The following is a 57,671-nucleotide window of genomic DNA, read 5'->3' as shown; positions in this document are numbered from 1 at the left end:
AATAAATTTCCATAAGCAATTCGCTCAATATTTTATCCTATTTCAATTAATAGTGGTCATGATTATTTTGACTGGCCCAGCTATATGGCGACATTCCCCCTCTTAAAACACCTGATGTCCCTCTTCAGGCGTTTTTGATGCTCAACGGTTTTCAATCAGCCTGCCGCGTGTGTGTTTTTATTTCACTCAAGACCTCTTCTAATGGATTGCTAGCCTATTAATCATTACAATCAGTTAAGTGTTAAAACCACTGAGCTGAAGTTAGCATATTAAAAACGAAATGAAATCAGTACGACTTGTGAGTCCAGCCTTGCTGAAACCTCTCAGTAAGTTCACGGTACTGATTATGATTATCTTTGAAATTTAGAAGGATTACACATTATGTCAAACATGGTTTTTTGCCGCGGGTGTGGTAAGGAAATACATGAATCAGCAAAAGCTTGCCCAAGTTGCGGCGCAACTCAAAAAGTCACTGGTGAGAGAAATCGTGTGGTTGCGGCTCTTCTGGCGTTTTTTCTTGGTGGATTTGGCGCGCACAAATTTTATCTAGGTAAGATTGGACAGGGATTCTTATATCTCATTTTTTGCTGGACATTCATTCCATCAATTATCGCCTTCATTGAATTTATTATTTATCTTTGCAATTCAGATGAAGAATTTGCCCGAAAATACGGTTAACAGAAAGTGGGTAATGAGATCGGGCACCCTCCTCAATGTGAGGTTTTATTTCTTATCTGGATCAATGACATTCATTATTAGTACATAGCAAAAAAGCAACAAAAGCTTAAGCTGCGGGCAGTAGTGAACAAGAACACAATAAAACCATTTTAATTCAACGTGTTACAGATAAGAAAAAGGCCGCTTGCGCGGCCTTTTGTTTCGGAAAGAATTCACTCTTTTGGAGTGGCACTCTCTACCCGGCTTTTTAGCTTTTGTCCTGGACGGAAAGTCACCACACGGCGCGCCGTAATAGGAATGTCCTCACCCGTCTTCGGATTACGGCCCGGACGTTGGTTCTTGTCTCGCAGATCAAAATTGCCAAAGCCAGACAGTTTGACCTGTTCGCCATTCTCAAGAGCACGACGAACCTCTTCAAAGAATAACTCAACTAGATCTTTTGCATCTCTTTTGCTAAGCCCAAGCTTTTCAAATAGATGTTCTGACATTTCAGCTTTAGTAAGCGCCATAGGTTCAATCCCTCAAGGATGCTTGGAATCGCTGTTTTAACGCCTCTACACATCTTGCGACGGTCGCGGCGATCTCCTCTTCTTCCAGTGTACGGGCGGTATCCTGCAACACCAGACTAATAGCCAGACTCTTATAACCTTCTGCTACGCCCTTGCCACGGTACACATCAAACAAGTTTACGCCAACTACCTGATTTGCGCCAACTTTCTTACACTCCGCCAAAATATCTTCTGCGGGAACGTTTTCAGCCACCACAACAGCAATATCACGACGGTTTGCCGGGAAGCGCGAAATTTCGCTCGCTTGAGGCACGGCGCGGTCTGCAAGCTTGTTCCACTGCACTTCAAACACCACAGTGCGACCATTTAGGTCCAGCTTACGTTCCAGTTCCGGATGAACTACACCAATGAAACCAATGTGTTCGCCTGATAAATAAATTGCAGCACTCTGTCCAGGATGCAGTGCAGGATGAGCTTCTGCACGGAACTGAACATCAGATAATTTACCGGTAAGTTCCAGAATTGCTTCTAAATCGCCCTTCAAATCATAGAAGTCGATTGGCTGGCGCGCCAGATCCCAATGTTCATCATAACGGTGACCAGTAATGACCGCAGCCAGCATGACATCCTGTCTAACGCCTAAATCTGCTTTACTATCAGGCACAAAGCGCAAGCCACTTTCAAATAAACGTAAGCGAGATTGTTGGCGATTCTGGTTATAAACCACTGCCGACAGTAAACCCGTCAATAATGACAACCGCATGGCAGACATCTCAACAGAGATTGGGCTTGGCAGGATGAGTGCGTCTTGTTGTGGATGCAGCAATGCCTGTACTTTAGGGTCAACAAAACTGTAAGTAATTGCTTCTTGATAACCGCGATCGACTAAAGCCGTTTTAACGCGCTTGAGTGACAAGTTTGCTTCGCGGTGTTTGGTCATCACCAAATCGGCCTTAACAGGCACGTTTGGAATATTGTCATAGCCGTAAATACGCGCAACTTCTTCTACTAAATCCTCTTCGATTTTTATATCGAAACGCCAGCTTGGTGCAACAGCGACCCAATCAGAATTTTGCTCTGTGACCTGGCAACCGAGACGGCGTAGAATGTTGCTAACCTCATCAGAAGGCACAGAATGACCAATCAGACGGTCCAGTTTCTCACGACGCAATGTGATTGTGGCGCGTTTTGGTAGATTCTCCGCAGAAGTGACATCAATAACTGGGCCGGCTTCACCGCCGCAGATATCAAGCAACAGGCGCGTCGCACGTTCAATCGCTTTATATTGCAGTTCAGGATCAACCCCTCGCTCGTAGCGATGGGAGGCATCGGTGTGCAAACCATAACGACGTGCGCGGCCAGTAATTGACAGTGGGTTGAAGAAAGCAGATTCCAACAGCACGTTACGTGTTTCTTCATTAACCCCTGAATGCTCGCCGCCAAAAATACCCGCCATCGCCAACGGCTTTTGCTGATCAGCAATAACCAGAGTATCTGCACTCAATTTAACTTTCGTGCCATCTAGCAGGGTGAGATCTTCGCCTTCAGTCGCCTGGCGAACAATAATCCCGCCGTCTATGCGGTCTAAGTCAAACGCATGCATCGGTTGACCCAACTCCAATAAGACGAAGTTAGTAATATCGACAACGGGATCGATGGAACGAATACCGCAACGGCGCAGTTTCTCACGCATCCACAATGGGGTGGCGGCCTTAACATTAATCCCCTTCACCACGCGGCCCAGATAACGCGAACAAGCTTGTGGGGCATCAACGCGAATCGGAAGACTGTCCTTGAGAGACGATGCTACCGGGTTGATTTCTGGCTCAGTGAGTGGCAGCTTATTTAACACTGCCACATCACGTGCGACACCGATAATACCCAGGCAATCAGCACGGTTTGGTGTGACACTGATTTCGATGGTTTTGTCGTCTAACTTCAGATAATTACGCAGGTTAGCACCAATCGGCGCATCAGCGGGCAGTTCAATAATACCGTCGTGGTTTTCGGAAATACCCAGTTCGGAGAAAGAGCACAACATGCCCTCAGATGGCTCGCCACGTAATTTAGCCGCTTTAATCTTAAAATCACCCGGCAATACAGCGCCCACAGTTGCAACCGCAACTTTCAAGCCCTGACGGCAGTTTGGCGCACCACAAACGATATCTAACAGGCGATCACCGCCAACGTTGACTTTTGTCACACGTAATTTATCGGCATTTGGATGCTGGCCGCACTCCACCACTTCGCCCACCAACACACCATTAAACTCACCGGCTACCGCTTCTACGCCATCAACTTCCAAACCGGCCATGGTAATTTGATGGGCTAAATCATCACTGCTAATGGCTGGGTTTACCCATTCGCGTAACCAAAGTTCACTGAATTTCATGAGATATTCCCGCCTTACTTAAACTGTTTGAGGAAACGCAGATCGTTTTCGAAGAATGCACGCAGATCGGTGACACCGTAACGCAGCATAGTTAAACGCTCCATTCCCATACCGAATGCAAAACCTGAATAAACCTCAGGATCAATGCCTACGTTGCTCAATACATTTGGGTGCACCATACCGCAACCCAGCACTTCCAACCACTTACCATTCTTGCCCATCACATCAACTTCAGCAGACGGCTCGGTAAACGGGAAATAAGACGGGCGGAAGCGGATTTGCAGATCTTCTTCGAAGAAATTACGCAGGAAATCGTGCAAGGTCCCTTTCAAATTGGTAAAGCTGATATCTTTGTCAACAATCAGCCCTTCCATTTGATGGAACATCGGTGTGTGGGTTTGGTCGTAATCATTACGATAAACGCGCCCCGGCACGATAATTCGAATGGGTGGCTGCTGGGTTTTCATGGTGCGAATCTGCACACCTGATGTCTGGGTACGCAACAGTCGGGTGGCATCAAACCAGAACGTATCATGGTCAGCACGAGCGGGGTGATGAGCCGGAATATTCAATGCATCGAAGTTATGGTAGTCATCTTCGATTTCTGGACCGGATTCTACTGAAAAACCCAATTCGCCGAAGAAAGTTTCAATGCGATCAATAGTACGAGTGACCGGATGCAACCCACCATTTTCCATGCGACGCCCCGGTAAAGAGACATCAATGGTTTCGGCTGCCAATCGGGCATTCAGAACATCTGATTCCAGCTTTTCCTTGCGAGCATTAAGTGCTTCCTGGACTTCTTGTTTGGCCTGATTAATGACAGCGCCTGCTGCCGGGCGTTCTTCAGCTGGCAGTTCACGCAGCGATGTCATTTGAAGGGTCAAATGGCCTTTTTTGCCTAGATATTCGACGCGCACCAAATCCAACGCGGCAACATCCTGGGCATCTTCTACGGCTGCTTTAGCTTTGGCAACCAGCTCTGCGAGATGTGGCATTGTTTTCTCTTCCTCTGGCCGATATGGCCCGCTTATAGTTATATCCGTCATACTTCAAGCCGCATGTGCGTTGGCTGCTTTCGTTCACCCCAGTCACTTACTTGAGTAAGCTCCAGGGGATTCGCTCAATTGCCGCCTTCCCGCAACTCGAATTATTTAGGATACCTGTAATTAGTTAAAATCCGATAAATAAAATAAATTTTTCATACAAAATCAATAAGGTACCACATCCGCGACACCCTTACTCTAGTCATCATAAATGCTGTAAAGCAAAAACAAAAAAGCCTCCACGATGGGAGGCTTAGGCGCTATTTTTCGTTTCTATTCTTACGCGCAAGCCTCCTGAAATCAGGCGCTAAAGTAAAAAAAGAAGCGAAAAGTAACTGCATGCATCATAACGATGACCTTTCTACTAATAAACTAAAGATTAAAAGAGGGAGACAAGCTCCCTCTTCAATTCTGACTTACGCCAGAGCTGCTTTCGCTTTTTCGACCAGTGCAGAGAATGCCACTTTGTCAAATACTGCGATGTCAGCCAAGATCTTACGGTCAATTTCAATAGAAGCCTTTTTCAGACCATTAATGAATTTGCTGTAAGACATATCATTCTGACGAGCTGCTGCGTTGATACGTGCAATCCACAATTGGCGGAATTGACGCTTCCGTTGACGGCGGTCACGGTAGGCGTATTGGCCTGCCTTGATCACTGCCTGGAAAGCAACACGATAAACGCGCGAACGGGCACCATAGTAACCTTTCGCTTGCTTTAAGATTTTTTTGTGACGTGCACGAGCTACCACACCACGTTTTACGCGAGCCATTTACTTCTCCTATCGTCTTAATTCAAACCAAAATTACTTATGCGTATGGCAGACATGCTACGACCAAACCTAGATCGTTCTTAGATACCATGCCTTTTGGACGTAAATGACGTTTACGCTTAGTAGCTTTTTTGGTCAAAATATGACGCAGGTTGGCATGCTTACGCTTAAAACCACCGGCACCGGTTTTTTTGAAGCGCTTAGCGGCGCCGCGTACTGTCTTAATTTTTGGCATTGAATATATCCACTTCGCATTGTTAATTACAACGAGCTAGCTAGGCGAATAGACCTTCTACTTTGCAAGCAAAGAGAGGCCTATTACTTGAATGCCTTACTGTCTCTTCTTAGGTGCGAGCACCATGATCATCTGACGACCTTCGATACGAGTCGGGAAAGACTCCACTACAGCCAAATCAGAATCCTCAGTCAGATCTTTTTTGACACGGTTAAGAACTTCCATGCCGATCTGTTGGTGCGCCATCTCACGTCCACGGAATCGCAGAGTGATTTTGGCTTTATCGCCATCTTCCAGAAAGCGAATCAGGTTGCGTAGTTTGACCTGATAGTCGCCATCATCGGTACCAGGACGGAATTTGATTTCCTTGACCTGAATGACTTTTTGCTTCTTCTTCTGTTCTTTTGTCGACTTGCTCTTCTCATAGAGGAATTTGCCGTAATCCATAATTCGGCAAACCGGCGGTTCGGCATTCGGACTGATTTCTACTAAATCAACACCAGCTTCCTCAGCTTTTTCAAGAGCTTCATTCAGACTGACAATGCCAATCTGCTCACCATCGACGCCTGTTAAGCGAACTTCTGTGGCGCGAATCTCTTTGTTGATGCGATTAGGACGCGCCGGTTGAACTCGTTTTCCGCCTTTAATACTTTATTCCTCCAGTTGATGAAGACTACGGCTGCGAATTTCTGCTAGCAGCTGGTCTACGACCACGTTGACATCCAAGCTTCCTAAGTCTTTACCGCGGCGGGTACGAACGGCAATCTTGCCTGATTCGACCTCTTTATCGCCACAGACCAACATATATGGAACCCGACGCAACGTATGTTCACGAATTTTAAAGCCAATCTTCTCATTTCTCAAGTCCGCTTTTGCCCTAATTCCTGCATCTTGCAGTTTTTTGGTCACTTGTTGGACATAATCAGACTGACTATCGGTGATATTCATCACCACGACTTGTACCGGAGCTAACCAAGTTGGGAAGAACCCTGCATATTCTTCGGTGAGAATACCGATGAAGCGCTCCATTGACCCCAAAATAGCCCGGTGAATCATTACTGGCACCTGGCGATCGTTGTTTTCGCCGATGTAAGACGCACTTAAGCGGCCCGGTAATGAGAAATCGAGCTGTACGGTACCACACTGCCACGCACGATCCAAACAATCATGCAAGGTAAATTCAATTTTCGGACCGTAGAAGGCACCTTCACCCGGCTGATAATCAAATGGAATGCCATTTTCAGTCAGCGCAGCGGCTAAATCGTCTTCAGCACGAGTCCATAGATCATCACTACCGATACGTTTTTCAGGACGAGTGGACAGCTTAACCACAATCTTCTCGAAGCCAAAGGTGCTGTACATATCGTACACCATCTTGATGCAGCTGTTCACTTCATCGCGAACCTGCTCTTCAGTACAGAAGATATGCGCATCATCCTGAGTAAAGCCACGCACGCGCATTAAGCCGTGCAGCGCGCCTGATGGCTCATTACGATGGCAGCTACCGAACTCAGCCATACGCAGTGGCAGGTCACGGTATGACTTCAACCCCTGGTTGAAGATCTGTACATGCCCTGGGCAGTTCATTGGCTTGATGCAGTACTCGCGGTTTTCCGACGACGTGGTAAACATATGCTCAGCATAGTTTTCCCAATGCCCGGTTTTTTCCCACAGTACACGGTCCATCATGAATGGCCCTTTAACTTCTTGATACTGGTACTCTTTGAGCTTCATGCGCACAAAAGTTTCCAGCTCACGGAAGATAGTCCAGCCATCATTATGCCAGAACACCATACCGGGCGCTTCTTCCTGCATGTGGTAAAGGTCCAGTTGCTTACCAATCTTACGATGGTCGCGTTTGGCCGCTTCTTCCAGACGTTGCAGATAAGCATTCAGTTGCTTCTTATCACTCCAAGCCGTGCCGTAAATACGTTGCAGCATTTTATTTTTGCTGTCGCCACGCCAATAAGCCCCAGATGTTTTCTGCAATTTAAAGTGATGGCAGAAACGCATATTAGGCACGTGTGGGCCACGGCACATATCAACGTATTCTTCATGGTGATATAAACCAGGATGATCGTCGCGGCTGATATTCTCATCAAGAATAGCCACTTTATAATCTTCACCACGAGCAGCAAAGGTGTCACGGGCTTCTTGCCAACTGACCTTTTTCTTGATGACGTCATAATCTTTATCGGCAAGCTCATGCATCCGCTTTTCCAGCAGATCCAGATCTTCCTGCGTCAGAGTGCGGTCGATATCAACATCGTAATAGAAACCGTTGTCAATAACTGGGCCAATCGCCATTTTGGTGTCTGGCCAAAGTTGCTTGATAGCGTGTCCCAATAAATGAGCACAAGAATGGCGCAGAATCTCCAGACCTTCAGCATCTTTCGCGGTGATGATAGCCAATTGCGCATCAGATTCGATAAGATCACTGGCATCAACCAGTTCGCCATTGACTCGGCCAGCAATACAGGCTTTTGCCAGACCGGGGCCGATGTCTAAAGCAACATCAAGGACAGAAACGGCGTGATCATATTGGCGCTGACTGCCGTCAGGAAGGGTAATAACAGGCATTCTAATTCCTTATCTACAGTGGTGACCCACACGACAGATCACATGCAAGACGTAATTATTGTTTAACTTCAAAAAGTTGCGACATCAATTTAACCCACGTTTGTTATATTGGTACGCAACTGTGTACACAGTTTACTTTGTGACCCAGATCATGTCATAAAGTGGAGTCATATTATCATCACTTAAAGCAATGACAATAATACCTGGCGAATAATCTATTAATGCTGCAACCAAACAGTGATAATGATCGTCGACAAAGTTATCATACTTAAACTGCTCTACGATCAGCATAATATCAACACCGTATAACTGAGGGTCAACTATTGCAGCGACAACCTGTTACATCCTCCAGAATTTTGTCGATTGGTTATGATCCTGAAAATCGCATGCTGGAGATACAGTTCCGTGAACAAGGGATTTATCAGTATCTAGGTGTCCCGGAGCGTGTTCATCAGAATTTTATGTCTGTGGTTTCGAAAGGTCGTTTTTTTGATGGCGTAATAAAAGGCAAATTTTTGTGCCGGAAAATTGGCTAGATAGAAAATAATCAAATAAAAACATATCATTGCACCACGCTGAAACGGTTGCTTCTATGACTAGCATTGGTAAAGAAGTCTACCGTTTCAGGAAGTTAATCGCTCATCCCCGAAAATTCTTATGCCATAAAATGGCGCCATAAATAAGAAATTGGCACGACAAACAATAATGCCGGTAGAAAATTCACCACTGCAAATATTTTAATTTGCGCAATTCGTAATCCTACTGCGATCATAATAATCCCACCACAGGCAGAAAAATCGGCAAAGGCGATATCATCCATATAGGGCATAATTAGTTTTGCCAGGAAAACCAATGCGATTTGAATGAGCAATTGAGGAATGGCAATTGCCACCAGTGCAATACCTAGTGAAATGGAAAATATCAGCGCAGTGAAAAAGTCCATCAGAGCTTTGACGAATAGCAGCTGAAAATCGCCGGTAATACCTTCCGTTAGAGAACCCACAACTCCCAATCCACTGGCACAAAACAAGACAATCATGGCGCTAAAACTTTGCGCAAACTCCTGGGGTGGCAAGGTACTGCGAGAAGGAATGATACGTTCTAACAACATGCGAGTTTTATTGGCCCCCCACTTAACCCCCTGTTCCAGTGATAGTAATTCCCCCACCGCCGTCCCAATAATCAATGCCAAAATGACAGCAGGCATAAAGTGCACTTTTACCACCATCACAATACCAATAGATATGGATGCCAGGGCAAAGGTTGCCGGTAATCCCTCTTGTAACCGTTTGGGGATATGGCGGGCGAGTAAGACGCCGACGATACCACCCAGGATTATCCCCGCACTGTTAATAAACGGGCCAACCATAGCATGCTCCCAATCGCTAAAATGCGTTCTGATGAGTTAAAATGTGTCTGTTTTAGAATTAGGTATTTCCGGTAATAACTAAAGACAAACGATTGAATCGCCTGAGCAATTTTTTGAAATGTTACGTTTGGCGAAGGGAACCGATTTTATCACACATACAGCAGGCGTCCGTTGTGTAAAGGTGTTTATTCTCACCAACAATGATTTACATTATGATCTATTGCTTTTGAGTAGTACTGGGTGTATTGCTATTTCTACAGGAAGTGCCCATAATAAATTTCCGTTTCCGTGTAGCAATGGTTACTGGAACGCCGCCCCGATTGTTTACGCAATCGGGGCGTTTTATTTTTAGCACCTAGCGCCTCAATACCGAAAACAACACTCTTTCGCAGTAAACTCCTATTACATCATACAGCTACGGATTATCACCTCTAAATACTGAACAATAAAATAGATTCCATCCGTTTTTCTTCCGTATTTTGTTGCCTATGATTTGCTCACTGGTCGCTAAGAGGGAGAAATAGGATGAAACAGATTGATGACGTTCTGTCAGGTCTCGAACTTTACTTTCGCCAAACTGATCAACAGTGCACAGAGAAGACACCTTGGTTTACACGTTGGTTATATATTCCAGTAGAGGAAAGGATGCAGATATTGGATGACTTGCTGATGCCATATCCCGCCACCGTGCAAAAAAAGAAATAAGCTGTGTATTGGGGGATTTAAGAACAGGAAACAAAGCAGATAATGGCCGAGATACACTCACTATCATGAGTGTGTTTTGGCCAGATCTATCGCAGCTTGAATTGCCGAACGCGCTTGTGGACTATTTTTCCAACAGGTAGACCCCACCATAGCTGCAGCACTGCTAACAATTTCATTCATATCGGCCTGGCCCAATTGAGCCAGCGAAGTAAAACCAAGTTGTTCCAGTCGCGTAACAACTGTCGGCCCTACCCCCTTGACGGCCAACAGCGCGCTACGTTCATTATCAGTAAAACCCATGCCAGCCTCCGGTTGATATCAGTAGACAGTCCAAAAAAGACGCATTATTTAAAGTAAAACCATGCAGTCGTAATCAACCCATCATTGACTTCAAAAACAGCCATGCTCTCTATAGGTTCATCACTTAACCCATGAATTCTTTCCAAATCGAACACCTTGTTACCCAGCACACTGCGTGAAATCAATTCAGCTCTTAAAGCCGGAATATTAAAACGCTGGGTTCGATAGAAGTCGGTCAGTTGCTGTTTCCCCACCAAAGAGGGTGTGGTAGACGGCATTCGATATGCAATAAAAGAATCACTAAAATTTGCTACAAATGCAGTTAAATCATGTTGATTGTAAGCATAAAATTGTTTTTCTACCGGCAATAGCGGATTTGACATAAATCACTCAAATGAATTTAAATTCATAAAAAATGAAAATAAATTCATTTTATCGTATTGTCAAACAAAACCCTCAGATGACCGCGATCAAAGCCGCTTCCGGGCCGCATTTTCCGCACTGAAAAACCACAGCTCTGGCAAACGGTGAGGATAAAAGCGAATTTCGTAAGTATCCTTGAGTGGCGCCAAACGCCAGCGCGGGCGGGCTTCACGTTTAGGTTTTAAAAAGCGTAAACGGCCTCTGGCTCGTGCGGCTTGGGTATCTAACACCCAGGCAACAGAAGCCGATAATGGCTGACGAATAAATTCATCTTCGACGCTGATATCACAAATGCACAAATCCCTATTCCTTGCAAAAATTGATACTGGCATGATTATTCTGAATCTGCGGCATTGAGCCAACTGTTGCCCGCCAGAGATTTGATCTGCATCACAAACCCTCTTTGTCGCCCATCAGTTGTAGTACCCGTGTCGTGGTATTAACACCAATAACTTGGCGAAACAAAAGCGATATAGCCTTTTACCTAATGTATCGCGTAGAGTGGCAAGGTAAGTAATAATGACGTATGCGGGTATATGTGCCCGATATACGGCTAATTACCTGATATGTTGTATTTTCATCGGGTAGGTTTGATGTCATTTTCGGAGCAAGATTGATGCAGAGTATTCTCGAATTATTTAAAGCCATTGGCCTGGGCTTAGTGCTCCTATTGCCATTGGCAAACCCATTAACGACAGTGGCTCTATTACTTGGCTTATCCGGCAATATGACCAGCGAAGAGCGGAATCATCAGTCGAAGATGGCGTCAATCTACGTCTTCTTTATTATGACGATTGCATTTTACGCCGGTCAGGTGGTGATGAATACCTTTGGTATTTCTATTCCAGGCTTGCGTATCGCCGGCGGTCTGATTGTGGCATTTATTGGTTTCCGTATGCTTTTCCCACAGCAATCAGCGGAAGACACTCAGTTAGAAGCAAAATCACAGGACTTAAAGCAGCGTAAATCAATCAATATTGCCTTTGTACCTTTAGCCATGCCCAGTACTGCCGGGCCAGGTACCATCGCCATGATAATCAGTTCCGCCGCCTCGATAAAAGGTCATGACATGTTCAGCCCATGGGTTGTCACTGTGGCTCCAGTACTGATTTTCCTCAGCGTTTCGCTGATCTTATGGGGTTCATTGCTCAGTTCAGGCGCAATTATGCGTTGGGTCGGGAAGAGTGGTATTGAGGCAATTTCACGGCTGATGGGTTTCTTGTTGGTGTGCATGGGCGTGCAATTTATTATTAATGGCGTACTGGATATTATTGCCAATTACCACCCGGTTGTTGCCTAGTGCGATAACAGCTTAAAGGAAACGCTAGCCGATGTTGATACTGATACTGATACGACATCGGTTAGCGTTTTAATATTACTCTGACATCGCCCGGTAAGCGGTATCGACTTTCCACAAATAACGTGGCGCTTGTGCGGCCGGATGTTTCTTCTGTATATGCTGATAAAATTCGTTCGGGCTAAGACTATTTATTTTATTCACTGCCAGGCGTTTATCTGAAGAAAACGTCCGCAGCATCGCCCCCGCACCATTGGCATAAGAAACGATAGTTGCATAGCGCAATGTTTGCGGATCACTAATTCCCGCTAACTGCTGATTCTGCAAAATATTGATATAAGCCGTCCCAATATCAATATTCTTCACCGGATCTTTTAATTCACCAGAACTTGGTTGACCATTGCGCCCTTTCATACGGTACGCATCACGACCCGCAGTAGAGGCTTTAATTTGCATCAGCCCTACGGCATTTGAAGTGCTCACTACATCAGGATTATAACCAGACTCCACTTGGATAATGGCTTTAATCAAAGTTTCATCGACACCATAATGGCTGGCTGCTTGTTTAATTACATCGCTATACGCAACTGTACTTGAACCTGCGCTGCTTTTCGGTGCATTAAGGAAACCACCTTCAGGTGCTTTTTTCAGCCACCCGTTATTTGCTTGCGGTGGAGGGGTTTGTTTCGCACACCCCGCCAGCAATAAAATTGCCATTAGGCAACCGACTTTTGGATTCACAGTATTCCCCGTGCTGATAAGCCGTTTGGTAGCATATACAAGTTGTCACCTCGTCCAAATAGATTTTTTGGCCTAGTTTGACCATTATCAACATAATGATCAGGCTATATTCGGTAACTATCGGTAAGTTTTAGTTTATTGTATGGCAAGGCTTGACTTCATCGCAAATGATATTGATAATCATTTTCATTTAAAGAAAGGGAACATCGCCATGTTTATTAAGCAAAAAATACCCTACCTGCACTCCATTAGCGGCTTTACACCTCGTTTTTTACATAACATAACCTTGTTTACAGTCGTTGCAATTTTATTGCTGTTGAACACTTCTGCATGGGCAGAAAATCAGCCAAACGATTCAGATAAAAAATTCAAAATTGTGACAACATTCACAATTATTCAGGATATCGCGCAAAATGTCGCCGGTGATGCTGCCATTGTTGAATCAATCACTAAACCCGGTGCTGAAATTCATGACTATCAGCCGACCCCGCGCGACATCGTGAAAGCACAGTCAGCAGACCTGATTTTATGGAATGGCATGAATCTGGAGCGCTGGTTTGAGCGTTTCTTTGAGAATATTAAAGATGTTCCTTCGGCGGTGGTAACTGATGGCATCACGCCACTCCCCATTCGTGAAGGGCCTTATAAAGGCATCCCTAACCCTCATGCCTGGATGTCACCGTCAAACGCATTGATCTATATTGAAAATATTCGCAAAGCACTGGTCGAGCACGATCCTGCTCATGCCGAGACTTACAATCGCAATGCCAAAGCCTACGCAGAAAAAATTGCGGCGTTAGATGCCCCGCTGCGCGAGCGTTTATCCCGAATTCCACAAGAACAGCGCTGGCTAGTCACCAGTGAGGGCGCTTTTAGCTATCTGGCCAAAGATTATGGCTTCAAAGAGGTTTATTTATGGCCAATCAATGCTGAAGAGCAAGGCTCACCGCAGCAGGTGCGTCGTGTCATTGATACCATGCGCGCCAATAAAATCCCGGTAATATTTAGTGAAAGCACTATTTCTGATAAACCCGCCAGGCAGGTCAGCAAAGAAACCGGTGCGCAATACGGTGGGGTGTTATATGTTGATTCTTTATCGAATGAGAAAGGACCCGTTCCTACTTATATCGATTTGATTAACACCACAGTACAAACTATCGCGAAAGGATTTGGTCAATGAACACTGCTGTTTTTGTCCGCCCGGAGTTGATAGTAGATAAAGTCACTGTCACCTATAACAATGGGCATACTGCCATTTACGACGCCAGTTTCTCACTAATGGGTGGGACTATCTGCGCACTGGTCGGCGTCAACGGGAGCGGTAAATCTACCCTGTTTAAAAGCATTATGGGGCAAGTGAAGCCCAGTGTGGGCAAAGTAGAGCTGAGCAATAAGCCGATTAGTCATGCATTAAAGCAAAATACTATTGCCTACGTTCCGCAGACGGAAGATGTAGACTGGAATTTTCCGGTATTAGTTGAAGACGTCGTCATGATGGGCCGCTACGGGAAAATGAATTTCTTGCGCATTCCGAGTCGCGAAGATAAAGCCATTGTCGATAAGGCCATTGAGCGGGTCGGATTAACTGCATTGCGTTCACGCCAGATAGGTGAACTGTCTGGCGGGCAGAAAAAACGCGTGTTTCTGGCGCGAGCACTGGCCCAGCAAGGTACTGTATTACTGCTAGATGAGCCGTTCACCGGTGTAGATGTCAAAACGGAAAATGCCATCATAGATTTGTTGCGAGCATTGCGTGATGAAGGTCACCTGATTTTGGTTTCGACCCACAACCTCGGCAGCGTGCCAGAGTTTTGTGATCATGTGATTCTGATTAATCAAACGGTACTGGCCGCAGGCCCAACAGAAACTACCTTTACTCAAAAGAACCTGGAAATGACCTTTGGTGGCGTACTGCGCCATATCAACCTGTCGGGGAACACGCTGCACGACGATAATGACCCACGCACCGTGACTGTCATCACCGATGACGAGCGGCCAGCGGTATTTTATGGCCATACCAAAAATGATCCACCGGCACAAAGCCAGTCGAAGGAGAGCAATCCCTGATGCTGGAAATCTTACTGCAACCCTTTAACTACAATTACATGGTCAAGGCCATTTGGGTCAGCGCGATTGTTGGTGCCGTCTGCGCTTTCTTATCCGCTTATTTGATGCTGAAAGGCTGGTCGCTGATGGGGGATGCGCTCTCTCACTCCGTGGTACCCGGCGTCGCTGGCGCGTATGCTCTCGGCCTGCCCTATGCAGCAGGGGCATTCTTTACCGGTATGCTCGCCGCATTGGCAATGACCTTAGTGCGCCACATCACTCGCCTGCGTGAAGATGCCATTATCGGTTTTATCTTTTCCACTTTCTTTGCCGTTGGGCTGCTCATTGTTTCGCTCAATCCCACCTCGGTCAATGTGCAGTCGATCATTTTTGGCAATATTTTGGGCATCGCCGATGAAGATGTGCTGCAAGTCGAAATCATTATTTTGATCTCTTTTGTGATTTTGTGTCTGATTTGGAAAGATTTACTGGCGGTGTTTTTCGATGAAAGTCATGCCATGTCAATTGGCTTGTCACCACTGCGCTTAAAGATTTTATTTTTCACCTTATTAAGTGCTTGTACAGTGGCGGCGTTGCAAACTGTCGGGGCGATTTTGGTGATTGCTATGGTCGTGACACCAGGTGCCACCGCCTACTTGCTGACAGACCGTTTCAGCCGTTTGCTGGTGATAGCGATTGCTATCGGCGCATTTACCAGCGCCTTTGGTGCCTATCTCAGTTTCTATCTTGATGGCGCAACCGGTGGAGTTATCGTCACCTTACAAACCGTGGTGTTCCTACTGGCCTTTTTCTTCGCCCCCAAACACGGTTTACTGGCGACGCGCTATCAATCGCGTCAGAAGCGCCGCCACCCTGCGGCCTCTCACCCGGAGGATAATGCATGAACACATTCTTCAGTCTGGTGAGCGAACCTTTCGCCTATCCTTTTATGCAACGGGCGATAATCGCCGCGATTATCACCGGTGTGGTGTGCGCGGTGTTATCTTGCTACCTGGTATTAAAAGGTTGGTCATTAATGGGAGATGCCATCTCTCACGCCGTGTTACCGGGCATAGTGTTGGCCTTTTGGCTCGGTATCCCATTGGTTATCGGTGCTTTTGTCTCGGGGATCTTTTGTGCGGTCGCCACGGGCTACTTAAAAGAAAACAGTCGGGTTAAAGAAGATACCGTGATGGGGATTGTCTTCTCTGGCATGTTCGCTTTCGGCCTGGTGCTATTTTCTCGCATGGATACCGATCAGCACCTGAGCCATATTTTGTTCGGTAATATGCTGGGTATTTCGCTAGCAGAACTGAAGCAAACCCTGTGGATCGCCGGCTTCACACTGTTAGTTGTGCTATTAAAACGTAAAGACTTCATGCTGTACTGTTTTGATCCAAACCATGCCCGCGTCATTGGGCTACCGGTTAAGTTATTGCACTATGGTTTACTCTGTTTGCTGGCATTAACTATCGTGGCTTCATTACAAGCGGTGGGGGTTATTTTAGTTATCGCCATGTTGATAGCCCCCGGCATTATCGCCTTTATGGTTTGTCGCAGTTTTGATCAAATGTTAGTTGTGGCGACTGTCGTTTCGGTGGTCGCGTGCGTATTAGGCACTTTAATAAGCTTCCATATTGATGGCGCGACAGGGCCCTGTATTGTCATTATTCAGGCACTGTTCTTTGTTATTGCGCTTATTTACAACCTCATCAAACCGACCAAAGGCCATCCAATAGCCTTAAAGGCCAAAGATGAGAGCGTTGAAAACGCGCCAAAAGGTAACCTGCTATAATAAATTGAGCTTTACGCTATATCCTAAATAATTGGCTCAATCCGCCTGTTATTTGATCCGACATGGGTATCCTCTGTGCATAGGCCCTTGTTCTATGCACTATAAAAAAGCTAACCTAATATTCTGTATTCAGGGCATTGGATTACAGGTAAGCAGCAAGCGAACGACTCTTCCATCACTCAAGATGAAGGGCAAATACCCAAAATAATTCAAGTTACAGGAAGGCGGCAACTGAGTGAGTCCCCAAGAGGTGACATAAGTCAGTGACTGGGGTAAGCGAAGGCAGCCAACGCACATGTAGCTTGAAGTATGCCGGGTATAACTGGCAGCTGATAGGGGGTACGTCATGTGGCAAGCAGTGAATCGTCTGTTAAGTGAATATCTTGGGCCGGCTGAAATTCGGGAAAGAACCGAACTTCCCGGTGGAGATATTCATCAAGCCTGGCGCCTCAGTTATGGCGAAACTGAGGTTTTTGTCAAATGTGATACCCGTGAAATGCTGCCGATATTTACCGCCGAGGCAGACCAACTCTCTTTATTGTCGCGCAGTAAAACGGTTCGGGTGCCAGAAGTTTATGGTGTCGGCAGTGATCGTGAATACAGTTTCTTGCTACTCGAATATCTTCCGCTTAAACCATTAGATGCTCACAGTGCCTATTGTTTGGGGCAACAATTAGCCCATTTACATCAATGGAGTGAACAACTTCAATTTGGGCTGGATTTTGATAATGATTTAGCCACCACGCCACAACCTAATAGTTGGCAACGCCGCTGGGCGCAATTTTTCGCGGAACAGCGTATCGGCTGGCAATTACAATTGGCCGCCGAGAAAGGCATGTTATTTGGCGATATTGATCATATAACCCAACTAGTGCAAGAGCGTTTACAGAGCCACCAGCCGCAGCCTTCGTTATTACATGGTGATTTATGGCCAGCGAACTGTGCCGCCAGCATCAATGGCCCGGTTATTTTTGATCCCGCCTGCTATTGGGGTGACCGCGAGTGTGACCTTGCCATGTTGCCGCTCTACCCTACACTTCCGGCACAGATTTATGATGGTTATCAGAGTATCTGGCCGCTTCCTACCAGCTTTATTGAACGCCAGCCTATTTATCAACTTTATTACCTGCTGAACCGCAGTAACTTATTCGGTGGCCAACATTGGATTAATGCGCAGAAAGCTGTAGAGCAACTGCTGCATCCCGAAAAATTTTAGTCTGCCCGTTGTCCGTCAATAGCACCCTGTGAATTGAATACTCAACTCACAGGGTGCTTTTTTATGCCAGCAACATTTGCAATAAATTACTTTTTCTAAAAAAGTATGAACCAAACCACATATTAGATGCATTTCTTCCGTCTAATAATGACCGTAAACCCTGTTCTTTTTTGCCAGCGACAATTCCCGTTAAAAAGCGCTTACTTAAATAAAATCAAGAGCCTTCATTAAGGAAATACAACTCTCCTTAATAGGGACTCTATTGCCAATAATTGGGAGCCATACAATGGGTGATATCCGCGAATGGGAAAACCTTGCTAATAAAGAACTCAACCGGCGAGGAAAAAAAGTCGAAGACCTGGTCACTAACACAGCAGAAGGTATTGCGGTCAAACCGCTGTATACCGCCAGTGACCTTGATGGGTTAGAAGTCACTGGCTCCCTGCCCGGCATGGCACCTTATGTCAGAGGGCCAAGGGCCACAATGTATGCAGCACAACCCTGGACCATTCGCCAATATGCTGGTTTTTCAACCGCTAAAGAGTCAAATGCCTTTTATCGCAGAAATCTGGCCGCGGGGCAAAAAGGGCTTTCAGTTGCCTTTGACCTGGCCACCCACCGTGGTTACGACTCCGACAATCCACGCGTTTCTGGTGATGTCGGGAAAGCAGGAGTGGCAATTGATAGCGTCGAGGATATGAAAGTCTTATTCGACCAAATCCCACTGGATAAAATGTCGGTCTCAATGACCATGAATGGCGCAGTGCTGCCCATTATGGCGTTTTACATTGTCGCCGCTGAAGAACAAGGTGTGGCTCCGGCACTACTCACCGGTACTATTCAAAACGATATTCTGAAAGAGTATTTGTGCCGCAATACCTATATTTATCCGCCCAAACCCTCCATGCGCATTATTTCAGACATCATTGCGTGGAGTTCACAAAATATGCCGCGCTTTAACACCATTAGTATCAGTGGCTACCACATGGGGGAAGCCGGGGCTAACTGTGTACAGCAAGTGGCCTTTACTATCGCCGATGGTATTGAATACATCAAAGCCGCGCTGAAAGCCGGTTTAAATATCGATGACTTTGCCCCACGCCTCTCCTTCTTCTTCGGCATTGGCATGGATTTGTTTATGAATATCGCCATGTTGCGGGCTGCGCGCTACCTCTGGAGTGAAGCGGTAAGCCAATTTGGTGCCACTGATCCTAAATCTTTGGCGCTACGCACCCATTGTCAGACATCAGGCTGGAGTCTGACCGAGCAAGATCCTTATAACAATATCATTCGCACCACCATTGAAGCGCTGGGAGCCACCCTCGGCGGCACCCAATCCTTGCATACCAACGCTTTTGATGAAGCCCTCGGCTTACCCACTGATTTTTCAGCACGTATTGCGCGTAACACGCAAATTATCATTCAAGAAGAGTCAGAAATTTGCCGCACCATTGACCCATTAGCAGGCTCATATTTTGTCGAGTCACTGACCGATCAAATGGTCAAACAAGCACGCAAAATCATTCAACAAATTGATGATGTGGGCGGAATGGCCAAAGCGATTGAGGTCGGGCTGCCAAAACGCATGATTGAAGAAGCCTCCGCGGGTGAACAATCACTTATTGATCAAGGCAAGCGCGTTATTGTCGGGGTGAATAAATACAAGCTAGAACAAGAAGCAGAAACGCCCGTGTTGGAAATCGACAACATCAAAGTGCGCAATGAACAAATTGCCCAGTTGAAAGATATCCGCGCCCGTCGTGACAATGCGGCAGTGCAACAGGCATTAGCACAATTGCGCCATGCCGCTGGGCATAATGAAAACCTGTTGGAAGCGGCAGTTCAGGCGGCACGATTACGGGCAACGTTAGGGGAGATTTCAGATGCCATGGAAACCGAGTTTGACCGGTATCTGGTGCCAAGCGAATGCGTGACCGGGGTGATTGCCCACAGCTATCATCAAAATGAAAACGACGCACAAGAGTTTGATCAAATCCTCGCACAAACTCAGCACTTCCTTGAACAAAATGGTCGGCACCCAAGAATTCTGATTGCCAAGATGGGTCAAGATGGCCACGACCGTGGCGCGAAAGTGATTGCCAGTGCTTATTCTGATCTTGGCTTTGATGTCGATCTTAGCCCCATGTTCTCCACACCGGAAGAAATCGCCCGACTGGCTGTTGAAAATGATGTCCATGTCATTGGTGCGTCATCACTGGCTGCTGGCCATAAAACCTTGATTCCTGAATTGGTCGAGGCATTACGCCAATATAACCGCCAAGATATCTGCGTGGTAGCGGGCGGTGTCATTCCTCCACAAGACTACGCCTTCTTACGTGAGCGCGGTGTTGCCGCTATTTATGGGCCGGGCACCCCGATGTTAGCCAGCGTGCGCGATGTCTTGCAACTGATCAGTGTCTGTCATGATTAATGCCAACAATCTGGATGATTACATCCAACGTTTACGCCGAGGGGAGCGGGCTGCACTGGCGCAAGCCATGACACTGGCAGAAAGCACCCTGCCCCAACATCAAGAATTAAGTGCCCGGTTACTGGACAGCATTATGCCCTATACCGGGCAAGCCAAACGACTTGGCGTCACCGGTACTCCGGGTGCGGGTAAAAGCACTTTTCTTGAAGCGCTGGGAGAGGAGTTGTTGGCACAAGGCCACAAAGTGGCGGTGATAGCCGTCGATCCCAGCAGCCCGGTCAGCGGCGGCAGCATTTTAGGGGACAAAACCCGCATGCTGAATTTATCGCGCGCTGAGCATGCGTTTGTCCGCCCCGTCCCGTCCAGGGGGCATCTTGGCGGTATCAGTCAGAGTACCCGCGAACTGATTTTACTTTGTGAAGCAGCAGGTTATGACATCGTTATTGTTGAAACCGTCGGGGTTGGGCAATCAGAAACTGAAGTCGCCGCAATGGTGGACTGCTTTCTCTCACTGCAAATTGCCGGAGGGGGGGATGATCTGCAAGGTATCAAGAAAGGCATTATGGAAATGGCTGATTTTATCGTCATCAATAAAGATGATGGCGAGAATCATATCAATGTCGATATTGCCCGCCACATGTATCACAGCGCACTGAATATCATCCGCCGCAAATACCCGGCATGGCAACCCCGTGTCCTAAGCTGTAGCGCCCTGGAAAAACGGGGGATTCGCGAAGTTTGGCAGGCTATACAGACCTTTTGGCCGGTGATGACCCAAAGCGGGCAGTTGGCAACCTTACGTCAGCAGCAGAATGTAGATTGGGTTCGTCACCAAATCGAGGCAAACGCGCTGGCAGCCCTATTTTCCCGCCCCGATATCCACCAGCACTATCAGCAAATGGAAGCCCTGTTGCAACAAAATCAAATTTCGCCTCGGGCCGGCATTAGCGCTGTCACTCATTTTATTACACAAAAAATTTTCAATTAAAGGGATAACAATTATGTCTTATCAGTATGTCAAAGTGTTGATTGCCAATCGGGTTGGCATTATTGAGTTCAACCACGCCCGCAAGTTGAACGCATTAAGTAAAGTGTTCATGGATGACTTGATGCTAGCGCTGCATGACCTCAATAAAACCGATATCCGTTGCATTATTTTGCGCGCCGCCGAAGGTTCAAAAGTGTTCTCTGCCGGCCATGATATCCACGAACTCCCCACCGGTCGACGTGACCCGCTTTCCTATGACGACCCGTTACGCCAAATCACCCGCGTTATCCAAAAATATCCTAAACCGATCATCTCAATGGTTGAAGGCAGTGTCTGGGGCGGTGCATTCGAGATGATCATGAGTTCAGATATCATTATTGCCTGTAGTAATTCGACCTTTTCCATGACGCCCGTCAATCTGGGGGTTCCCTACAATTTAGTGGGTATTCATAACCTTATCCGTGATGCCGGTTTTCACATTGTCAAAGAGCTGATTTTTACCGCCGCACCTATCACTGCCGAACGTGCCTTGTCCGTGGGCATTCTCAATCATGTGGTTGAACCCAGTGAACTGGAAGATTTCACTTTGAAGTTGGCGCACGTTATTTCTGAAAAAGCGCCGCTGGCGATTGCCGTGATTAAAGAAGAACTGCGTGTTTTAGGGGAAGCTCATACCATGAATTCTGATGAGTTTGAACGCATTCAAGGCATGCGCCGTGCGGTCTACGACAGCAATGACTACCAAGAGGGCATGAGCGCCTTTATGGAGAAACGTAAACCTAACTTTCTTGGACGTTAACCCTGAGCAGCTAAAGGATTTCTCTATGAAACGGTCATATTGCAGATTGACGGCTGATGAGGCCGCCGAGTGTATCGAGCATGGGAATATGGTGGTGTTCAGTGGATTTACCCCGGCGGGAGCGCCCAAAGTGCTGCCCGCAGCTATCGCCAAACGCGCTATAGCGCACCACCAACAGCAGAAAGAGTTTCAAATCCGCTTACTGACTGGCGCTTCAATCAGTGCTCAGGCTGATGATGAATTAGCCGCAGCCGAGGCTGTAGTGTGGCGTGCGCCTTATCAAACGGCTTCACTATTGCGGGAAAAAATTAACCAAGGCTCGGTTAGCTTTGTTGATTTGCACCTGAGTGAAGTGGCGCAAATGGTTAACTATGGTTTCTTTGGTGATATTGACGTGGCGGTGATTGAGGCCTCAGCCATCACCGCCGAGGGGAAAGTTTATCTCACCAGCGGTATTGGTAACTCACCGGTCTTTTTGCATAAAGCCAAGAAGATCATCATCGAATTAAATCATTATCACAGCCCTAGGGTCGCCGAATTGGCCGATATTGTTATGCTGGGGGCTCCACCTCGGCGCAATACTCTGCCGATATTCCATACTCTGGATAAGGTAGGCCAGCCTTATGTACAGGTTGATCCGGCCAGGATTGTCGGCATTGTCGAAACTGAGCTGCCGGATGCCAGTAATAGCCTTGATCGCGAAAATCCATTGTGTGAGAAAATTGCCGACAATGTGGTGAGTTTCTTGCTGAATGAGCTGAAATTAGGCCGTATTCCCCCCGAGTTTCTTCCACTGCAAAGCGGTGTCGGTAACATCAATAATGCTGTGATGAAACGCCTTGGGGGAAATCCCGACATTCCGCCGTTTATGATGTATTCAGAGGTGTTACAGGAATCGGTGGTGCAGTTGTTAGAGACGGAAAAAGTACTGGGTGTCAGTGCCTCGAGCTTAACAATTTCACCTGCCACATTAAAAAAAATCTATGACAATATGGACTTCTTCTCCAGCCGAATTGTTTTGCGTCCACAGGAGATTTCAAACAACCCAGAAATTATTCGCCGGTTGGGGGTGATTGCCCTCAATGTGGGGTTGGAGTTTGATATTTATGGTCATGCCAATTCAACTCATGTAGCGGGTACCGAATTGGTTAACGGCATTGGCGGCAGTGCCGATTTTGAGCGCAATGCCTATCTGTCCATCTTTATGGCCCCCTCTATCGTCAAAGGCGGGAAAGTCTCCACCATTGTGCCGATGTGTACTCATGTCGATCACAGTGAGCACAGTGTCAAAGTTATTGTTACCGAACAAGGTGTTGCGGATTTACGCGGCTTGTCGCCGATACAACGTGCCGTGGCGATTATCAATAACTGCGCCCATCCGATGTATCGCGACTATTTGCATCAATACCTGGCACAGGCCAAAGGGGGGCATTTACATCACGACCTGACCCAGGCATTTCGGCTACATCAAAACTTATTTGAATATGGTTCCATGCTCGCGCCTTAGTCGCCATCACGATCCGAATGGATATAGCCCATGACTTGTTCTATATGGTGATTATTCTTGAGTGAATAGAGATACTCGCGCATATACATGGGCTGATTTGGCGCATCGAAATATTTAAGTTTTGCCGGATTCACTAACCGATAAGCAAACTGTGGGACGACGGTCAGAAACTGCCCCTGCTCGACCGCACTGATTTTTGCCATAAAACTGTAAGGGCGATAAATAATGGTCGGGTTAATCCCAATAGAACGGAAATGCGCATCTAATAAGGACTCAAAATTAGCCCGATTCTGAAATCGCATTTGCAGCCACGGCAGCGTATTCAGAAGTTCCAACGATTGGCAATTTTCAAAACGACGCGAAACCAAAAAGCCGAGTCGCAGTAATGGCAGCTCCGTGGTTTGCAAACTATCAATATGCGTCACCCGAGGTGAGGCTTGTTGCGGGGAAATAATAAAATCCACCCGCCTGTCGAGTAAATCATCTATCACACTGTTTTCACTGAACTCGAAAGGCTGAGCCGTCACCCCATCATACTTATCGCTGAGGCTAAATAACTGATCGAAAATGATGGTGGGATAGGTGTTATCAATACCAATTACGATATTTTTTTGCCGCTGAGACAGTGAGACAATGGTATTATCAATTGCCGATAGCCGTTGATAAATAGGAAATAATTCTTGATAAAGTTCCTGACCCGCTTTGTTTAAACTGATGCTCTTTTCATTACGGGTAAACAGCGCATATCCCACTAACTCTTCCAGAGCCGCAATACTCTTACCAAAAGGTGAAGCGGTCATATGTAATTTTTCTGCCGCTTTGGCCATGCTGTTGGTTTGGGCCAAAATAATAAAATTACGCATTTTCTTTGAAATAAAAACGTTCATGACTTGACTGATGTAACAGAGGAAATAGTGCTACAGCATAAGGGAATCACCACCGCAATATTGTGAGTGCAGGACAACTATTGCATCTCGCCTGACATAAAATGCTGTCAGTAAACTCATTTTTAAATTTCAGATAGAGAAATAGCAAAGGCCCTAAATTATGGGCCTTTTCATCATTATGCAGCAAAAAGCGGGGCCGAGAACCTTGTTACCCCTGAGCCATCAATCCTAATAATTTAATAACAAAATAGAACACTACACCGATGACTAATGGCAGGATATATAAGGTAAAGAATTGCAAAAAGATAGTGTGATGCGGTAAGACGATTTTTGCTTCCAATTGCTCACGACTGCGCCCTTCACTGCCCTTCGCCTGCTCTAAAATCAGTTGGTCTTCAATACCTTCGCGGATATGCCGTACTTGCCGTGACATGCGCGCACCCGATGCCTGTAATGACAAACCCACGAAAATCAGCATATAAATAATGAAGAACATGATGTTCGATGCTGAAAACCCTTGTTCGAAATCAGGCACGGGCGAGTTGTACCAGAAGATATCCAGGAAAGTCGTGTTAAAGCGGATCATATCGGTCATTACGTGGATAAAATCCAGCATAACCGCATTAATCCCGGTGCTTTTTTGACTATATTGATAGGCAAAATTGATAATTGAAATCAATGTTGACAGCAGTGCTGGAATAAATACGAGCCACCCGGCTATCCGTTTGATGATAGCGACACGCCCAGCCTGTTGATAGGTCATGACTTCTCCTTGTAAATACCACAACTTATGTGGCCTTAGTTTACCCGCTACACTCCGATCTTGTGCAGAATTTTGCGAATGTTCTTACGATTCATGCAAATTCAAGCCTAGCTCATCCAGCGCAATATCATTAAGTTAATAAATTATACTGTAAGAAAGGCAGAGAATTGTGTTCTGTCGGTTCAATCGTTACGAACCAATGATAGAGTGTTCAATCGGTAGCGAGAAACCAAACAGGAGAAATAATAAATGGCGACCCCTCACGCAATTAAGGCCGCAATTTTCGATATGGACGGCTTACTCATTGATTCGGAACCGTTATGGCTACAGGCTGAACTTGATATTTTCACCGAGCTGGGGCTGGATACCTCGTCGAGAGATTCCCTACCCGATACCCTTGGATTGCGCATCGATTTAGTGGTGAAGCTTTGGTTCCAGTCCATGCCTTGGCAGGGGCCAAGTCAGGCAGAAGTTTGCAAACGTATTATCGCCCGGGCGATAGATTTAGTGGAAGAGACCAAACCGGTTTTACCCGGAGTGGAATATGCGCTGGAGCTGTGCCGCGCGCAAGGGCTGAAAATTGGTCTGGCATCGGCTTCGCCGCTGCATATGCAAAAACGCGTCCTGGCGATGTTAAATATTGAAAAATACTTCGACCGCCTGGTGTCAGCAGAATACCTGCCGCATAGCAAACCACATCCAGAAGTGTATTTAAATGCTGCATCTGACCTGGGTGTCGATCCCCTGGAATGCGTCACGCTGGAAGATTCAGTCAATGGAATGATTGCCACTAAAGCGGCACGTATGCGCTCTATTGTCATCCCTTCAGTTGAATACCGGGCCGATCCTCGTTGGGTATTAGCGGATATACAGTTAGAGTCGCTAGAGCAATTACGTAAAGAAGACATTTCGTAACTGTCGATTAACGTCACGATAGATTTTGCTGACGATGGTATGGCTGCCTGCGAGTGACTTTTGTATTAATTAATAGATTTTGCTGACGATGGTATGGCTGCCTGCGAGTGACTTTTGTATTAATTAAAGGCGGTTGGCGTTGATACCCAGCCGCCTGAACCTGTTTTACAAGAAATCATCCCGTTTTGGATTAAAGGTGTCGATCAAAATACTATTGTCTTCCAGTGATACTGCACCATGCATCTCGTTTTTAACGGCACGATAGGCATCACCCGCCTTCAAAATACGTTTCTGCCCTTCGATTTCCACCTCAAAACTACCCGCCGCCACATAAGCAATCTGGTCGTGAATATCATGCTTGTGCGCAACACCAATCGCGCCCTTATCAAAGTGAACGCAGACCATCATCAGATCATCGCTCCAGGTCATGACCTTGCGTTTAATGCCATTGCCTAACTCTTCCCAAGGCGTTTCATCATTAATAAAGAACATCTTCATTGTTTCTCCTCATTATTATGCAAAATGGTTTCTGGTGTAGCCTGGTCACAGTTTTACGCTGAATTAGGCCCATTCTACGGCCAAAATCCGCAGTTTGAACATTATTAATCCAAAAATCATGATGTCCCTCAAAAAATAATAAAACATCATTTCATTTTTATTGAATTAACTTCCCGCAAATACTATCATCACCACATCAAAAGAAACACCGGTCCGAACCGAAAGAGAGGCACCGACATGCAAATTCGTCAAAGCATTCATAGCGACCACGCCAGACAACTCGATACCGCAGGTTTGCGTCGTGAATTTCTGATTGAAAATATTTTTGTTTCAGATGAATACACCATGACCTATAGCCACATCGACCGAATCATTGTGGGCGGTATTTTACCTGTCGAGAAAACGGTCAGCATTGGTGATGAAGTGGGCAAGCAGTTAGGTGTGAGTTATTTTCTGGAGCGCCGGGAACTGGGTGTTATCAATATTGGCGGGCCGGGCCTTATCACTGTTGATGGGCAGGTTTACGAAATCGGTAATGAAGAAGCACTGTATGTCGGTAAAGGCGCGAAAGAAGTCACCTTTAATAGCCTTGAGAGCAGCAAACCAGCCAAGTTTTACTACAACAGCGCGCCAGCGCATACCCCTTATCCCAATAAGAAAATCACACTGGCAGAGGCTGCACCGCAAACACTGGGTGATGACGCGACCAGTAATCGTCGCACTATCAATAAATACATCGTGCCCGATGTGTTGCCAACCTGCCAACTGACCATGGGGTTGACCAAGCTGGCACCCGGCAATCTCTGGAACACGATGCCCTGTCATACCCATGATCGCCGCATGGAAGTGTATTTCTACTTTGATATGGACGAAGAAACAGCCGTCTTCCACATGATGGGCCAGGCGCAGGAAACTCGCCATTTGCTGGTTCATAACGAGCAGGCAGTTATTTCACCAAGTTGGTCTATCCATTCAGGTGTAGGCACTAAACGTTACACCTTCATCTGGGGCATGGTCGGTGAAAACCAGGTCTTCGGTGATATGGACCACATTGCCGTTAGCGAACTACGCTAAATGTTTGCCAACGGCGTTAAGCATCACCCTACCAAAGCCGTCCTTTGGGCGGTTTTCTCCCCAATATTATAATCGCGGTACTCTTTGGCCGCCTTGAGAGAGATGTTAGCTATGATCTTAGATTCCTTTGAGTTAAAGGGTAAAATTGCTCTGGTTACCGGCTGTGATACAGGTTTGGGCCAAGGCATGGCGATTGGTTTAGCCGAAGCGGGTTGTGACATTGTTGGTGTGAATATTGTTGAGCCAAAAGAGACCATCGAGAAAGTGACTGCCTTAGGCCGCCGCTTCTTAAGCCTGACGGCTGATCTGAGCAAAATCGATGGTATCCCTGCCCTGTTGGAACGCGCTATCGCTGAATTTGGCCAAATCGATATCCTGGTCAATAACGCCGGTATTATCCGCCGCGAAGATGCGATCAACTTCAGCGAAAAGGACTGGGATGATGTGATGAACGTGAACATCAAAACAGTGTTCTTTATGTCTCAGGCAGTTGCTAAACAATTTATCAAGCAAGGCACTGGCGGCAAAATCATCAACGTGGCTTCGATGCTGTCTTACCAAGGCGGTATCCGTGTTCCTTCTTATACTGCATCGAAAAGTGCGGTCATGGGTGTGACTCGTCTGTTAGCAAACGAATGGGCTAAACACGGCATCAATGTAAATGCAGTGGCGCCAGGTTACATGGCAACCAACAACACTCAGCAGTTGCGTAAAGATGAAGAACGTAGCAAAGAGATTCTTGATCGCATCCCAGCTGGCCGTTGGGGCTTGCCTGATGACCTGAAAGGCCCTGTGGTCTTCCTGGCTTCCAAAGCATCTGACTATATCAGTGGTTACACTATCGCTGTTGATGGCGGCTGGTTGGCTCGCTAAACCAATAAATATCACTAATTTGAGTTAAGGATTATTTCCTGCGGTTATTCGCCATATTCCAGCTCAAAACTCTATTAAGGCACAACATCAGTTGTGCCTTTTTTATTACTTATTTATCAAATAGTTAACAAACGAATCTTAACCAAAAATCTTGCCAAAACTGCAAAAATAAAAAATTCAAAACAACGTTCCGACTCCGATCACACTTTTGTCATTCGCCCAATGACTCGCCAGTAAATACAAATATAATAGATTGAAACGATGTTTCTATTTATAAGGAACTGTAAACCGGTTCCGACCTGACATTTCTATGATGGGGTTATGGTGATGGATTTTATAGGCAACATTAAAGGCAGCGACGCAGTGATGATTAACTGGCTCAGTGCTATCCGAAGCTATGTTGATTTAGTCCAGTCTGTAAGCCACAGCAATCAGAACCCAACCCCACTGATGGCCGATGGTTTTGATGTCCTGACTCACCAGCCTGTGGTCTGGAAATTTCCAGATGGTCGTAATATTCCGATATCTAACTTTGCCAGTCAACAGAACTGGTTACGTACATTGGATGCTCTCAGTCTGGTGACGCAAGACCCGCAATATCATCAACAAGCACGGGTACAGAGCAGCTATTTCATGCAACACGGTGTTCATGAGCAAAGTGGGCTGTTTTATTGGGGCGGCCACCGTTTCTTCAATCTGGACACATTAAAAACTGAAGGCCCAGAGTCGAAAGCACAAGTGCATGAACTTAAGCACCATCTGCCCTATTACGACTTGCTGCTCAGTGTCGATCGGGAAAAAACACTTAATTTCCTACAGGGTTTCTGGCATGCCCATGTAGAAGACTGGCAAACGCTGGATCTCGGCCGTCACGGCAGTTACGACAAGCAACGCGACCCACATGTTTTCACCCATGCGCGCCATGATGTGGTTAAACCTGAAGCCTTGCCGCAGTTACCTGAAACTAAAGGCCTGACCTTTGTTAACGCAGGCACCGACCTCATTTACGCGGCATATAAATATGCTGAGTATACCGGCGACATCGCGGCGGCTGCTTGGGGCAAACATTTATACCGTCAATACGTATTAGCCCGTAATCCTGAAACAGGGTTGCCGGTTTATCAATTCAGCTCGCCACAGCAACGTCGGCCAATACCGGAAGATGATAACCAAACCCAATCCTGGTATGGCGACCGTGCCAAGCGCCAGTTCGGCCCTGAGTTTGGTGAAATTGCTCGTGAAGCCAATGTCTTGTTCCGTGATATGCGGCCATTACTGATTGATAACCCATTAGCAATGCTGGATATCTTGCGCCAACAGCCGGATGCAGAAGTTCTACAATGGGTGATTGACGGGTTAAAAAATTACTATCGTTTCGCCTATGACGTCGAGAGCAATACATTGCGCCCGTTATGGAACGATGGACAGGATATGAGCGGCTATGTCTTACAGCGTGATGGCTATTATGGCGCTAAAGGTAAGGTTATCTCGCCATTCCCATTAGAAGTAGATTACCTGCTGCCACTGGTTAGAGCCTGGCGAGCCAGTGAAGATGACGAGCTGCTGGATTTGATTGCGGTATTACTGCACCGCTGGCAGTTAGCTGAATTAAACAAACAACAACGTAGTGCAGCACTGATGGATGGCAAAAAACCAGCCGCCTCCCCTTATCTGCTACTGGCCTTAGTTGAGCTGGCTGAACATTGCCAATGCAGCCAATTATTTGCATTGGCCTGGCAAATAGGGAATGACTTATTTCAACAACATTACCATCGCGGCCTGTTTGTCGAATCAGCGGAACACCGTTATTTCCGTATCGACAATCCGATTGCATTAGCTTTACTAACCTTAATTGCCGCGAAACAGAATAAGTTGGCAGCAATACCTCAATTTATTACCAATGGTGGTTACATCCATGGAGATTATCGGGTGAACGGAGAAAGCCGCACTCTGTATGACATCGATTTTATTTATCCGACGCTTTTGAATCAGTAGTTTTATTTATCTTTCATGTTATTAAAAATAGGTAAGCATTATGAATGAAAACAGAATGCTGGGGTTAGCCTATATATCACCTTATATAATAGGGTTGATAATATTCACGGCCTTCCCCTTTGTATCATCTTTCTTTCTCAGTTTTACTGAGTATGACTTAATGAACCCTCCCGTTTATAACGGGATCGAGAATTACCGTCATATGTTCCTGGAAGATGATTTATTCTGGAAATCTATGGGCGTTACTTTCGCTTATGTATTTCTGACTATTCCATTAAAATTGGCATTTGCTCTGGGGATCGCTTTTGTACTGAACTTTAAATTACGTGGTATTGGCTTCTTCCGTACCGCATTCTATATTCCGTCAATTCTTGGCAGCAGCGTAGCCATTGCGGTGTTATGGCGCGCTCTATTTGCCATTGATGGCCTGCTTAATGGCTTTATTGGGGTGTTAGGCTTTGACCCTGTCAACTGGCTGGGAGAGCCAGCGCTGGCACTGACATCGGTGACATTACTGCGTGTTTGGCAGTTTGGTTCTGCCATGGTTATCTTCCTGGCCGCATTGCAGAACGTCCCACAGTCACAATATGAAGCTGCCATGATTGATGGTGCCTCTAAATGGCAAATGTTTATGAAAGTGACCGTGCCACTGATTACGCCGGTTATTTTCTTCAACTTTATTATGCAAACCACACAGGCCTTCCAGGAATTTACCGCGCCTTATGTCATAACCGGTGGTGGGCCAACCCATTACACCTACTTATTCTCGCTCTATATATATGATACGGCGTTTAAATACTTTGATATGGGATACGGCGCTGCACTGGCCTGGATATTATTCCTGGTAGTCGCTCTCTTTGCCTCAATTGCATTTAAATCTTCTAAATATTGGGTCTTCTACTCCGCCGATAAAGGAGGAAAAAATGACTGACGTACAAAACTCCCACCAGAAGAAATTAGATCTGGCGCAGGATATTGCTGATGCGGAAATTAGCCGCACCCTGCGTAAAGCAAAAGTCAGTGCCATTTTCCGCTACGTTATTTTGATTATTGTCGGATTGATGATGCTCTATCCATTGCTGTGGATGTTCTCAGCTGCCTTTAAACCTAATAATGAAATTTTCACCACATTAGGATTATGGCCAGAACACCCTACGCGGGATGGCTTCGTTAACGGCTGGAAAACCGGTACGGAATATAATTTCGGTCACTACATGCTTAACACTTTTAAGTTTGTTATCCCGAAAGTCATTCTGACCATTATTTCTTCCACCATTGTGGCGTATGGCTTTGCACGCTTTGAAATTCCATGGAAGAAATTCTGGTTCGCAACATTAATCACCACCATGTTGCTGCCAAGCACCGTGTTATTGATTCCTCAATACATTATGTTCCGTGAAATGGGCATGCTGAATAGCTACATGCCGCTGTATCTGCCATTAGCATTCGCTACACAAGGGTTCTTCGTCTTCATGCTTATCCAGTTCCTGCGCGGTGTTCCCCGTGATATGGAAGAAGCGGCACAAATCGACGGATGTAACTCCTTCCAAGTGTTGTGGTACGTGGTAGTGCCAATCTTGAAGCCAGCCATTATCTCCGTGGCATTGTTCCAGTTCATGTGGTCAATGAACGACTTTATCGGCCCACTGATTTACGTCTACAGCGTAGATAAGTACCCGATAGCGCTGGCTCTTAAGATGTCAATTGACGTGACCGAAGGCGCACCTTGGAACGAAATTCTGGCAATGGCAAGCATCTCCATTCTGCCGTCCATCATTGTTTTCTTCCTGGCTCAACGCTACTTCGTGCAAGGCGTAACCAGCAGCGGAATTAAAGGTTAATAGAGGATTTATCATGGCTGAAGTCATTTTCAATAAATTAGGCAAAGTTTACTCCAACGGTTTCCGTGCAGTTCATGGCATTGATCTGAAGATCCATGATGGTGAATTTATGGTGATTGTGGGTCCATCTGGCTGTGCTAAATCCACTACCCTGCGTATGTTGGCTGGGCTGGAAACTATCAGTGATGGTGAAGTGCGAATTGGTGATCGGGTGGTCAATAATCTGGCGCCAAAATCACGTGGTATCGCCATGGTGTTCCAAAACTATGCGCTGTATCCGCACATGACCGTGAAAGAGAACCTGGCTTTTGGCTTGAAGTTGAGCAAATTGCCAAAAGATCAAATTGAAACACAAGTTGCTGAAGCAGCGAAAATTTTGGAGCTTGAAGATCTGCTTGACCGCTTGCCGCGTCAGCTGTCTGGTGGTCAGGCACAGCGTGTGGCTGTAGGCCGCGCCATCGTTAAAAAGCCCGATGTATTTTTGTTCGATGAGCCGTTATCAAACCTGGATGCCAAACTGCGCGCCTCTATGCGTATTCGTATCTCCGATTTACATAAGCAGTTGAAGAAAAGCGGTAAAGCAGCAACCACAGTTTACGTTACCCACGACCAGACTGAAGCAATGACCATGGGTGACCGAATCTGTGTGATGAAACTGGGTCATATTATGCAAGTCGATACCCCAGATAATCTCTATCACTACCCTACCAATATGTTTGTTGCCGGTTTTATCGGCGCGCCGGAAATGAATATCAAACCGAGCACGCTGGTAGAAAAAGATGGGAAAGTTGGCCTGACAGTCGGTCAATACACCCTGGTATTGAATGAAAGACAGCAAGCCAAAGTCGCTGCCCACGCCGGGGAAAAAGTGTTCTTTGGTGTACGTCCTGAGTTCGTCAGCATGTCTATGAATCCATTTACTGATAATCACTCACAAGGTGAATTGGTCCGTGTGGAAAACATGGGTCACGAATTCTTTATGTATATCAAAGTTGATGACTTTGAGCTGACCTGTCGTCTGCCGTCTGATGAAGCACGACCTATTATCGAAAATGGTCTGCATCGCACCGTGTACTTCCAGTTTGATATGGATAAATGCCATATCTTTGATGCAAAAACAGAAAAAAATATCTCTCTTTAACAGGAGCAGTACCCAATGAAAAAAGCGATCCTACACACGCTGATAGCATCCACTCTGGCACTATTGTCACATCAAGCCTTTGCAGCGCAGGATGAAGTTAATTTGCGTATGTCATGGTGGGGCGGGAATGGTCGTCACCAGGTAACGTTGAAAGCATTAGAAGAATTCCATAAGCAGCATCCGAATATTAATGTTAAAGCAGAATACACCGGTTGGGATGGTCATTTATCTCGTCTGACAACACAGATTGCCGGTGGTACTGAGCCCGATGTTATGCAAACTAACTGGAACTGGTTGCCGATTTTCTCTAAAGACGGTACCGGATTCTATAATTTGTTTAGCGTAAAAGAACAATTAGATTTAGCGCAATTTGATCCGAAAGAACTGCAACAAACCACCGTTAATGGCAAGTTGAATGGTATTCCAATTTCAGTTACTGCTCGTATTTTCTATTTCAATGATGCGACCTGGGCTAAAGCTGGCTTAGAATATCCTAAAACTTGGGATGAGTTACTTGCAGCAGGTAAAGTATTTAAAGAAAAACTGGGTGACCAATATTATCCAGTGGTATTAGAGCATCAGGATACTTTAGCGTTAATCCGCTCTTATATGACACAAAAATATAACATTCCTACTATTGATGAAGCGAATAAGAAATTTGCTTATTCGCCTGAGCAGTGGGTTGAGTTCTTTACCATGTATAAAACCATGGTAGATAATCATGTTATGCCATCCACCAAATACTATGCTTCATTCGGCAAGAGCAATATGTATGAAATGAAGCCATGGATTAATGGTGAGTGGGCGGGTACTTATATGTGGAACTCAACCATAACCAAGTATTCCGATAACCTGACCAAACCTGCAAAATTGGTGCTTGGTCCATATCCGATGTTGCCAGGAGCAAAAGATGCCGGTTTATTCTTTAAACCAGCACAGATGCTTTCCATTGGTAAATCAACTAAATATCCACAAGAAAGTGCGATGTTAATCAACTTCTTACTTAACAGTAAAGAAGGAGTTGAAGCATTAGGCCTGGAGCGTGGCGTACCATTGAGTGCTACAGCGGTAACTCAATTGCGTGCCAGTGGTGTAATTAAAGATGAAGATCCTTCTGTTGCCGGTTTAAATATGGCTCTGGAATTGCCACATAAAATGACAACTTCACCATACTTTGATGACCCGCAAATTGTTTCACTGTTCGGTGATGCAATTCAATATATCGATTATGGCCAGAAGACCGTGCAAGAAACTGCAGAATACTTTAACAAACAAGGTGATCGTATTCTGAAACGCGCTATGCGTTAATAAATTAATTTAATTTAACTTAAGTATCTATTAAACCCTGCCATTAATTTGGCGGGGTTGTTTTGTTTTATAGCCATAAAATAATAACCAACTAGACAGACATCACAATTTAATATCAGTTTAAAAAAAGAATCATTAAGACAGATCTGGATCACATAAATATTTATAAATATAAATAGAATATGCATTCACAATAAATGAAACATCGTTTCTTTGTTGGTGGAATTGTTTTTCAGTCGTATGTTGATTTTTATAGATTTGTTAATGACTTTTGATTTAAATAACCATAACCCTGGGATTATATAAAAATGAAATTCAAATTACTGACTCTGGCAGTGGCATCTGTAATTAGCTTTAGTTCTGTTGCAACAACAATTGACTACCGGCACGAAATGAAAGATACAAGTAAATCTGATCACAAGGATCGTTTACTGATTTCCAACCGTTTTGCTAATGGCTTTGGTTTGTCATTAGAAGGTAAATGGGGCCAGCACAGCTCTGATACCACACCAAATAAACCTTTCAATGAACAAGTCAGTAATGGCACCGAAGTCGTTGCCAGCTATGTTTATCAGTTCAATAAAACATTCCAGTTGGAGCCTGGTTTCTCATTAGAGTCTTCTTCTGATTCTAATAACTACCGCCCTTACCTGCGCGGTAAAGTGTCCTTTACTGATGACTTCTCAACATCACTGCGTTATCGCCCATATTACAAGCGTAACCAGCCTGCTCAGACTAAAGCAACAGAGAAAGGCCACGAGTTCACCATGTTGTTTGCCTACAACTTCTTGAAAAACTATTCAGCAGAATATGAATTGAACTACAAGAAATCCGAAGACGAAATTCTGGCCAATAAAGAGAAAGAAGAGTGGAGTCATGACCTGAAAGTCGCTTACAAATGGGATAAAAACTGGAAGCCATATGTTGCCATCGGCAACGTTGCTGGCAGCAAAACCACTGATGAGCGTCAAACTCGTTACCGTGTAGGTGTGCAGTACAGCTTCTAAGTTCTGACCTTGTAATAGATGTGTTGTCGTTGGTGAACCTGTAGTTATTAGTACCCTCATCATTATTTGTTAATTATGCCCATACCCGTATTACTTTGGGGAAAAGCTGACTCCCGGTCACTTTTCCCCTTTTTTCGCCCTGTCTTTTTGTTAGTGTGATTGTAACGCTGCCACCTTCCAGATCTAACCCCACTATTTCAGCCCAAAGCCCGATGTTTACATTACAAAGCCTCAGGTTAAATGACTCTTCCTTAAACCACGTAAAATGAGACATTTAGTTACAGCGTAACGGCTATTCATGTCATTAAAAATCTCATATACTGGATAAATCAACAGCTACAGATTCGGAATTCAAGTATGACAGGGGAAGGACACCTTATTTTTTCTGTCGCCTGCGTTATTTTTGCCAAAAAAGTCGGCCTCACGCCTGAACTGGCACATGGCGATTGGTGGCATATTATCCCTGGCGCCCTGTTAACCTCCTTGCTGCCAGATATCGATCACCCCAAATCAATCCTTGGTCAGCGACTAAAGTGGATATCAACGCCTATAGCCAGGGCATTTGGCCATCGAGGGTTCACTCATAGCCTGTTGGCCGTCATTGGTGGTATCGCACTATTTCAAATGGATATTTCTCGTGATTGGATAATTCCCGCAGATGCATTCCACGCGATGATTGTTGGCTATTTCAGTCATCTGTTGGCCGATATGATTACACCCGCGGGTGTGCCGCTCTTATGGCCATGCCGTTGGCGTTTTACTATTCCATTATTGCGTCCACAAAAAGGTAATCAATTAGAACGCGTATTATGTGTTCTATTAGTTTGTTTTTCCGTCTATTGGCAAACTGATACCACGATCCCCCTGCTATCCTATATGGAACAATTGAAAAATTTTAGATTGTGATCACACTTTAATGGGTAAACAATCGTCAATTTGTATATGTTCCATACAAATCATGGCAAAAATTTATATAACATTCTTTTTGGATATAAGTAGCCCTTCTTAGGAACTGCTAACATACGCAGCTAATTGCACAGTTGACTGTGCCTGGCTCTATTCTGAACAAAAATAGAATTAGAATATGCGGCCAGTATTTAAAATAATAATTTGGAGATTTGGGGATGAACCTACCGCTTGTGATTAATGTGCTGTTATTTGTGGCACTGCTATTACTATTGGCACAAACCCGGCATAAACAATGGAGTCTGTCCAAGAAAGTCTTGGTAGGTCTGGGGCTGGGCGTACTCTTTGGTCTGGGCCTACAATGGGTCTATGGCGCAGACAATCCAGTACTAAAAGAGTCTATCACTTGGTTTAATATCGTGGGTAATGGCTATGTGCAATTACTACAAATGATTGTTATGCCGCTGGTATTTGCCTCTATCCTGAGCGCTGTCGCCAAACTGCACAACGCCGCATCTCTGGGTAAAATCAGTGTATTGACCATTGGTACCTTGCTTTTCACCACGTTAATCGCAGCACTGGTAGGTGTATTGGTCACCAACCTGTTTGGCTTAACTGCCGATGGCTTGGTACAAGGAACACAAGAATCAGCGCGTTTGAGTGCTATCGAAAGCAACTATCTTGGCAAAGTGACTGACCTGACCGTTCCTCAGTTAGTGCTGTCCTTTATCCCGAAAAATCCGTTTGCCGATTTGACTGGCGCTAGCCCAACCTCAATCATCAGTGTAGTTATCTTTGCTACATTCCTGGGAATAGCTTCCCTGCAATTACTGAAAGATGATGTAGCGAAAGGCCAGCGCGTGCTGGTGGCTATCGACACACTGCAAGCCTGGGTGATGAAACTCGTTCGTCTGGTGATGAAACTGACCCCTTACGGCGTATTGGCATTGATGACTAAAGTGGTTGCCGGTTCTAATATTCAAGACATCATCAAGCTGGGCAGCTTTGTTGTTGCTTCTTATCTTGGCCTGGCGATTATGTTTGTGGTACATGGCGTGCTGTTGTCTTTCACCGGCATCAACCCATTGAAATTTTTCCGTAAAGTATGGCCGGTACTGACGTTTGCCTTTACCAGCCGTTCCAGTGCTGCCAGTATCCCGCTGAATGTTGAAGCGCAAACCCGCCGTTTGGGTGTGCCTGAATCTATCGCCAGCTTCTCAGCCTCCTTCGGGGCGACTATCGGCCAAAATGGTTGTGCGGGGCTTTATCCTGCAATGCTCGCCGTCATGGTGGCACCCACTGTTGGGATTAACCCATTAGATCCAGTATGGATTGCAACACTGGTCGGTATTGTCACCATCAGTTCAGCCGGTGTTGCAGGTGTTGGCGGTGGCGCAACCTTCGCAGCGCTTATTGTATTACCTGCTCTGGGCTTACCGGTCACTCTGGTAGCTTTACTTATCTCTGTTGAACCATTGATTGATATGGGCCGTACAGCATTGAACGTCAGCGGTTCAATGACAGCCGGTACCATTACCAGTCAATTGATGAAGCAAACAGATAAAGACATTCTTAACAGTGATGATGATGGCGATTTAGCCCACCAATAAATACCACTCTTTGGCGTGGTATCGTTATTGAGCTCATTTTATTAATGTTAAAAAGCCAGTCATTTGCGACTAGCTTTGAGATTAATAACAAGGTGCCCGTAACGGCGAAAACAGGCAGATCGTAAAGACGCCGTAAATACGTCCTTGTAGGCTCGAGCCGCGCCTTCCCTGGCGCGGACGCTTTACTCTTCTACCTGCCTTCACCTTGCAAGATCGAGTTGTCGAAGTTTGTCAGCAGTCTGAAGCCAGTCATTTGCGACTGGCTTTTTATTTTTAAAGGATGTATCACCGGGACACCGCTTACATCTTGTGGCTTTAAGGATGAAGGGGGCGATATTTTTCGACTAATGCCAATGCAATAGCTTCCGTTTCTACATCCGGGATACCGCTGAAATCTTGCGCTCTGAAGTGCATCTGAAAGGCTTTGATAACTTGCCGGGTTTCATTATCCAACTCGCCGCTTTGTGGGATCTGATAACCGTAGCGCGCCAGCGTTTGCTGAATAATACTGACAGATGCCATGTCGTGCCTATTGCGCCCAGCAATATACTTTGTGACCGTCGCGTCATCTGGCCACGCTCCGATACCCTGTGTCGCTAAGCGTTTCCAGGGGAATAACGGGCCAGGGTCAGACTTTCTCAGCGGTGCTATATCACTATGAGCAACAACATTCGCTGGGTCGATATTATAACGCTCAACAATGTCCTTGGTTAGCCGCTCAATCAATTCAATCTGTGATTCGTTGTAGGGGTACCACTCTCTACGTAACATCCGCTCAGTGAAGCCCCTATTGACGATTTCAATACCTATAGAGGTATCGTTGAGGCTATTTCGCCCCTGCCAATAGCTGACGCCAGCATGCCATGCGCGCTGCGATTCAGGAACCAGTTGTAAAACAACAGGTTTGCCATCAAGGCTTTCAGGGTGTGTTTTTACCAAATAATGAGCACTAACATCTCCTTGAGTCAGCAATCTCAGTGATTCGGCATCATCTGTTGCAGTGTAGTGAAGCACCAAAAATCTCACCCGCTCATTTTGAGCTATGGAGGGAGTACTGGTATCGACTTTATATTCACCGCGGTCGATCAATTGATGCGGATTGTCACGATGGGAGCTACTACAGCCCGCCAACAACAGTAATAACCCAGTGCTTAATAACTTCCTCATTCCCTTTCTCCCTATAATTATGCTTAAGCACAGTTATAGTGAACCTACCGAATTAAATGAGCCATCAACAGTATATTTAAATAATAACTAATATCATCGGATAATACTCAAACACCTCGAGCAACTCATATGAACGTTAAACAACTTATCCATCAATAAAAACGGCTCCTGATAAGAGGAGCCGTTTGGGATGGGAAGGAATAAATAGTTATAATTAACAGCTGATTAAAAATATCCAATAATTATACAGTATTTACCCTAGTGGAAAGATCCCTCAGAAAGGATAATCGCGATAACCCATCTGCTCTGAAATATTGCGCGCCGCACGATGCAGAGATTTCACAATATCGCTTTTGCTGTCTTCAGAGAAACGCAATGTCGGATATGAGATACTCAAGCCTGCAATAACGACACCGAAACGATCGAAAACAGGTACAGCGATACAACGTAAACCTTCTTCTTGTTCTTCAACATCTTCGCCGAAGCCTTGCTCACGTACCTGGTCTAATACCGGCAACAGTGCTGCCGCGCTATCCAGAGTATGTTTGGTGCTACGGGTAAATTCGATATGAGACAAGATCTCTTCTACTTCACCACGGTCACGCCATGCCAGTAACACTTTACCAATGGCAGTACTGTGCAATGGATTACGACGACCAATACGGGAATGCATCCGTAGGTTATACATAGAATCGATTTTATGGATATAAACAATGCTGTCTTCATCCAATGCGCCCAAGTGAATAGTTTCACGAGTTTCATTGGATAATTCACGCATTTGTATATCTGCGCTACGGATCAAATCGACGTTTTGTAATGCTTTCGCCCCTAACTCAAATAACTTCAGAGTCAGGGAGTATTTCTCTGATTCGCCTTCCTGTGCAACATAGCCCAAGGATTTCATGGTCTGTAGGAAGCGGTACACTGTACTCTTAGGCATCATTACACGTTGAGAAAGTTCGGTAATACCTATTTCCCGTTCTTCACCCAATGCTTGTAAGATGCCAAAAACTTTCAGAACCGACGAAACAGAGTCGGGCTGTTTATCTAAATCTGCAATAGCCATTTTTTGGTTACCCTACTCAGTTTTCTGTGTTTCATAAAACAATTTGTTTTAAAAAAAATAGAACAGTGGTTTTATTATAAAGGGAAGTCGCGAGACTGTGCAATAAACCAATGTGAATAATCGGATAAAAGCCTTGCAGACAGCAAATTAGCCTCTTTCCATGAAAGAGGCTAGTGCAAAATTCAACTATTTCCAGACTGATTCAGGCAATGTGGCTAAATATAGTGCTGGTTTACCGTGAACATCAGAGGTAAAGAGGATTTGCTTATCATCGGGTGTAAAGGATGGATGTGGATGTGTCACCTGGCGGTCACCTTCAAACACCTTCCATGAGGTGTCGTGGCGAGCAACGCGATGCTGAGTGCCATTTTTCATATTGAAAACATACAGGAAAGGATCGTTTTCAATCTTATAACCGCTATCGTCTTGTACATCTACCGGCGCATCAGAACCATCACCTACCATCAACGAACCATCATAATTGCTCATCAGATGCGAACACGCAGGCATTGAGGTCAGTTGACGATTTTCCAATGTCTCTGGATCAGCACTATAAATGAAGCGATCCGGGCTACCTTTCAGGTAAGAAACATACACCAGTTCTGAACCATCTGGCACCCAGAATTCATGGGTGCAGCTTTCGCCTTCAGCATGGGTTTTCACCTTGCGCATATTCGTACCATCTTCATTGATTAGCCACATGCGGGCATCAACCAAGTCGTGTGGTCCTTCATGGCAAAATGCTACTGTGTTGTCATCATAAGGACGGTAAATTGGGTGACCGAGCCACTGATTTTCTTGCAAAATAACCGTAGATTCACCAGTTTTAAGATCAACACGCATCAAGCGACAGCAAGGTTTGGTGAAATAGAACTCATGGAACTTTTTCCAATCCGTCAACGGCACCCAATCTTCGCGTTTAATTTCAATACCGACCAATTTGGTGCAATCGGAATTTGCCACCCAAGTGCCGTAACCGACCCACTCGTCCGGTACCTGATAAACCACATTTTCTTCCAATGTGGCAAGGTCAACGCGCATCAAATTGCGGCCATCTTTAACATAGAACAGCGCATCGTCATCCGGAGACAAGAAACCACCAAAGGTATTGTCGCCGCGCCCTTCTGTCAGTTGTGTCGCCACCTGAGTGTTAAGATCCAGCAAGTAGTAGTTCCACGGGCCATCAAAAGCGCCGCCGAACAACAACTTACTACCATCACGGGTGAAACACTTTTGATAGAAATAGTTACGGTGGCAAGTCACATCAGGAGGCGTCAGCCGTGTCACTTGTGCACCGGTAGAGGCATCCTGATAAGTATGAAATGTCAGGGGGATTTGTTTACCTTTAGCCATCCGGAAAGTCCTTAAAATCATCAGAGAATTAAAATTTGCCCGCAGGAGAACCTGTTCGGCTAATACTATCTCACATTATAGAAACGATGTTTCATTTTTCCGTGATCGCGGTTCTATTTTTACTGATTTTAACAAATTACGGTCATTATCAGCTTGTTAATCAGGATTGGAAGGGAGTTTTTCGTCCAAGCTTTCTGTTGAGAACATACCTTGTCATAAAAATGGTCTTTTACAAATAACCCTAACCCTAAGGATGCATTCAAGCACAATAGTCGTTAGCATAGAAAGATTCACCTACCTTATTATTTCTACAGATAAAACCTATGACCCCAGCTGCCACCGATGGAATGCCGGTTCCACAGCGCTATGCCGCAGTAGTCGTTATTGCTTTAGGTATTATGATAGCGGTGCTGGACGGCACTATCGCCAATGTCGCATTACCGACCATTGCCCGTGACCTCAATGCCAGCCCCGCGACTTCCATTTGGGTAGTCAATGCCTATCAGTTGGCTATTACCGTATCTTTGCTTTCGATGGCATCACTGGGCGACATCATTGGTTATCGCCGGGTTTATCAGGCTGGTTTGCTGGTATTCAGTGTGACATCGCTGTTTTGCGCCCTGTCCGATTCCTTATGGACGCTGACTTTTGCGCGAGTGCTGCAAGGGTTAGGTGCCGCCGCCTTGATGAGTGTGAATACCGCCCTGATTCGAATTATTTATCCCAAAGCACAGTTAGGTCGCGGTATCGGTATTAATGCATTGATTGTGGCCGTCTCTGCCGCAGCCGGACCAACCATTGCAGCAGCCGTATTGTCAGTTGCATCCTGGCAGTGGCTATTTGCCATTAACGTGCCGATAGGTCTGGTTGCCTGGGGGCTGGGTATGAAATTCTTGCCAGCCAACAATATGAAAAGCAACGGTAACCGTTTTGATGTCACCAGTAGCATTATGAATGCGCTGACATTTGGTTTACTGATAACCGCCATCAGTGGTTTTGCTCAAGAGCAAAGCCCGACACTGATTGCCGCCGAAGTGATAGCATTACTGGTCATCGGCTTTTTCTTTGTACGCCGCCAACTCAGCCAACCCTTCCCATTATTGCCGGTCGATTTACTGCGCATTCCTATTTTTGCCTTGTCGATCGGAACATCCGTTTGCTCTTTTGCCGCCCAAATGCTGGCAATGGTTTCACTGCCCTTTTTCTTACAAACCGTCTTGGGTCGTGATGAAGTGGCCACCGGGTTGCTATTAACCCCGTGGCCACTCGCCACCATGGTGGTCGCCCCCATCGCTGGCCGATTAGTTGAGCGCTACCATGCAGGGTTACTGGGAGGGATTGGTTTAGCGGTGTTTGCCAGTGGGTTATTCCTGTTAGCCATCTTGCCTGCCAACCCCACAGATTTAGATATTATCTGGCGTATGGTGCTGTGTGGTGCGGGTTTCGGCCTATTTCAAGCGCCCAATAACCACACCATTATCTCTGCGGCTCCCCAACATCGCAGCGGCGGGGCCAGTGGTATGTTGGGCACCGCGCGCCTATTGGGGCAGACATCAGGCGCGGCATTGGTTGCCTTGATGTTTAATCTGTTTGCCACCAATGGAACGCATGCATCGCTGGTACTCGCGGGGTGTTTCGCCAGTATCGCGGCGCTGGTCAGCTTACTGCGGGTCAACCAAAAACGCGGTTAGCCTGAATAATTGATGGCCCTATTATCATTTAGGGTCATCAATTCGCCCTTCATCTTTGGCAATGCGAAGAATGGATTCCAGTAATGCCGAGTCACTAATAAAATCGATCAGGGTTGTCTCATCCCCACCTCTTTTAGCCCGACCTTTCATGTAACTGGTAATGACCTCCCACTCTTGATAAAGGCGCTTATCTCTTATCTGAAGATATCTTAACAAAGCGGCGAGAGTCACCGCTGAGGCGGGCACAGAGACTTTATCGTTAAGATATTTGTTGATGGTAGAGCGATTAGCCGCCATCAAATCAGCCAGCTCAGTTTCTTTCTGCAAACCAAGAGACTGGTAAGCTTGAACAAACGGTTTTACCCCATTATTTTCAGTCTTACCTAACCTGAGTTTTTTCAGTTTTTCTCTTAATCCGTCACTCATAGAAACACAATTCCGCAACAAAAGCCGTTAGTTATTGTACCTCTCAGAACCTCATCAGAGCAAACCGTTGTCAATAAAAGGCAAATTATTCTGTTAAAAATCAAAATAGAACATTAATAATAAATATAATTCATTTTAACTGTTTCTATTGGAAGCGTAATTTATTGCGTAAAGATATTGTTAAACGAGAAATAAGTCACAATTATTTGTTGCAAATAGATTTTTACCCACGTATTTTTTATTTTGGGAAACATATTTTGTGTCTAATGGAATCAAAAAATAAGTCTTAATTTGAGAGAAAACTTAAAGAATGAAATGTCATAAATTAGCATTTGTCATGATTTTGACTGCTATATCTACTCCATCGTCATACGCTGCCACTTATGAGCATAGCGCTGATCAAATCTCCATCACCAGTGTGAATGGTGGTGATGGTGATTTACAAACTGCTTTTGACCAAATCAACGGGGAAATTGGCGGACTCAGCAATGATGATTTCACTACCCAAGGCCGTCTTAATGCTTTAGAGCAGGCTCCAAAAGCTAAAGATGGTATCAATGGCACGGATGGACATGACGGCACCGATGACCACCACAATGATGCGGCAGTACAGCAAAATGCCAAAGCCCTTAGCAATGATGAGGCTCGGATAGGTAGCATGGAAACGCAGTCAAATCAGAATTTTGCTAATCTGAAAACAGAGGTAGATGACAACCGTGACCGCGCCGATGCCGGGATCGCAGGTGTTGCTGCCATGGCAAATATTCCGCAGGTGCAAGAATCTCAGCAATTCGCGCTGGGGGCCGGAATTGGGGGTTATGGTTCTGAACAAGCTTTGGCCATGGGTGCTTCTTTCCACGCCACGCAAAGCACCATTGTTAAACTGACCGTCAGTAATGATACTCAGCATAACTTTGGCTGGGGAGCGGGCGCATCCTATGGCTGGTAATGAGATGAAACTCAATATTATTATTTTCCTGCAAGCATGTTTGCTGGCAGCAGCAATATTTGTCGCTGCCTCGATAAATCAATTTTCTGACGTTATGAAAGTCGTCGGCTCATCCGTCGCCGTATTAAGTCACAATTGGGAAGCCCAAAAATGATCTATAAAACCCTACTCGCTGGTGTTATCGCTATCCTGTTGGCAGGTTGTAGCTCGCAGGCCGAGAGAATTGCCGCCTGTGAAGCGCAAGGTGTGTCTCGGGATGCTTGTTATATTAGCGAGCAAAACCGCACCAACACGATCAATGCCGCGGCTGAAACCCAGGCATTACAGAATGCGGCTCATGCTGTACAGTTCGCTCAGGCAGCCAAGAAGACGAGCCAACATTACAGCGGTTATGGCGTTGATGTTAAGCGCGACTCTTTAGGTATTGTCACTGTCGATGGGAAACCTGCGGCTTTGATTGAAGATGAACCCAAGGCGAAGGTCTACTCTCAAGGTTTATTGACCGTCATCTTCTATACGTCAGGTAAGGTTGCATTACTACGTGAGAACCAATTTGTTGGCTATTTAAAGAAAGCCTAGCGCAAAGCAAAACCCCGCCAGATAGCGGGGTTTTTATTTTATATCAATACCGGTTATTTCAGGTATTCACCAGAACGCAAAGCTTCAATACGTTTGTCCAACGGTGGGTGGGACATAAACAGCTCGCTGAATGATTTGGATTTGCCGTTAATACAGAAAGCCATCATGCTACCGGCTTCCTGGGGTTCATAGCTGGTTTTCAGCCGCTGCAATGCAGCAATCATCTTCTCACGCCCAACTAATCTTGCTGAACCAGCGTCGGCATGGAATTCACGATGACGCGAGAACCACATGGTAATAATGCTCGCAAGAATACCGAACACCAGCTCCAATACCATTGAAACCGCAAAGTAAACCATCGGGTTACCTGAACTGCTCCCTTCATTATCACGATCACCCGACAAGAAGCCAGCAGCAACCTGCGCAATCAAACGTGAAATGAAGATAACGAAGGTATTCACAATACCTTGAATCAAGGTCATGGTGACCATATCACCATTCGCCACATGGCTAATTTCATGGGCAATAACTGCCTCTGCTTCATCACGGCTCATGTTCTGCAACAAACCAGTACTGACAGCGACCAATGAAGCATCACGACGGGCACCGGTCGCGAAAGCATTTATATCCGGAGCCTGATAAATAGCCACTTGCGGCATGGCAATGCCTGCCTGCTGAGACTGGCGACGTACTGTGTCCAATAACCAGCGCTCAGTTTCATTACGGGGTTGTTCAATAACTTCACCACCCACGGAACGAAGAGCCATCCATTTGGACATCAGCAACGAAACAAATGCGCCGCCGAAACCAAACAGACCGGCCATAATCATCAGCCCCTGCACACTGCTGGACTGAATACCTGTCAGGCTAAGCACCAACCCGAACACCAACATGACAGCCAGGTTGGTGAGTAGGAATAGAGCGATACGCATCATAAAAATTTATTTCCTTATTCTGTTAAGTGACGACCGTATTGAATCGACATTTTATTAAATCAACATCGTATTAAGCCAAAATTGACATGATGACTTAGCCAAATAACTACTGAGATATGCTGATCGTATGGGCATCTGATAAATTTTCAAGGCTTGTTAAGTTCTAAGAGAGGAAATCAACATAACTTTACAAATTTGGATACTTTTTATTACATGTTGAGCTATTTTTTCGCCAATTCTACTGAAGTGGCGTAGAAAAAAAGTAAAAAAAATCCGGGCTCTAAGAACCCGGATTATGCATACATTCACAGATTATTTTGCGGCTGTTGCTGTCGCAGCAGGCACTGTCGGTTGAGATTCAACCTGTGGCTGCGCTTTTTCTTTATGAGCTAAATCCAATGCAATATGCACGGTTTCATCCAGATAAGGGTCCGGCTCCTGATAGTCTTTTGGCAAATCTTCCAATGACTTCAGTGGCTTCTTACCTTCACGTTTAAAGCGCTCATTTAAGCGATTCAGACGTGTGGCATCATCATCATGGTTCTCTTTTTCACGCTGAGCGTAATTAAGAGAGACAATGTTCTTCTTATCTTTCAGAGCCTTATAACGCTCAATATCTTGCTGAATATGTTGAAACTCAGGATCAGCGGCGATACGAGCGGCATGTGTTTTGAGTAACTCAGGCTCCAGCGGTTTCAACTCACCCACTTTGGTGTAACTGGCAGCATTGATGCTGTCCCAAGGTAAGGCATTATCTTCGAAACTTTCACCGGTTTCTGCCGGATCAACCCCCGTCGGCATCACAATATCTGGTGTAACCCCTTTACGCTGAGTACTGCCACCATCTACCCGATAGAATTTCTGGATAGTGTATTGCAATGAACCCAATGCCGGCCATTCAGGGCGCAACATCTGATCGTAGATACGATTTAACGAACGGTATTGCTGCACAGTACCTTTACCGAAGGTTGGCTCACCGACAATTAAGGCCCGGCCATAATCTTGCATTGCCGCAGCAAAAATCTCGGATGCAGAGGCGCTGTAGCGGTCAACTAATACCACCAGCGGGCCTTTGTAATACACCACGCCGTCAGTATCACTGTCTTCGCGTACTTTACCGTTGTTATCCCGCACCTGAACCACTGGGCCACTTGGGATAAACAAACCAGATAAAGAAACCGCTTCAGTCAGTGCTCCACCACCATTGCTACGTAAATCAATGATAATACTGCTGACATTCTGTTTTTCCAGTTTCTGCAACTGCACCTTGACGTCTTCGGTCAGGCCAACGTAGAAACCAGGAATATCCAGTACCCCGACACGTTCTTTGCCAATGGTTTTCACCGACATTTTCACCGCGCGGTCTTCCAGACGAATACGTTCACGCGTCAACGTCACGGTGCGAGGTTTCGTCCCTTTACCGGCGGGTAAAATTTCTAACCGCACTTTACTGCCCTTCGGCCCTTTAATCAGCGCGACCACATCGTCAAGACGCCAGCCGATAACATCCACCATCGGTTTGCCCGTTTGACCAACGCCGATCACCCGATCACCCACCGCGATAGTTTTACTTTTCGCTGCCGGGCCACCTGGAACCATGGAGTTGATTAATGTGTAATCATCATCCATTTGCAGAACGGCACCGATACCTTCCAGAGACAAACTCATTTCGGTATTGAACTGCTCGGTATTACGTGGGGACAAATAATTGGTATGAGGGTCAATTTCGTGGGCAAACGCATTCATAATCAGCTGGAAGACGTCTTCGCTATTACTTTGCGTCAAACGCTTAATGGCCGCCTGATAGCGCTTCGTCAGCGTCTCTTTGATTTCTTTGTCCGTTTTACCGGTTAATTTCAAATTGAGCTGATCGTATTTAACTTTTGCGTCCCAAAGCTTGTTCAGCTCAGCTTCGCTAGTCGGCCAAGGCGCTTTGCTGCGATCAATATCAATAGTGTCATTACCGGTAAAGTCCATTGGCCGGTTCAACACTGACAGTGCATATTGATAGCGCTCAAAACGGCGTTTTTGCGCCAAATTGAATAACGCATACGGCGTATCTAATTGGCCGGATTTTAATTCATCGTCCAGCGAATGTTTTTTATCCGCGAACTTTGCCACATCTGATGCCAACAACACGTTGTGGCTGTAATCCAGCATGTTGAGGTAGCGATCAAATATTTTGGCGGAAAACTGATCATCCAATGCAAATTGGCGATAGTGAGAGCGAGTGAAGCGCGATGTTACGCGCTCACTCACGGTTGCATGCTCTGGTTCCTGGTGCAATTGAGGAAGTTGGTCGATGCGATACGTTGTGGTATCAGCAGCGTAACTTGCCCCCGCCAGTAACAAGCCTGCGATTGCTGTTAGTCTGACAAATTTGTTCATGCCTAGGTTGGCCTCCGTATCAGAACTGCAAGTGTTCTGCGCGCACAATCATCGCCAGACCGGAAGACAGCTGCACCCGTACGCCATCTTTAGCGATTTCTAATACGGTTGCGTCCATCGCGCTCTTGCCTGCTCTGACTTTGATTTCTTGACCAATTTGCAGTTTAGAGATATCTGTGACCGGCACAGGGCGTGGCTGGTTTTCCTCGGCCTGTGGACGAGGTGGCCGAGCTTGTTTTTGATTAGCCTGCTGAGGGCGAGGTGACTGACGAGGCTTGCGGTTTTCCACAGCAGCACCCGCTTCACGACGCGGCGCAGGTTTTTTACCTGCCGGACGTGGGCGACGTGGCTCTGGGGTTTCACCCGCAGCAATGGCAGCTTCGCGCTTCTTAGCTTGTTGTTCAGCACGTTGTGCTTGAACACGGGCTTTCGCCTCTTCCAGCTGTTTGCGGGCATGTTCTACATGTTGCTCTTCCAGCACACCACAAGGGTTGCCGTCCAAATCAACACGTTCAGCACCGACTTTGACCCCATAAAGATAACGCCAGCTTGAGGTGTAGAGACGCAGCGCAGAACGCAATTGCGTTTTGCTTAAATTCTCTTCCCCCTGAACACGTTCGACCAGATCTTGAAAAATACCGATCTTCAGTGGACGTGCTTCGCCTTCGGCGGTGAAACAAAGCGGGAACCGCTCAGCCAAAAAGGCTATGACTTCTTTACTACTGTTCAACTTAGGTTGATTTTCCATGAAATTTCCTGATTACAACGGGTTTGCCAACCAGCGCAGGCATGAACAGGCGTCATTATAATGACGCCATCAGCAATTGCCACGTTATCCGTATATCAACTTGCAGCTTGTGTGACATATTTTGCACTGTCACAAAGCTCTAGATGCTCGCAAAGCCCCGCCACGACTGAGATTAAGCCTAATTCGTCGTCTTTATCAAAGCGATCATAAACAATGCTGTCGATATCCAAAACGCCGATAACTTTTCCCTGAACTGTGATTGGCAGCACAATTTCAGCATTACTGGCGGCATCACAAGCGATATGTCCGGGGAATGCATGCACATCACCGACCCGCTGAACGCGATTTTCTGCCACCGCAGTTCCACACACCCCCTTCCCGACAGGAATGCGCACACAGGCGATTTTTCCTTGGAAAGGTCCTAACACCAATTGATTGCCATCGAGCAAATAAAAACCCGCCCAATTCAAACCGTCAAGGCGCTCATAAATTAAAGCGCTGGCGTTAGCCAATGTGGCGATGAAATTAGTTTCACCTGCAATCAGAGCACTCAAGTCACGTTTTAATTCCGCGTAGAATTCTGCTTTTTTCATGTAATGACCGTTAGAAACCTAAGAATAGCCAGAGGCAATTGTTGCGCGTAGCTTATATAAAATAATCATTAATTGCGCGTTGCTACAAGGTTATTCGGCGCTTACCCTGCAAAAGAGTTGCCGACATCGGGAGTTTGGCCCTTTTTGCCCCTTGTTTTGAGTGATTGCTCTGCTACCATCCGCACTATTATTTACTGTTTACTATTTGCTGTTTACTGTTTACTAATTACAGACCGCTGTCGGTGTCAGGGTGCTTAATAGATGAAAATACATGCCATTCAGCGCCCACTGTCCACCTCCCGGGTTCAGCGATGCTGTCAATGTGATGCGCTGTTTACCTTGCCGCCACTCAATGGCAGGCAAACCGCCTATTGCCCGCGTTGCAGCGCAAAAATTGCCAGTGGGCGAGATTGGTCACTGACCCGTCTGACCGCCATTGCTGTCGCTATGCTATTACTGATGCCATTTGCGTTTACCGAACCGCTGATTACTATCCGTTTGCTCGGCACCCGAATTGATGCCAGTTTGCTGGAAGGGATCTGGCAAATGAGTCGTCAGGGCCATCCAATCACCGCCAGTATGGTGGCGTTTTGCATTCTGGGTGCACCGATTACCCTAACCGTTTCAATACTCTATCTCCGAATTGGCAGCCGAATTGGTATGAACCTGCGGCCAATCTTATTGATGCTGGAACGATTGAAAGAGTGGGTGATGCTGGATATCTATCTTATCGGCATGGCGGTGGCCTGTATTAAAGTCAAAGAATACGCCGATGTAATGGCCGGAACCGGATTAATAGCTTATCTGACGTTAACATTACTAAGTATTCTGGCGCTGGTGCATCTTAATCTGGAACAACTGTGGGAGCGTTTTTACCCGCAAGAGCAGCCCCCCGGCCCCAGAGAAACGCTGCGCGTCTGTTTATCCTGTCATTATACCGGGCACCCTGATGCCCTCGGCCGCTGCCCACGTTGCCACATCCCTTTACGCCATCGCCGCCGTCACAGCATCCAAAAAACCTGGGCGGCGTTAATTGCTTCTATCGTGTTGCTGCTGCCCGCCAATCTATTGCCGATATCAATTGTTTATGCCAACGGCACGCGCATGGAGGATACTATTTTCTCCGGTGTGGTTTCTCTCGCTTCATCTGGTAATCTGCCGATAGCCGCCGTGGTGTTTATCGCCAGTGTGCTGGTGCCTTTTACTAAAATCATTGTCTTAATAACATTACTGATGAGTATTCATCTAAAGACACAGCACAGCTTGAAAACTCGAATGCGGTTGCTGCGCCTAATGACCTGGATTGGCCGCTGGTCAATGCTGGATCTCTTTGTTATTGCACTAATGATGTCGCTGATTAATCGCGATCAGCTCCTTTCCTTTACTATGGGGCCAGCAGCCTTCTATTTTGGGTCTGCGGTCATTTTGACTATCCTTGCTGTTGAATGGCTGGATAGCCGATTGATTTGGGATGCACATGCAACAGGAAACGCCGAGTACACCGACTGAGGCACAGATTAAACATAAACGCCGGATATCGCCTTTCTGGTTGCTGCCTTTTATTGCCCTGCTGATTGCGGGGTGGCTGGTTTATAACAACTGGCAAGAACGTGGCACGGAAGTCACTATCGATTTCCAGTCTGCGGCCGGGATTGTGGCGGGGCGTACGCCTATTCGCTACCAAGGTGTCGAAGTCGGGATGGTGCAATCCATTAGTCTGGATGATGATCTGCGTAATATTAAAGTCACCGCCAGCATCAAAAATGACATGGAAGACTCGTTGCGTGAAGGAACTCAATTTTGGTTGGTGACGCCAAAAGCGTCATTGGCTGGGGTTTCTGGGCTGGATGCCTTAGTCGGTGGTAACTATATCGGCATGATGCCCGGTGAAGGCAAACCGCAAAGTCACTTCACCGCGCTGGATACCCAACCTAAATTCCGCCTCAATACCGGTGAGTTAATGGTGCATCTCCATGCGCCAGATCTGGGTTCGCTGAATAACGGTTCACTGGTGTATTACCGTAAAATTCCGGTGGGAAAAGTCTACGATTACAACATTGCACCTGATAATAACGGCGTAGTCATTGATGTGCTGATTGACCGGCGCTTTGCCAAATTGGTCAAAAATGACACTCGTTTCTGGAATGTATCTGGTTTTAAAGGCGATTTCAGTCTCAATGGCGCGTCCGTACAAATGGAAAGTCTGGCCGCGTTGGTCAATGGAGCCATCGCTTTTGACTCCCCGCCCAATAGCCAGAACGCCAAGCCAGACCAGCCTTTCCAGCTTTATCCTGATTTGGCACACAGCCAGCGCGGTGTCGCCATCACACTGGATTTACCCAGCGGCAGCAGCTTGAGTGAGGGACGTACTCCGCTGATTTATCAGGGGTTACAAGTTGGCACTCTGACTAAAATGACACTCCAGCCGGAGGGTAAAGTGACCGGCGAACTGACGATTGACCCGTCTGTAGTCAATTTGATGCGTACCGGTACGCGTATTGAAATGAACAGCCCACGCATCAGCCTGAGTGATGCCAAACTGAGTGAACTTTTAACCGGAAATACATTGGAACTCATTCCCGGTGAGGGTGAACCGCAGCAGCGTTTCACCGTGCTGCCCAGCAGTAAAAGCTTGTTACAACAACCTAATGTCCTCGAATTGCAGTTAACCGCGCCAGAAAGCTACGGCATTGATGTGGGCCAGCCTATCTCCCTGCATGGCATTAAAATTGGTCAGATATTAACGCGGGAACTGTCAGCCAATGGCGTCAGTTTTACTGCAGCAATTGAAGCGAAATACCGTAATTTAGTACACAAAGACAGCAAGTTTGTGGTTAACAGCCGCCTTGATGTCAAACTCGGTATCGATGGTATTGATGTACAAGGTGCCAGTGCTCAGGAGTGGATTGATGGCGGTATTCTGATTCTGCCAGGCAGCAAAGGTGATCCACTCGGTAAGTATCCGCTGTACAGCAGCATAGATAAAGCGACCGACGGCATTTTAGGCAATAGCCCGGCAACCACCCTCACCTTAACCGCCACCAGCCTGCCTGATGTGCAGACCGGTTCAGTGGTGTTGTATCGCAAGTTCCAGGTGGGTGAAATTACTCAGATCAGGCCGAAAGCCAACGAGTTCGAAGTGGATGTTTATATTCAACCGGAATATCGCAAGCTACTCACTGATAAGAGTATCTTCTGGGCCGAAGGCGGGGCAAAAGTGCAATTGAACGGGAGTGGCCTGACGGTGCAAGCTTCTCCGCTGAATCGCGCATTAAAAGGTGCTATCAGCTTTGATAATCTTGAAGGCGTTACGCTGGATAAAGGCGCAAAACGGACACTTTATGCTAACGAAACTGCGGCACGCGCGGTCGGTAGCCAGATTATCTTGCGCACCTTTGATGCCAGCAAACTTGCCGCCGGCATGCCAATTCGTTATCTGGGTATCAATATCGGTCAGGTTGAATCGCTGAAACTCGCCCCAGAGCGTAATGAAGTGCTCGCCAAAGCCGTACTTTACCCCGAATATGTGCAGAGTTTTGCTCGCGCGGGTACCCGCTTCTCGATTGTTTCGCCAGAAATCTCTGCCGCCGGGGTTAATAACCTGGATACCCTGTTCCAGCCCTATATAAATGTAGAGCCGGGTAAAGGTGGCACCTTGCGCACTTTTGAGCTGCAAACCGCCACTATTACGGATTCGCGCTATCTTGATGGCCTGAGCATTATCCTCGATACCGCAGAGGCGGGGTCATTGCAGGTGGGAACACCGGTTCTGTTCCGTGGGCTGGAAGTGGGGACAGTGACCGGATTTAATCTGGGGGCAATGTCTGATCGGGTACAGGTTTCCCTGCGTATCAGTCAGAAATACCAACAATTAGTCCGGCAAAACAGCGTCTTCTGGCTGGCATCAGGCTATAACCTTGAATTTGGCCTGACCGGCGGAGTGGTGAAAAGTGGCACCTTCCAGCAGTTTATTCGCGGTGGCATTGCTTTCGCCACACCGCCAACTACCCCATTGGCACCGAAAGCCAGTGTGAATCAACATTTCCTGCTTAACCCGCAAGAGCCTAAAGACTGGCGCAACTGGGGAACGGCGATACCGCACTTCTAGTTTGCTGGCCTATCAGGGCGGTAACGTTACGCCGCCCTGATAGTCATCACCACACACATCCAACACACATTGGCGCAACCAACGATGCGCCGGATCAGCCTCCATTCGTGGGTGCCAGAGCATAGAAATCATGATAACCGGTGAGGTTATCGGCAGAGAAAAGCTGAACATCCCGCTGCGCAGGTTTCGGGTATGACGTTCAGGAACCGTGGCAACCAAGTCTGATCCCTTCACTAATGCCAACGCGGTCGAGATTCCGTCAACATAAGTCACTGCGTTTCGTTCCAGACCCACTAATTGTAAAGCATCATCAACTGGCCCTTTATGGCCCTGACGCCGTGAAATCATAATATGGCCCTGGCTAGCATAGCGTTCGGGTGATATCTCCCCTTGGCTCAATGAATGCCCCGCCCTGACAACAGCAATAAAGCGATCGCGAAATAACCCGCGCGTGCGCAATTCAGGGCTGGCCGAAGAGCCCACGACACCGGTTTCCAGATCGACAATGCCATCACGCAGCAATGCACTGTCTTTGTCCATTTTCTGCATAAAGCGTAACCGCACCCCCGCAGCATCTTGGTTAACTCGCGCCAACAGCGTCGCACCAAAATTTTCCACAAAACCGTCACTGGTACGCAATGTGAAAATACGCGTCAGCTGTGCAAGATTGAGTTTCTCCGCCGGGCGCAGCACCGATGTTGCGCCCTCAACTAATTGGCTGACCTGCTCACGCAGTTCAAGCGCCCTTGGCGTGGGAACCAACACCCGCCCCGCCCTAACCAATAAAGGATCACCGGTGGTTTGGCGTAATCTCGCCAGCGCACGGCTCATTGCCGATGGACTTAGTCCCAATCGCTGGGCGGCACGCACCACACTGCCTTCTGTCAGCAGAACATTGAGAGTAAGGAGTAAATTGAGATCAGGTTTTGTCATTCAGTGACTCTAGCACAACCGGTGATAACATGGCGTTGAATGCAGTAATAAACTGCATTCAGTGCGTCTTCCGCCCTGTTATGTAATGGAATAGCCTCTGACTAAGTCTTATTTGGAGCTATTCCCACATGAAAGCCAATACCCACAATATAAACTCACTCAAAGTCGAAGATACCAACCTGCGAAAAACAGTGCTCAGCCTCTCCCTGCCGATGCTGCTTTCGTCATTAGCCACCAGCATTGCCAATGTAGGGTTGCCCACATTAACGCAGGCTTTAAATGCCTCATTTCAGGATGCGCAATGGGTGGTATTAGCCTACTTGTTGGCGATAACCACATCGGCCATCAGTATTGGGCGCATGGGCGATATCATTGACAAGCGCCTGTTGCTAAAAGCCGGAATTGGATTATTCACCGTCGCATCAGTGGGTTGTGCATTGGCACCCACGATGGGGATACTGATTGCCGCCCGAGTCTTACAAGGGTTAGGTGCTGCCGCCATGATGACACTGACATTAGCATTGGTAGGTGAAACGGTTAACCCAGAAAAAACCGGGCGAGTTATGGGTATGCTCGGCACCGTCTCCGCCCTCGGTACCGCACTTGGTCCCTCTCTCGGCGGCATACTCATTGCCGGGTTTGGCTGGCCTGCCATGTTCTTAATTAATATCCCTTTGGGACTGTTGGCCCTGCTACTGATATCGCGTTACTTGCCCTGTAATCGGACTGCATTCACTCAACCGCAATCTGGTTTTGACCCCATCGGGATGCTGCTGTTAGGCCTAACTCTGGCGCTGTATGCGCTATCGATGACATGGGGACATGGCAGGTTCGATGCACGTAATTTAGCGTTATTAGCAGCTGCGGCCATCGGTGTCTGGCTATTTAGTCGGGCAGAAAAAAGGGCGAAATTCCCCTTAATTCAAACCGCTATGTTGCGCCATTCAGTACTGCGCGGCAGTTTAATCATGAGCACATTGGTCACTACCATCATGATGTCCACATTGATTGTTGGGCCATTTTATCTTTCACGGGCGCTGGGCTTGCCAGCACAATGGGTTGGCTTAGCGATGTCTGCTGGCCCGATAGTCGCGGCGCTAGGAGGTATTCCGGCGGGCTATGCGGTGGATAAATTAGGTGCTCAAATAATGGTCACCGGCGGATTGGTCGGCGTCACGTTTGGCGCCACAATATTGGCGATCATCCCCACAGGCTGGGGGGCGCTGGGCTATGTTCTCCCGGTTTGCCTGATTACGGCTGGTTATGCCATTTTCCAGACGGCTAACAATACGCTAATGATTCAATCTGTGAGTGCCAATCAACGGGGTGTCGTTTCCGGCATGCTTAACCTGTCACGCAACCTTGGGCTTATCACTGGCGCATCGGTTATGGGGGCTATTTTTGCCTTCGCGTCGACCGCTCAAAATATTCAACTGGCAGCTACGACGGATATTATCCAGGGAATGCAATTGACTTACGGCGTTGCAGCACTATTAGCCACAATAGCGCTGGGGATTTCTGTCATCCACTTAAGAAACAAATCTAATCAATAAATATCCCCCTCTCCATAGATATTACGAGTTTATGACTCTGCTGAAAGGATTCACATTAAGAATTAGAACCATAAAACATCAATTCATCTTGAATGTAGGGGTTAAACGAGCTCTGTCATTTTTCAAGAAAAATACCCAATAAATGATAGATATGAGATGGATGAGTAATTTTTTGATTAATATTGAACACTTTTTGCATCTTGCTGCTATTAATTAATTATCTAGATTTTTTAATGATTAGTGTCGAAAACATCAGTTGCGCTACGTTATTGGCGCAACTCAATTCTAGATTACCTGGCTGCAAATTTTATGATTAAGGAAGAAATAATGAAGAAACCCTTACTTATTCTAGGTGCAATGGTTTTATTACAAGCAGCTCCGTCAGTAGAAAGTGCTGGCACAGTAACCGGAACGCTAGGTGCGACATTAACCATTATTACGGGGTGTTATATCAACGACGGGACGAACGCTGGTGGGATAACCAATTTAGGCACTATAAACTTCGGTACCGTCTCGACCTTAAATACCCGAATC

57 protein-coding genes and 1 other annotated feature (1 of these 58 cut by a window edge) are annotated in these 57,671 nt (G+C 46.3%); of the genes, 32 read left to right on the top strand and 25 right to left on the bottom strand.

All coding sequences use genetic code 11. From position 1 onward, the window contains the following. The first annotated feature begins 381 nt into the window (after positions 1-381). Complete coding sequence (locus tag QSV56_RS10970; protein WP_032908420.1) at positions 382-678, top strand: TM2 domain-containing protein; 297 nt, start codon at positions 382-384, stop codon at positions 676-678. A gap of 212 nt (positions 679-890) precedes the next feature. On the opposite strand, the gene ihfA is transcribed toward QSV56_RS10970, so the two are convergent. The 8 genes from ihfA to thrS form a co-directional block, all read right to left on the bottom strand. Beyond that, positions 891-1,187, bottom strand: a complete 297-nt coding sequence (gene ihfA / locus QSV56_RS10965; RefSeq protein WP_002211830.1) for an integration host factor subunit alpha — start codon at positions 1,185-1,187, stop codon at positions 891-893. A 4-nt stretch (positions 1,188-1,191) separates the two neighbouring features. Next, entirely contained in the window at positions 1,192-3,579 is a 2,388-nt protein-coding gene (pheT, locus tag QSV56_RS10960) for a phenylalanine--tRNA ligase subunit beta (RefSeq protein ID WP_301212326.1), read from the bottom strand. A 14-nt stretch (positions 3,580-3,593) separates the two neighbouring features. Next, the gene (pheS, locus tag QSV56_RS10955) at positions 3,594-4,577 is read right to left on the bottom strand and encodes a phenylalanine--tRNA ligase subunit alpha (protein WP_019083037.1); all 984 of its coding nucleotides are present in this window, start codon (positions 4,575-4,577) and stop codon (positions 3,594-3,596) included. A gap of 274 nt (positions 4,578-4,851) precedes the next feature. Next, positions 4,852-4,974, bottom strand: a sequence feature (Phe leader region). Next, on the bottom strand, positions 4,926-4,970 hold the full coding sequence (gene pheM, locus QSV56_RS21960; protein WP_223300610.1) for a pheST operon leader peptide PheM: 45 nt from the start codon (positions 4,968-4,970) through the stop codon (positions 4,926-4,928). Its footprint overlaps the feature before it by 45 nt. A gap of 67 nt (positions 4,975-5,041) precedes the next feature. Beyond that, positions 5,042-5,398, bottom strand: coding sequence for a 50S ribosomal protein L20 (rplT, locus tag QSV56_RS10950; protein ID WP_004393357.1), 357 nt, complete (start codon positions 5,396-5,398; stop codon positions 5,042-5,044). Positions 5,399-5,435: 37 nt separating this feature from the next. After that, entirely contained in the window at positions 5,436-5,633 is a 198-nt protein-coding gene (rpmI, locus tag QSV56_RS10945) for a 50S ribosomal protein L35 (protein ID WP_004713020.1), read from the bottom strand. A gap of 96 nt (positions 5,634-5,729) precedes the next feature. Next, positions 5,730-6,281, bottom strand: a complete 552-nt coding sequence (gene infC / locus QSV56_RS10940; protein WP_011816226.1) for a translation initiation factor IF-3 — start codon at positions 6,279-6,281, stop codon at positions 5,730-5,732. A gap of 3 nt (positions 6,282-6,284) precedes the next feature. Further along, positions 6,285-8,213, bottom strand: coding sequence for a threonine--tRNA ligase (gene thrS / locus QSV56_RS10935; RefSeq protein ID WP_005170086.1), 1,929 nt, complete (start codon positions 8,211-8,213; stop codon positions 6,285-6,287). Positions 8,214-8,536: 323 nt separating this feature from the next. On the opposite strand from thrS, the gene QSV56_RS10930 reads away from it, so the two are divergent. Then, a complete protein-coding gene (locus tag QSV56_RS10930) occupies positions 8,537-8,749 on the top strand; it encodes a KTSC domain-containing protein (protein ID WP_005161573.1) in 213 nt (70 codons plus the stop codon). A gap of 119 nt (positions 8,750-8,868) precedes the next feature. On the opposite strand, the gene QSV56_RS10925 is transcribed toward QSV56_RS10930, so the two are convergent. After that, positions 8,869-9,582, bottom strand: coding sequence for a DUF554 domain-containing protein (locus QSV56_RS10925; protein WP_019079290.1), 714 nt, complete (start codon positions 9,580-9,582; stop codon positions 8,869-8,871). Between the two features lie 525 nt (positions 9,583-10,107). On the opposite strand from QSV56_RS10925, the gene QSV56_RS10920 reads away from it, so the two are divergent. Next, on the top strand, positions 10,108-10,287 hold the full coding sequence (locus tag QSV56_RS10920; protein ID WP_046050989.1) for a hypothetical protein: 180 nt from the start codon (positions 10,108-10,110) through the stop codon (positions 10,285-10,287). A 63-nt stretch (positions 10,288-10,350) separates the two neighbouring features. Here the strand turns inward: QSV56_RS10920 and QSV56_RS10915 are convergent, their stop codons facing one another. From QSV56_RS10915 to QSV56_RS10905, 3 genes are all read right to left on the bottom strand, one after another. After that, on the bottom strand, positions 10,351-10,587 hold the full coding sequence (locus QSV56_RS10915; RefSeq protein WP_019079288.1) for a Pathogenicity locus: 237 nt from the start codon (positions 10,585-10,587) through the stop codon (positions 10,351-10,353). A 44-nt stretch (positions 10,588-10,631) separates the two neighbouring features. Next, positions 10,632-10,970, bottom strand: coding sequence for a nuclear transport factor 2 family protein (locus tag QSV56_RS10910; RefSeq protein ID WP_046050991.1), 339 nt, complete (start codon positions 10,968-10,970; stop codon positions 10,632-10,634). Positions 10,971-11,057: 87 nt separating this feature from the next. Further along, positions 11,058-11,309: a hypothetical protein gene (locus QSV56_RS10905; protein ID WP_005161584.1), complete on the bottom strand. Its 252-nt coding sequence runs from the start codon at positions 11,307-11,309 to the stop codon at positions 11,058-11,060. Between the two features lie 317 nt (positions 11,310-11,626). Between QSV56_RS10905 and QSV56_RS10900 the strand changes: the two genes are divergently transcribed. Then, on the top strand, positions 11,627-12,310 hold the full coding sequence (locus QSV56_RS10900; RefSeq protein ID WP_019083034.1) for a MarC family NAAT transporter: 684 nt from the start codon (positions 11,627-11,629) through the stop codon (positions 12,308-12,310). Positions 12,311-12,385: 75 nt separating this feature from the next. Here QSV56_RS10900 and QSV56_RS10895 read toward each other — a convergent pair whose 3' ends face one another. After that, positions 12,386-13,048, bottom strand: coding sequence for a transglycosylase SLT domain-containing protein (locus QSV56_RS10895; protein ID WP_011816222.1), 663 nt, complete (start codon positions 13,046-13,048; stop codon positions 12,386-12,388). 211 nt (positions 13,049-13,259) lie between these two features. Between QSV56_RS10895 and yfeA the strand changes: the two genes are divergently transcribed. From yfeA to QSV56_RS10850, 9 genes are all read left to right on the top strand, one after another. Beyond that, positions 13,260-14,228: an iron/manganese ABC transporter substrate-binding protein YfeA gene (yfeA, locus tag QSV56_RS10890; protein WP_019079285.1), complete on the top strand. Its 969-nt coding sequence runs from the start codon at positions 13,260-13,262 to the stop codon at positions 14,226-14,228. Next, the gene (gene yfeB / locus QSV56_RS10885) at positions 14,225-15,115 is read left to right on the top strand and encodes an iron/manganese ABC transporter ATP-binding protein YfeB (RefSeq protein ID WP_050876510.1); all 891 of its coding nucleotides are present in this window, start codon (positions 14,225-14,227) and stop codon (positions 15,113-15,115) included. The genes yfeA and yfeB overlap by 4 nt, the downstream gene beginning before the upstream one ends. Beyond that, positions 15,115-15,999, top strand: coding sequence for an iron/manganese ABC transporter permease subunit YfeC (gene yfeC, locus QSV56_RS10880; RefSeq protein WP_005170114.1), 885 nt, complete (start codon positions 15,115-15,117; stop codon positions 15,997-15,999). Before yfeB ends, yfeC begins: the two co-directional genes overlap by 1 nt. Next, positions 15,996-16,889: an iron/manganese ABC transporter permease subunit YfeD gene (gene yfeD, locus QSV56_RS10875; RefSeq protein WP_019079284.1), complete on the top strand. Its 894-nt coding sequence runs from the start codon at positions 15,996-15,998 to the stop codon at positions 16,887-16,889. Before yfeC ends, yfeD begins: the two co-directional genes overlap by 4 nt. Before the next feature lie 346 nt (positions 16,890-17,235). After that, positions 17,236-18,105: a fructosamine kinase family protein gene (locus tag QSV56_RS10870; protein WP_046695046.1), complete on the top strand. Its 870-nt coding sequence runs from the start codon at positions 17,236-17,238 to the stop codon at positions 18,103-18,105. Positions 18,106-18,391: 286 nt separating this feature from the next. Next, positions 18,392-20,536, top strand: a complete 2,145-nt coding sequence (gene scpA, locus QSV56_RS10865) for a methylmalonyl-CoA mutase (protein ID WP_046050995.1) — start codon at positions 18,392-18,394, stop codon at positions 20,534-20,536. Further along, positions 20,529-21,524: a methylmalonyl Co-A mutase-associated GTPase MeaB gene (gene meaB, locus QSV56_RS10860; RefSeq protein ID WP_046050996.1), complete on the top strand. Its 996-nt coding sequence runs from the start codon at positions 20,529-20,531 to the stop codon at positions 21,522-21,524. The genes scpA and meaB overlap by 8 nt, the downstream gene beginning before the upstream one ends. 13 nt (positions 21,525-21,537) lie before the next feature. Continuing rightward, a complete protein-coding gene (gene scpB / locus QSV56_RS10855) occupies positions 21,538-22,323 on the top strand; it encodes a methylmalonyl-CoA decarboxylase (protein ID WP_019079281.1) in 786 nt (261 codons plus the stop codon). Positions 22,324-22,348: 25 nt separating this feature from the next. Beyond that, the gene (locus QSV56_RS10850; protein WP_019079280.1) at positions 22,349-23,830 is read left to right on the top strand and encodes a succinate CoA transferase; all 1,482 of its coding nucleotides are present in this window, start codon (positions 22,349-22,351) and stop codon (positions 23,828-23,830) included. Here QSV56_RS10850 and QSV56_RS10845 read toward each other — a convergent pair. Both QSV56_RS10845 and QSV56_RS10840 read right to left on the bottom strand, forming a co-directional pair. After that, positions 23,827-24,717: a LysR family transcriptional regulator gene (locus tag QSV56_RS10845; RefSeq protein WP_005161637.1), complete on the bottom strand. Its 891-nt coding sequence runs from the start codon at positions 24,715-24,717 to the stop codon at positions 23,827-23,829. The genes QSV56_RS10850 and QSV56_RS10845 overlap by 4 nt on opposite strands. 208 nt (positions 24,718-24,925) lie before the next feature. Continuing rightward, the gene (locus tag QSV56_RS10840) at positions 24,926-25,480 is read right to left on the bottom strand and encodes a YniB family protein (RefSeq protein ID WP_019079279.1); all 555 of its coding nucleotides are present in this window, start codon (positions 25,478-25,480) and stop codon (positions 24,926-24,928) included. Positions 25,481-25,729: 249 nt separating this feature from the next. Here QSV56_RS10840 and hxpB point away from each other — a divergent pair, with 249 nt between their 5' ends. Beyond that, entirely contained in the window at positions 25,730-26,395 is a 666-nt protein-coding gene (gene hxpB, locus QSV56_RS10835) for a hexitol phosphatase HxpB (protein WP_005170145.1), read from the top strand. A 165-nt stretch (positions 26,396-26,560) separates the two neighbouring features. Here the strand turns inward: hxpB and QSV56_RS10830 are convergent, their stop codons facing one another. After that, positions 26,561-26,893 carry a cupin domain-containing protein gene (locus tag QSV56_RS10830; RefSeq protein WP_005170147.1) on the bottom strand — a complete coding sequence of 111 codons (333 nt, stop codon included), beginning with the start codon at positions 26,891-26,893 and terminating at the stop codon, positions 26,561-26,563. A gap of 237 nt (positions 26,894-27,130) precedes the next feature. Between QSV56_RS10830 and kduI the strand changes: the two genes are divergently transcribed. From kduI to QSV56_RS10780, 10 genes are all read left to right on the top strand, one after another. Next, positions 27,131-27,967, top strand: a complete 837-nt coding sequence (gene kduI / locus QSV56_RS10825) for a 5-dehydro-4-deoxy-D-glucuronate isomerase (RefSeq protein WP_019079278.1) — start codon at positions 27,131-27,133, stop codon at positions 27,965-27,967. Positions 27,968-28,078: 111 nt separating this feature from the next. Next, the gene (gene kduD, locus QSV56_RS10820; protein ID WP_005161658.1) at positions 28,079-28,840 is read left to right on the top strand and encodes a 2-dehydro-3-deoxy-D-gluconate 5-dehydrogenase KduD; all 762 of its coding nucleotides are present in this window, start codon (positions 28,079-28,081) and stop codon (positions 28,838-28,840) included. Positions 28,841-29,167: 327 nt separating this feature from the next. After that, positions 29,168-30,835, top strand: coding sequence for a pectate lyase (locus QSV56_RS10815; RefSeq protein WP_026017822.1), 1,668 nt, complete (start codon positions 29,168-29,170; stop codon positions 30,833-30,835). Between the two features lie 40 nt (positions 30,836-30,875). Next, positions 30,876-31,766, top strand: coding sequence for a carbohydrate ABC transporter permease (locus QSV56_RS10810; protein WP_005161668.1), 891 nt, complete (start codon positions 30,876-30,878; stop codon positions 31,764-31,766). After that, on the top strand, positions 31,759-32,676 hold the full coding sequence (locus tag QSV56_RS10805) for a carbohydrate ABC transporter permease (protein WP_005161693.1): 918 nt from the start codon (positions 31,759-31,761) through the stop codon (positions 32,674-32,676). The genes QSV56_RS10810 and QSV56_RS10805 overlap by 8 nt, the downstream gene beginning before the upstream one ends. A gap of 13 nt (positions 32,677-32,689) precedes the next feature. Further along, complete coding sequence (locus QSV56_RS10800; protein ID WP_019079275.1) at positions 32,690-33,817, top strand: ABC transporter ATP-binding protein; 1,128 nt, start codon at positions 32,690-32,692, stop codon at positions 33,815-33,817. Positions 33,818-33,832: 15 nt separating this feature from the next. Next, the gene (locus QSV56_RS10795) at positions 33,833-35,125 is read left to right on the top strand and encodes an ABC transporter substrate-binding protein (RefSeq protein ID WP_019079274.1); all 1,293 of its coding nucleotides are present in this window, start codon (positions 33,833-33,835) and stop codon (positions 35,123-35,125) included. A 308-nt stretch (positions 35,126-35,433) separates the two neighbouring features. Then, positions 35,434-36,132 carry an oligogalacturonate-specific porin KdgM family protein gene (locus QSV56_RS10790; protein ID WP_005161701.1) on the top strand — a complete coding sequence of 233 codons (699 nt, stop codon included), beginning with the start codon at positions 35,434-35,436 and terminating at the stop codon, positions 36,130-36,132. 357 nt (positions 36,133-36,489) lie between these two features. Then, the gene (locus tag QSV56_RS10785) at positions 36,490-37,038 is read left to right on the top strand and encodes a metal-dependent hydrolase (RefSeq protein WP_005170172.1); all 549 of its coding nucleotides are present in this window, start codon (positions 36,490-36,492) and stop codon (positions 37,036-37,038) included. A 218-nt stretch (positions 37,039-37,256) separates the two neighbouring features. Beyond that, positions 37,257-38,648, top strand: a complete 1,392-nt coding sequence (locus QSV56_RS10780) for an L-cystine transporter (RefSeq protein WP_046050999.1) — start codon at positions 37,257-37,259, stop codon at positions 38,646-38,648. Between the two features lie 315 nt (positions 38,649-38,963). Here the strand turns inward: QSV56_RS10780 and QSV56_RS10775 are convergent, their stop codons facing one another. From QSV56_RS10775 to ogl, 3 genes are all read right to left on the bottom strand, one after another. After that, positions 38,964-39,815: an N-acetylmuramoyl-L-alanine amidase gene (locus QSV56_RS10775; RefSeq protein WP_046695051.1), complete on the bottom strand. Its 852-nt coding sequence runs from the start codon at positions 39,813-39,815 to the stop codon at positions 38,964-38,966. Between the two features lie 274 nt (positions 39,816-40,089). Beyond that, positions 40,090-40,881, bottom strand: coding sequence for a DNA-binding transcriptional regulator KdgR (kdgR, locus tag QSV56_RS10770; protein WP_005164952.1), 792 nt, complete (start codon positions 40,879-40,881; stop codon positions 40,090-40,092). A 186-nt stretch (positions 40,882-41,067) separates the two neighbouring features. After that, positions 41,068-42,234 (bottom strand): oligogalacturonate lyase, encoded by a 1,167-nt coding sequence (gene ogl / locus QSV56_RS10765; protein WP_019079271.1) that lies wholly within the window; start codon positions 42,232-42,234, stop codon positions 41,068-41,070. A 323-nt stretch (positions 42,235-42,557) separates the two neighbouring features. Here ogl and QSV56_RS10760 point away from each other — a divergent pair, with 323 nt between their 5' ends. Further along, positions 42,558-43,925 (top strand): MFS transporter, encoded by a 1,368-nt coding sequence (locus QSV56_RS10760; protein WP_046695052.1) that lies wholly within the window; start codon positions 42,558-42,560, stop codon positions 43,923-43,925. A 24-nt stretch (positions 43,926-43,949) separates the two neighbouring features. Here QSV56_RS10760 and QSV56_RS10755 read toward each other — a convergent pair whose 3' ends face one another. Beyond that, positions 43,950-44,351, bottom strand: a complete 402-nt coding sequence (locus QSV56_RS10755; protein ID WP_046051002.1) for a hypothetical protein — start codon at positions 44,349-44,351, stop codon at positions 43,950-43,952. A gap of 310 nt (positions 44,352-44,661) precedes the next feature. On the opposite strand from QSV56_RS10755, the gene QSV56_RS10750 reads away from it, so the two are divergent. The 3 genes from QSV56_RS10750 to QSV56_RS10740 are packed head-to-tail and all read left to right on the top strand — an operon-like array spanning position 44,662 to position 45,879. After that, the gene (locus QSV56_RS10750; protein WP_301212313.1) at positions 44,662-45,300 is read left to right on the top strand and encodes a YadA C-terminal domain-containing protein; all 639 of its coding nucleotides are present in this window, start codon (positions 44,662-44,664) and stop codon (positions 45,298-45,300) included. After that, positions 45,290-45,454, top strand: a complete 165-nt coding sequence (locus tag QSV56_RS10745) for a hypothetical protein (RefSeq protein WP_019083017.1) — start codon at positions 45,290-45,292, stop codon at positions 45,452-45,454. Before QSV56_RS10750 ends, QSV56_RS10745 begins: the two co-directional genes overlap by 11 nt. Beyond that, positions 45,451-45,879, top strand: coding sequence for a hypothetical protein (locus QSV56_RS10740; protein WP_046051004.1), 429 nt, complete (start codon positions 45,451-45,453; stop codon positions 45,877-45,879). Before QSV56_RS10745 ends, QSV56_RS10740 begins: the two co-directional genes overlap by 4 nt. A gap of 53 nt (positions 45,880-45,932) precedes the next feature. Here QSV56_RS10740 and htpX read toward each other — a convergent pair whose 3' ends face one another. The 4 genes from htpX to QSV56_RS10720 all read right to left on the bottom strand — a co-directional run bounded on the left by htpX (position 45,933) and on the right by QSV56_RS10720 (position 50,543). Next, on the bottom strand, positions 45,933-46,814 hold the full coding sequence (gene htpX / locus QSV56_RS10735) for a protease HtpX (RefSeq protein ID WP_019079266.1): 882 nt from the start codon (positions 46,812-46,814) through the stop codon (positions 45,933-45,935). Positions 46,815-47,126: 312 nt separating this feature from the next. Continuing rightward, positions 47,127-49,202, bottom strand: a complete 2,076-nt coding sequence (gene prc, locus QSV56_RS10730; RefSeq protein WP_046695055.1) for a carboxy terminal-processing peptidase — start codon at positions 49,200-49,202, stop codon at positions 47,127-47,129. 19 nt (positions 49,203-49,221) lie between these two features. After that, positions 49,222-49,950 (bottom strand): RNA chaperone ProQ, encoded by a 729-nt coding sequence (gene proQ / locus QSV56_RS10725; protein ID WP_004875959.1) that lies wholly within the window; start codon positions 49,948-49,950, stop codon positions 49,222-49,224. 95 nt (positions 49,951-50,045) lie between these two features. Next, the gene (locus QSV56_RS10720) at positions 50,046-50,543 is read right to left on the bottom strand and encodes a GAF domain-containing protein (protein ID WP_005164942.1); all 498 of its coding nucleotides are present in this window, start codon (positions 50,541-50,543) and stop codon (positions 50,046-50,048) included. A 261-nt stretch (positions 50,544-50,804) separates the two neighbouring features. On the opposite strand from QSV56_RS10720, the gene yebS reads away from it, so the two are divergent. Both yebS and QSV56_RS10710 read left to right on the top strand, forming a co-directional pair. After that, positions 50,805-52,052, top strand: coding sequence for a membrane integrity lipid transport subunit YebS (yebS, locus tag QSV56_RS10715; RefSeq protein ID WP_019083015.1), 1,248 nt, complete (start codon positions 50,805-50,807; stop codon positions 52,050-52,052). Then, entirely contained in the window at positions 52,021-54,651 is a 2,631-nt protein-coding gene (locus QSV56_RS10710) for a PqiB family protein (protein ID WP_019079263.1), read from the top strand. Before yebS ends, QSV56_RS10710 begins: the two co-directional genes overlap by 32 nt. 12 nt (positions 54,652-54,663) lie before the next feature. Here the strand turns inward: QSV56_RS10710 and QSV56_RS10705 are convergent, their stop codons facing one another. After that, complete coding sequence (locus QSV56_RS10705) at positions 54,664-55,584, bottom strand: LysR family transcriptional regulator (RefSeq protein WP_046051007.1); 921 nt, start codon at positions 55,582-55,584, stop codon at positions 54,664-54,666. A gap of 128 nt (positions 55,585-55,712) precedes the next feature. Between QSV56_RS10705 and QSV56_RS10700 the strand changes: the two genes are divergently transcribed. Both QSV56_RS10700 and QSV56_RS10695 read left to right on the top strand, forming a co-directional pair. Continuing rightward, the gene (locus QSV56_RS10700) at positions 55,713-57,137 is read left to right on the top strand and encodes an MFS transporter (RefSeq protein WP_301212312.1); all 1,425 of its coding nucleotides are present in this window, start codon (positions 55,713-55,715) and stop codon (positions 57,135-57,137) included. A gap of 327 nt (positions 57,138-57,464) precedes the next feature. Beyond that, positions 57,465-57,671: the 5' portion of a spore coat U domain-containing protein gene (locus tag QSV56_RS10695; protein WP_019079260.1), read on the top strand. Its footprint extends 330 nt past the window's final position; the window shows 207 of its 537 coding nt (coding positions 1-207); it begins with the start codon at positions 57,465-57,467; its stop codon lies off the right edge, out of view.

The sequence above is a fragment of the Yersinia sp. 22-579 genome (assembly GCF_030433455.1).
GTDB lineage: Bacteria > Pseudomonadota > Gammaproteobacteria > Enterobacterales > Enterobacteriaceae > Yersinia > Yersinia enterocolitica.
This window is presented reverse-complemented; position numbering and strand designations above follow the sequence as displayed.

Excerpts from the sequence above, each read along its gene's own strand:
- QSV56_RS10790 (WP_005161701.1), top strand. The coding sequence starts at position 35,434 with ATGAAATTCAAATTACTGACTCTGGCAGTGGCATCTGTAATTAGCTTT.
- QSV56_RS10910 (WP_046050991.1), bottom strand. The coding sequence starts at position 10,970 with ATGTCAAATCCGCTATTGCCGGTAGAAAAACAATTTTATGCTTACAAT.
- QSV56_RS10780 (WP_046050999.1), top strand. The coding sequence starts at position 37,257 with ATGAACCTACCGCTTGTGATTAATGTGCTGTTATTTGTGGCACTGCTA.
- htpX (WP_019079266.1), bottom strand. The coding sequence starts at position 46,814 with ATGATGCGTATCGCTCTATTCCTACTCACCAACCTGGCTGTCATGTTG.
- yfeA (WP_019079285.1), top strand. The coding sequence starts at position 13,260 with ATGTTTATTAAGCAAAAAATACCCTACCTGCACTCCATTAGCGGCTTT.
- thrS (WP_005170086.1), bottom strand. The coding sequence starts at position 8,213 with ATGCCTGTTATTACCCTTCCTGACGGCAGTCAGCGCCAATATGATCAC.
- QSV56_RS10785 (WP_005170172.1), top strand. The coding sequence starts at position 36,490 with ATGACAGGGGAAGGACACCTTATTTTTTCTGTCGCCTGCGTTATTTTT.
- rpmI (WP_004713020.1), bottom strand. The coding sequence starts at position 5,633 with ATGCCAAAAATTAAGACAGTACGCGGCGCCGCTAAGCGCTTCAAAAAA.
- pheT (WP_301212326.1), bottom strand. The coding sequence starts at position 3,579 with ATGAAATTCAGTGAACTTTGGTTACGCGAATGGGTAAACCCAGCCATT.
- QSV56_RS10805 (WP_005161693.1), top strand. The coding sequence starts at position 31,759 with ATGACTGACGTACAAAACTCCCACCAGAAGAAATTAGATCTGGCGCAG.
- prc (WP_046695055.1), bottom strand. The coding sequence starts at position 49,202 with ATGAACAAATTTGTCAGACTAACAGCAATCGCAGGCTTGTTACTGGCG.
- QSV56_RS10925 (WP_019079290.1), bottom strand. The coding sequence starts at position 9,582 with ATGGTTGGCCCGTTTATTAACAGTGCGGGGATAATCCTGGGTGGTATC.
- QSV56_RS10750 (WP_301212313.1), top strand. The coding sequence starts at position 44,662 with ATGAAATGTCATAAATTAGCATTTGTCATGATTTTGACTGCTATATCT.
- yfeC (WP_005170114.1), top strand. The coding sequence starts at position 15,115 with ATGCTGGAAATCTTACTGCAACCCTTTAACTACAATTACATGGTCAAG.
- kduI (WP_019079278.1), top strand. The coding sequence starts at position 27,131 with ATGCAAATTCGTCAAAGCATTCATAGCGACCACGCCAGACAACTCGAT.
- QSV56_RS10705 (WP_046051007.1), bottom strand. The coding sequence starts at position 55,584 with ATGACAAAACCTGATCTCAATTTACTCCTTACTCTCAATGTTCTGCTG.
- kdgR (WP_005164952.1), bottom strand. The coding sequence starts at position 40,881 with ATGGCTATTGCAGATTTAGATAAACAGCCCGACTCTGTTTCGTCGGTT.
- QSV56_RS10970 (WP_032908420.1), top strand. The coding sequence starts at position 382 with ATGTCAAACATGGTTTTTTGCCGCGGGTGTGGTAAGGAAATACATGAA.
- QSV56_RS10845 (WP_005161637.1), bottom strand. The coding sequence starts at position 24,717 with ATGAACGTTTTTATTTCAAAGAAAATGCGTAATTTTATTATTTTGGCC.
- QSV56_RS10815 (WP_026017822.1), top strand. The coding sequence starts at position 29,168 with ATGGATTTTATAGGCAACATTAAAGGCAGCGACGCAGTGATGATTAAC.
- ogl (WP_019079271.1), bottom strand. The coding sequence starts at position 42,234 with ATGGCTAAAGGTAAACAAATCCCCCTGACATTTCATACTTATCAGGAT.
- meaB (WP_046050996.1), top strand. The coding sequence starts at position 20,529 with ATGATTAATGCCAACAATCTGGATGATTACATCCAACGTTTACGCCGA.
- QSV56_RS10810 (WP_005161668.1), top strand. The coding sequence starts at position 30,876 with ATGAATGAAAACAGAATGCTGGGGTTAGCCTATATATCACCTTATATA.
- QSV56_RS10920 (WP_046050989.1), top strand. The coding sequence starts at position 10,108 with ATGAAACAGATTGATGACGTTCTGTCAGGTCTCGAACTTTACTTTCGC.
- yebS (WP_019083015.1), top strand. The coding sequence starts at position 50,805 with ATGAAAATACATGCCATTCAGCGCCCACTGTCCACCTCCCGGGTTCAG.
- QSV56_RS10900 (WP_019083034.1), top strand. The coding sequence starts at position 11,627 with ATGCAGAGTATTCTCGAATTATTTAAAGCCATTGGCCTGGGCTTAGTG.
- ihfA (WP_002211830.1), bottom strand. The coding sequence starts at position 1,187 with ATGGCGCTTACTAAAGCTGAAATGTCAGAACATCTATTTGAAAAGCTT.
- QSV56_RS10795 (WP_019079274.1), top strand. The coding sequence starts at position 33,833 with ATGAAAAAAGCGATCCTACACACGCTGATAGCATCCACTCTGGCACTA.
- hxpB (WP_005170145.1), top strand. The coding sequence starts at position 25,730 with ATGGCGACCCCTCACGCAATTAAGGCCGCAATTTTCGATATGGACGGC.
- QSV56_RS10775 (WP_046695051.1), bottom strand. The coding sequence starts at position 39,815 with ATGAGGAAGTTATTAAGCACTGGGTTATTACTGTTGTTGGCGGGCTGT.
- yfeD (WP_019079284.1), top strand. The coding sequence starts at position 15,996 with ATGAACACATTCTTCAGTCTGGTGAGCGAACCTTTCGCCTATCCTTTT.
- yfeB (WP_050876510.1), top strand. The coding sequence starts at position 14,225 with ATGAACACTGCTGTTTTTGTCCGCCCGGAGTTGATAGTAGATAAAGTC.
- QSV56_RS10840 (WP_019079279.1), bottom strand. The coding sequence starts at position 25,480 with ATGACCTATCAACAGGCTGGGCGTGTCGCTATCATCAAACGGATAGCC.
- proQ (WP_004875959.1), bottom strand. The coding sequence starts at position 49,950 with ATGGAAAATCAACCTAAGTTGAACAGTAGTAAAGAAGTCATAGCCTTT.
- QSV56_RS10760 (WP_046695052.1), top strand. The coding sequence starts at position 42,558 with ATGACCCCAGCTGCCACCGATGGAATGCCGGTTCCACAGCGCTATGCC.
- QSV56_RS10870 (WP_046695046.1), top strand. The coding sequence starts at position 17,236 with ATGTGGCAAGCAGTGAATCGTCTGTTAAGTGAATATCTTGGGCCGGCT.
- QSV56_RS10915 (WP_019079288.1), bottom strand. The coding sequence starts at position 10,587 with ATGGGTTTTACTGATAATGAACGTAGCGCGCTGTTGGCCGTCAAGGGG.
- QSV56_RS10755 (WP_046051002.1), bottom strand. The coding sequence starts at position 44,351 with ATGAGTGACGGATTAAGAGAAAAACTGAAAAAACTCAGGTTAGGTAAG.
- QSV56_RS10800 (WP_019079275.1), top strand. The coding sequence starts at position 32,690 with ATGGCTGAAGTCATTTTCAATAAATTAGGCAAAGTTTACTCCAACGGT.
- pheS (WP_019083037.1), bottom strand. The coding sequence starts at position 4,577 with ATGCCACATCTCGCAGAGCTGGTTGCCAAAGCTAAAGCAGCCGTAGAA.
- rplT (WP_004393357.1), bottom strand. The coding sequence starts at position 5,398 with ATGGCTCGCGTAAAACGTGGTGTGGTAGCTCGTGCACGTCACAAAAAA.
- QSV56_RS10720 (WP_005164942.1), bottom strand. The coding sequence starts at position 50,543 with ATGAAAAAAGCAGAATTCTACGCGGAATTAAAACGTGACTTGAGTGCT.
- QSV56_RS10740 (WP_046051004.1), top strand. The coding sequence starts at position 45,451 with ATGATCTATAAAACCCTACTCGCTGGTGTTATCGCTATCCTGTTGGCA.
- QSV56_RS10850 (WP_019079280.1), top strand. The coding sequence starts at position 22,349 with ATGAAACGGTCATATTGCAGATTGACGGCTGATGAGGCCGCCGAGTGT.
- scpB (WP_019079281.1), top strand. The coding sequence starts at position 21,538 with ATGTCTTATCAGTATGTCAAAGTGTTGATTGCCAATCGGGTTGGCATT.
- QSV56_RS10745 (WP_019083017.1), top strand. The coding sequence starts at position 45,290 with ATGGCTGGTAATGAGATGAAACTCAATATTATTATTTTCCTGCAAGCA.
- kduD (WP_005161658.1), top strand. The coding sequence starts at position 28,079 with ATGATCTTAGATTCCTTTGAGTTAAAGGGTAAAATTGCTCTGGTTACC.
- scpA (WP_046050995.1), top strand. The coding sequence starts at position 18,392 with ATGGGTGATATCCGCGAATGGGAAAACCTTGCTAATAAAGAACTCAAC.
- QSV56_RS10830 (WP_005170147.1), bottom strand. The coding sequence starts at position 26,893 with ATGAAGATGTTCTTTATTAATGATGAAACGCCTTGGGAAGAGTTAGGC.
- QSV56_RS10700 (WP_301212312.1), top strand. The coding sequence starts at position 55,713 with ATGAAAGCCAATACCCACAATATAAACTCACTCAAAGTCGAAGATACC.
- QSV56_RS10710 (WP_019079263.1), top strand. The coding sequence starts at position 52,021 with ATGCAACAGGAAACGCCGAGTACACCGACTGAGGCACAGATTAAACAT.